This is a genomic window from Vibrio ostreicida (assembly GCF_013074385.2).
In the GTDB taxonomy this organism is placed as follows: domain Bacteria; phylum Pseudomonadota; class Gammaproteobacteria; order Enterobacterales; family Vibrionaceae; genus Vibrio; species Vibrio ostreicida.
In genome coordinates this window covers 57,672-108,431 of record NZ_JABEYA020000019.1, presented here as the reverse complement: position 1 = coordinate 108,431, position 50,760 = coordinate 57,672, and the positions used below count along the sequence as shown (strand labels likewise).

Genomic DNA, 50,760 nt, shown 5'->3' with positions numbered 1-50,760 from the left:
TGAGCTAACCTGTACTAATTGCCCGTGAGGCTTAACCATACAACACCCAAAGGGTTTTGATGGACTCAAAGCAAGAACAGATTGAATGTGTATGAGAACACAATAACCAGCTTTCCAGATTATTCTCTAGAAATAGAGAAAAAGAATTTGCTTGGCGACCATAGCGTTGCGGACCCACCTGATCCCATGCCGAACTCAGAAGTGAAACGCAGTAGCGCCGATGGTAGTGTGGGGTCTCCCCATGTGAGAGTAGGACATCGCCAGGCTTACATTTCGTTTTTAGGTATGACCTGAAAACAGATGGACGCTTGCTTAGCAAGTTGCCACTGCGGAGTGGTAGTTCAGTTGGTTAGAATACCGGCCTGTCACGCCGGGGGTCGCGGGTTCGAGTCCCGTCCACTCCGCCATGCATTCCAAACCCAACGCGGTCGCGTTGGGTTTTTTTGTTTTTGTCTCCCGCGTTTTGTTCCAGCTGTCGTAATGCGTCGCGCTTTTTACCATCTATTCTTTGCATTGATACGTCTCTTTTTGTCATGAAAGATGGGTGAGCGGGGAAACATCGCACGGTGCGCAACGGTTTACTTTCAACCAAATATTACTCATATTGTTTGTTATATTACTGACGATGTATAACAAGGAGCTCTTCGTTATGGCAATTTCCCGTCGTTGTTTTCTTCAATCTTCTCTTGCGATAACGGCGTTATCCGCACTGCCTGCGTGTACCCTGAGTCGTTCAAAGGACAACTCTGGCGATTATGTTTACGATATTACCGCTGAGCCTTCCCATGCAGAGTTGGTTCCAGGCCATCTGACCAATGTCTTAGGCTTTAATGGCCAGATCCCCGCACCAACTATTCGCTGTCGGCAGGGAACACCAGTAACGATTCGATTTACTAATAAGTTATCAGAGCCAACGACGATCCATTGGCATGGCCTTAGAATTCCGCTAAACATGGATGGTGTCCCTTTCCTTAGCCAGTTACCAATTATGCCCGGTGAGACGTTCGTCTATCAGTTTACTCCTCCAGATGCTGGTACTTTTTGGTACCACCCCCATATGAATAGTGTTACTCAACTTGGGATGGGGTTGGTGGGTATGATTATTGTGGAGGAGCGTTATCCGGTAGAGTTTGACCAAGAGCATGCGCTTATGCTGAAACATTGGCATATCGATAAAAAAGGGGAATGGAAAGAGTTAATGATCCCTCGCCTCAGCGCGAGAATGGGGACGCCGGGAGAGTGGAGTAGTGTCAATGGCGTGCATGAACCTGTTTATCCATTGAAGTCGCATGCCACGACCAGACTGCGTTTGGCGAATGTCGACAATACCATTACGTATCCTATCGCTGTAGAGGGTGCCGAAGCTTGGGTTATTGCTATCGATGGTAACCCTGTCAATACACCCTATAAACTTCGACAACATAAAATAGGTCCTGGTATGAGGGTCGATATTGGGCTAATTGCTCCGGAAGCTGGAAGACGTGTCTATATCCGTCAAATGAAAGGGCGATTTCCTTTCCCGTTGTGTGAGTTCGAAGTATTAGCCTCGTCTTTGCCTCGGGGGCAGTCCTTACCTCATTTACCACTTAATCCCGTTCCTAAACTTGATTTGGACAACGCACAAGAAATTGATTTTGTATTCGAATGGGCAGGCGCGATTACACCTTCTAATAAAGCGGGCAAAGCCATGCCAACATTCTGGTTGACGAACAAGCGCGCTTGGGAAGGGATGACTAAAGAGACTATTCCTGCCCCTTTGGCTACTCTTGAACTTGGTAAGACCTATATATTTGATTTAAAAAATGTCACCCAATATCATCATCCAATCCATCTTCATGGCCACACCTTCACAGTGTTAGAAATGGATGGTCACAAGCTAGATGAGCCCTTCCACACTGATACAGTGTTGCTGGGGAAAAATGGTCGCGCAAAAGCGGCATTTGTAGCAGACAATCCGGGTCGTTGGATGTATCACTGTCATGTTATTGAGCATATGAAAACAGGGTTAATGGGATATATTGAAGTTAAGTGACTCCTGTAACTTTTTAAATATCTGTTTTAACTCTACCTTAGTTGTTGTTATTTTGGCGATGGAATCATGATTTTTAGATTCAATACAACAAAATTCTAATCGGAGGCATCATGGGCCATTTGTCTATTCTTAGTTTTATTGCTTTAGGTGGGGCCTTTGGTGCCTGTTCGCGCTATTTAATCTCGGAACTGTGTGCTGCTTTATTGGGTCGAGGTTTTCCTTATGGCACCCTGACTGTCAATGTGATGGGCTCGTTTATCATGGGACTGTTGATTGCGGCTTTCGAGAATGAACTGATAGCAACAGAGCCATGGCGTCAAGTGCTTGGGCTTGGTTTCCTCGGTGCTTTGACCACATTCTCTACCTTTTCAATGGACAACGTTCTTCTCATGCAACAAGGGGCCTTTTTAAAAATGGGCCTTAATGTTCTACTCAATGTGGTGCTTAGTATTTCAGCGGCATGGCTAGGGTTTCAATTACTGATAAAGGGCTAATAAATTTGCTGAGCCGCATCAATTTTGGTCAATTCGGCTTGGTTTAACCAAGCTGTTTTTATATACTCGTAAAACTTGTCGGAGAGCCATAAGGCTGAGACCGTTAATTCGGGATCCGTTGAACCTGATCAGGCTAATACCTGCGAAGGGAACAAGAGAGATATCGACGCCATAAATCTATCTGGCGATCTATCAAATAGTCAAACACCATTGTATTTGCCCTCTGGAACGTATTCGTAGGGAATAATGGTCGCTTTGACTGCTCTTGTCACATCTATCCGCCAAGCATTTTTATCCAAATTCTGTTTATTTAAAATAACAAGCAAGGAAAAATGCTATGTCGAGTCGCAAGCAAGCGAGACTTGAAGCCAAACACTTTATTGAGTCTCTTTCAGTACAACCCTATCCAAATTCTACAAAGATCTACATTGAAGGATCTCGACCAGACCTTCTCGTCCCTGCTCGGGAAATTTCGTTGGCCGCGAGTTTAGTTGGTGGCACAAAAGATGACCCTGTGTTTGAACCCAATGAACCGGTTCTCGTTTATGACACGTCCGGTGTATATACCGACCCTGAGGCAGCAATAGACCTGCATATGGGCTTGCCAAAGCTTCGAGAGCTGTGGATTGAAGAACGCAATGATACCGATTTACTTGATGAGGTCAGCTCAGAGTTCACTAAAGAGCGTTTAGGAGATGAAACACTCGACGAGCTACGTTACGGAAACCTTCCACGTATTCGTCGCGCTAAAGCTGGGCAATGCGTGACTCAGTTGCATTATGCGCGAGCAGGGATCATCACACCCGAGATGGAATATATTGCGATTCGAGAAAACATGGGTAGACATACGTTTACAGATGAACAATTGAATCAACAGCATCCCGGAAACAACTTTGGCGCGAATTTACCTAGTGAAATCACTCCCGAATTTGTTCGTCAGGAAGTCGCGCAAGGTCGTGCGATTATCCCCTCAAATATTAATCACCCTGAATCAGAGCCTATGATCATTGGCCGAAACTTTTTGGTTAAAGTGAATGCCAATATAGGTAACTCATCGGTTACGTCATCGATAGAAGAAGAAGTGGAGAAGCTCGTTTGGGCAACCCGTTGGGGGGGCGATACGGTAATGGACCTTTCTACCGGGAGGAACATTCATGAGACTCGTGAATGGATTCTGCGCAATAGTCCTGTTCCGATAGGAACGGTGCCCATGTATCAAGCATTAGAAAAAGTGAATGGCGTTGCAGAAAATCTTAATTGGCAAGTGATGCGTGATACTTTGATTGAACAAGCTGAGCAAGGTGTTGATTACTTTACGATTCATGCGGGCGTACTGCTACGTTATGTTCCTATGACGGCAAAACGCGTAACAGGTATTGTTTCTCGGGGAGGCTCCATTATTGCCAAATGGTGTTTGGCTCATCACCAAGAAAGTTTTTTGTTTACACACTTCCGTGAAATCTGTGAAATTTGTGCCAAATACGATGTTGCGCTGTCTCTTGGTGATGGATTACGCCCTGGATCGATTGCGGACGCTAACGACGAAGCGCAATTTTCAGAGTTGAGGACACTGGGTGAACTGACTAAGATCGCTTGGGAATATGACGTGCAGGTGATTATTGAAGGGCCCGGTCACATTCCAATGCATATGATTAAGGAGAATATGGATGAGCAGCTTGAGCATTGTCATGAAGCTCCTTTTTATACATTGGGGCCTCTAACAACCGATATTGCTCCAGGTTATGATCATATTACCTCGGGCATCGGGGCTGCACTGATAGGGTGGTATGGGTGCGCAATGTTATGTTACGTAACGCCTAAAGAACACTTGGGGCTGCCTAACAAGGACGATGTTAAGACCGGCCTGATTACCTATAAGTTAGCCGCCCATGCTGCTGATTTAGCAAAAGGCCATCCTGGTGCACAGATCCGCGACAACGCTTTATCAAAAGCGCGTTTTGAATTCCGCTGGGAAGACCAATTCAACTTGGCGCTCGACCCCGATACTGCGCGTGCTTACCATGATGAGACGTTGCCACAGGAGTCGGGTAAAGTAGCGCATTTCTGTTCAATGTGCGGTCCCAAGTTCTGTTCAATGAAAATTTCTCAAGAGGTTCGAGAGTACGCGAAAGATTATCAGCAAGTGGCCGCCGATCAGGCGATCGAAATAAAGATGTTGGATAACCCTTTAGAAGGTATGCGTCAAAAATCTCGAGAGTTTAGAGAGAGTGGCTCAGAGCTCTATCATCCTGCAACCTCGTTGCAAGAGGCTCAATTGGAGGATTGATGGGTGAAGATTTTAATCCCAGCGCAGTCAATCGAGCTGACGGCTTTGGTACAGCGATGTTTATTAATTGCTGAACGACAGGGTTTTACGATTAATGATATCGAGTTGGGTGTAAGCCCAACACCTTGTTTTTGCTTGGTCAACAATCAAGACCGATTGACTATTTCAGAGCGGTCATTTTCGTCCGATGCCGATATTGTGATTGATTACCTACCTCGTCTCAATGTCCTTACCGCTACACGCTCGCTTCGCGTTGATGGTGGTTCCGTTTTTGTCGGACTGGACGACAGAGGTCACCACATTGATACTTGGTGCCAAGGTGAATCCGTCCGTGCAATTCGTGTCTGTGACAAGAAGGCAGAAAATTTTGATCCATCTTGTCATATGGCGTGGTTATTAACGACGCTCTCTCTGGATTTTTCAATAGATGACGGTTTAGTTTTGGCAAGAGCGGGGTGTAGTGTTCCACGTGAAACATGGCCCACTGATTTTTGTTCCTTTCCTACGCCAATCTTGGACAACTTCTTGTCCATAGATTCCGCTAGTCGTTGTGAAAAGAGCATAAATATTGTTTTTCCAAGATTGAGTTCAGACCATATTGGTCTCTACCCGATAGTCAACAATATTGATTTGATAGAGCGACTGTTGGAATTGGGTATTCGTACCATTCAACTAAGACTAAAGAGCTTGGAACAAACGACTCTGGAAACACAAATCTCTCAGGCTATTGAGCTTGGTCGGCAGTATGATGCCCAGATTTTCATCAATGACCACTGGCAGCTTGCCATTCAATATGGTGCAGATGGTGTCCATCTCGGTCAGGAAGACTTATGCAGTGCGAACCTCCAAGCGATAGAGCAGGCCGATATTAAACTGGGGTTGTCCACTCATGGTTATTATGAGCTTCTCAGGGCGTTGCAATATTTTCCTAGTTATATCGCTCTGGGACCGATTTTTTCAACGACGACCAAACACGTACCATGCAAGCCTCAGGGTTTGGTGAAACTCTCGCTATACCAACAGCTGATCAATACCGTTACAAAGCCTCAGAGGGACTTAGGCTGTCCCTCGGTGGCAATAGGTGGCATTGACGCTGGTAATGCACCTCAAGTTTGGCGTTGCGGTGTTTCAGGTCTCGCTGTCGTCGGTGCAATCAGTCACTCTGTGTGTCTGAATGATTCTGTGGAAAAACTAAAACAGACAGTCGTTGATAAACCACCCTCCTCACCGATCACCCATATGGGAGGTTGCAGTTTTCATGATTAGTGACGAATCATTTTTACGTTATCAGAGGCAAATCAGTGTTCCAGATATCGGTGAATCCGGCCAAATCGCACTGGGCTCGAGTCATGTTCTTATTATTGGCTGCGGAGGTCTTGGAAGTGCAGCGTCCTTATATTTGGCTGCTTCTGGCGTCGGGAAGTTGGTGATTGTCGATGACGATCAGGTCGAATTGAGCAACCTTCACCGACAAGTGATCTATCGAGAACGCGACGTTGGTAAAGGTAAGGTCGCGGCGATGAGTGAACAATTGGAGGACCTCAATCGTGATTGCTCTATCCGGAAGATCTCTTATCGACTGGGTGAATCCCAACTCAATTTGGAAGTAGCATTGGCGGATATTGTTTTAGATTGCAGTGACAATTTACCCACTCGGCAGTCCGTCAACTTGGCTTGCTATAAGCAGTCAACACCACTGGTCTCGGCTGCTGCTGCTGGATGGCGAGGGCAGCTGATGGTCTTCGACTTCCCTCATCAATCAGGTTGTTATCGATGTTTATATCCCTTCGATGAGGTCGAAGACACCATATCCTGTGCCTCAATAGGGGTTGTTGGCCCAGTGGTAGGAGCCATGGGCAACATGCAAGCCATTGCTGCTATTCAGAAACTGGCGATGGGGCGTTTCCCCTCTCCGAGTCATCAGCTGAAAATATTTGATGGATCGACCCTAGACTGGCAGAGCTTGATGATGGCAAGTGATCCTACGTGTACCGTATGCTCGGATAACCCACCTAATAACGCCAGTAAGTTAAGCGGAGGAAATAAATAGATGCGTAACATACAAGTAGAGATTAATGGCCAGAAAGCGTTCTTTGAACACGCCAGAACTCTGGCCGATATTATGGCGTCATTGGGTATGCCATTGTTGGGTTGTGCTATAGCGGTCAATGGTGTGGTCGTCCCTCGTGTCGTTTGGACAGAGACTAATGTGACAGATGGCGATTCGATTTCTATATTCAAAGCGATTGCAGGGGGCTAAACATGCTGAAAATAGCAGATAAAGTGTTTGATTCTCGTTTATTTACTGGGACGGGGAAGTTTTCGAACAATCAGCAAATGGCTCAAGCCATTGAGGTCTCGGGCTCTCAACTTGCGACTATGGCCTTAAAGCGAGTGGATCTAGGCGCCCAAGGCGATGATATGCTTCAACCCATCGTTGACCTAGGTGTGAATCTTTTACCTAATACCTCTGGGGCCAAGAATGCTCGTGATGCAATATATGCCGCCAACTTGGCTCGAGAAGCACTGGAAACCAATTGGGTAAAATTGGAAATACATCCCGATCCCAAATACCTGATGCCTGATCCGATCGAAACACTAAAGGCGGCCGAGCAATTGGTATATGAAGGCTTTGTGGTGCTGCCTTATTGCCATGCTGATCCTGTCTTGTGTAAGAGGCTTGAAGAAGTGGGGTGTGCAGCGGTGATGCCACTAGGCTCTCCCATTGGTTCAAATAAAGGGCTCGTTTCTATCGATTTTTTGAAAATTATTATTGCTCAGGCGAATATTCCTGTTGTTATCGATGCGGGTATCGGTGCACCATCACATGCGGCCTTGGCAATGGAAATTGGAGCGGATGCGGTGTTGGTGAACACTGCTATTGCTGCCTCGACTGACCCTATCTCGATGGCTCGCGCTTTTAAATTGGCGGTTGAGTCAGGTAGATTGGCCTATCAAGCTGGGCTGGCGGGCCAAGTGCCTCATGCGATATCAACCAGTCCGCTGACCTCATTTCTCGATGATAAGGGGAGTGTATGAGTTTCGTTGACACTTATCGTGAAATGAATTGGGATGATGTTGGTATGTCTATTTACAGCAAAAATACCGATGATGTTCAACGGGCCCTCTCCAAATCGGTGAGAGATCTCGATGATTTTAAAGCCCTTATCTCTCCGGCGGCGAAGCCATTTTTGGAGCAAATGGCTCAGATGTCGTATTCGTTAACTCGGCAACGGTTTGGCAGCACCGTCTCCCTCTACATTCCGCTGTACTTGTCGAATCTATGCGCTAACGTATGCTCCTATTGTGGTTTTTCCATGGAAAATAAGATAAAGCGCAAGACGTTAAACACGGTTGAACTTGAGGCCGAAGTCAATGCCATTAAACGGATGAAATTTGACAGCGTTTTGCTGGTGACAGGCGAGCATGAAACTAAAGTTGGAATGGCTTACTTCCGAGAAGTGTTACCCCTTATTAAGCGAAAATTTAGTTACGTTGCGATGGAAGTTCAGCCATTAGATCAGGAAAACTATGCGGAGTTAAAAAGGCTAGGTTTAGATGCTGTAATGGTTTATCAGGAAACTTACCACCCATCGACTTATGCAGAGCATCATTTGCGTGGCAAGAAAAAGGATTTCTTTTATCGTTTAGAAACTCCAGATCGATTAGCAAAGGCCGGTGTCGATAAAATAGGCTTGGGTGCTTTGATTGGTTTGGACGATTGGCGAACGGACTGTTTTTATGTGGCATCTCACCTTGCGTATCTGGAGCGAACATACTGGAAAACACGTTATTCGATTTCATTTCCCCGCTTGAGACCCTGCCAAGGCAAGCTGCAACCAAAGTCAGTGATGACTGATAGAGATTTAGTACAATTGATTTGTGCATATCGTCTAGTGAATTCAGAAGTTGATCTTTCGCTATCTACTCGTGAGTCTGCAAGTTTTAGAGACAATGTGCTACCTCTGGGAGTCACATCGATGTCCGCTGCCTCAAAAACGCAACCTGGTGGATACGCAAAGAACAGCAGGGAGCTAGAACAGTTTGAGATCAGTGATGATAGGAGTGCGGCTTCGGTAGAATCGATGATTCGAGCTCAAGGTCTTGACCCAATGTGGCGAGACTGGCACTCAGTCTATTCTGGTTGACTCAAGGTGTGAATGAAGTGTTTCACGTGAAACACGATTGACAGACTTAGGATTCATGAATAAAAGCCCTTATTTTTAGGGCTTTTTCATGAGCCTATTTATTCGTGGCATGAGTAAAGCGTTGATTAATCTATGATTGATGTCGATAGAGAGGGGCTGTGGCGTCTTCTAACCATTGTTTTACCTCACCTTCAACCAATGGGCTAATATCACTCCAAACTTTTTGGTGATAGTCATTCAGCCAAGTCAGCTCGGTCGCAGTGAGTCTTTCTACACTGATATTTCGTTTATCGATAGGACAACGTGTCAGTGATTCAAATGAAAGTACCGAGAAGTCACCGTTGGTTTCTTTCTCGACGACCAACTCTAAGTTTTCGATGCGAATACCGAATGCATCGGCTTGGTAGTAGCCAGGCTCATTGGACAACACCATACCCTTAACTAATGGTACGTCAATTTGTCGTTTGGATATGCTGGCAGGCCCCTCATGAACATTTAGGAAATGCCCAACACCATGGCCAGTACCGTGATCATAATCAAAGCCCTCTGCCCACAAATGCTGGCGCGCTAATGTATCAATTTGATAACCGCGTGTCCCTTTCGGGAAACGAGCACGAGCAACACCAATATGGCCTTTCAATACCAATGTAAACTGCTTAATCATTTCGTCACTTGGCTGACCAATCGCAATAGTTCGCGTAATGTCTGTTGTACCATCCAAGTACTGGCCACCTGAGTCAACCAAGTAAAGAGTATTGAGCTCAAGCTGACCTGGTGTAGGCTGGTTTTCGTGGTTGTAATGGCACATGGCAGCATTGCCGCCCGCAGCGGAAATTGTGTCAAAACTCAAATCCATTAGAGTCGGATCTTGCTTGCGGAAAGCTTCTAATTTATCTGAAAGCGTCGCCTCATCATGCAAATTGCCCGCGACAACCTCTGCGTCCAACCAGCATAAGAATTTGGTCATTGCTACACCATCTCGGATATGGCAGGCTTTCATGCCTGCAATCTCAGTGGTGTTCTTTGCCGCCTTCGGCATAAGACAAGGATCGGCAGCGTTAACAATATTGGCGCCGCTGTTTTGTAGAACTAATGTGAACCATGCGTTGCTTGTCGCTGGGTCCACTAAGACATTTTTGCCCGACAAAGCCTCGAGGCGCGCTTGCAGTGTTTCTGGGTGATGGACACTCACGCCTTCACCAACGTGTTGTTCAAAATCTTCGGGAAGGCGAGTAGAATCGAAAAAATACTCCAAAGTGGAATCGGAATGGAGAATGACATGAGACAGCAATACAGGAAGACGGGATACATCTAAACCGCGAATGTTGAGTAGCCAGCAGACTGAATCCAAAGCAGTGATCACTGCGCTATCAGCGCCTGATTGTGCGACTAACGGGCCAATCTCTTTACGTTTAGATTCACAAGATTGACCGACGGCTTCTGTCGTCATCAGACGTACGTCTGACATGACCGGAGTAGGCCGGTCATACCAAAGCTCGTCGATAGGGTGAGTCGCCAGTATTTTTAGTTCCAGTGAGCCCGCAAGCTTTGACTGTGCCATCGATAGCCAAGCGGAATTGTGCATTCTTGGATCTATTGCCATTGTCCCGCCTTGAGAAAGCTGACCTTTCAACCACTCCAAAGCGGGTTCTTCGATTAAGTGACGATACTCGAATAGCTCGGCTGGTACTTCTTTGGTCACCTGAACGGTGTAGCGACCATCGACAAACATCGCTGCCTTGTCTTGAGTGATCACAGCAGCACCGGCTGAGCCAGTAAAACCTGTCAGCCAATGCAGGCGCTCGTTATGTGCAGGTACATATTCCCCGAGGAACTCGTCTTCGTGCGGGATGAGTAAGCCATCAATGTCGTATTGAGCCATCCAATGTCGAATGGCTGCCAAGCGTTGTTCTGTAGTCTTGAGCATCGATTAGTCCTTTATAAGTTGTTAGCGCGTCCTTTCGAAAAGCGGACGATGTCGCAATACGCTACTCTTTTTGCCGACAAGCTGCAAATCATCTGAGGGCCGTTGTCTTGTCATTAATGATACGACGCAGCCAAGATAAGGCGGGGTCAGACTCACGTTCCTTATGCCAGAAAAGAGTGTAGGCCATTGGGGGGAATTCCATCGGAAGTGGCAGTACTGTTAATCCCAGTTGATTCGACGCGAGTTTGACAAAGTGGCTTGGTGCTGTGAAGATGAAATCAGTGTAGCTACATAAGCTGGCTGCACTATTAAAATCAGGAACTGTAATCGCGAGATCCCTCTCCTTGCCCAAATCCGCTAGGCGATAATCAAGAAGCCATCGATCGTTTCCATCACAACGCACTTGGACATGCCTTTGCTGTAAATAAGCTTCCAAATTCCAATGATTCGTTAATGCTGGGTGATCATGACGAAGTAAGCACATCTGACTGTCACGGTAAATTTCTTGTTCAAAAATATCCGCTGGTGGCAGCATAGTGAGCTTCGCATCGTTGATATCAATGTCTTTTCCCGTGATCCCGATGTCAATTTCACCACGTTGAATTTGGTGGAATGTTTGTTCAGTCCACGAATGAGTACTAATAGTGACTCTAGGGGCTTGTTTGAATATCTCCGGTAAAAAGTGTGGAAGAATCAATGGATAGACACTTTCGACAGCGGAGATTTGGAATCGGTAATCACTTGAAGTAGGAAAGAACTGCTCAGGCTGAGTGATTTTTTCAAGGTGGTGAAGCAAACTATCAAGTTCAGGTTTGATGAACAACGTTTTGGGAGTGGCTTTGAGGCCATAAGCGTGGCGAGTGAAAAGAGGATCATCAAATTGGGTGCGCAGCTTTGCGAGGTTTTTGCTCACAGCTGATTGGCTTAGGCAAAGGCGTCGAGCCGCTCGAGTGACGTTGAGCTCTTCTGCTAACACCTTTAAACAGACTAAGAGTTTTAAATCTAGTCTGGCAAGCTTTTCTATGTTCAAAAGAAATTCCCATGTAGAATATCAGTAATGATAGAACATCATTTTATGTCATATCTAGACTAGCTTAGACTGTGTCCAATTTCATTAATTCTTGGTCTAAAATTTCCCATGAACACCGCTACCCAGAACACGCATGGCAGAACTCAAATGGTCTTACTGACATTACTCGTTCTCTTTAGCCCCTTAGCCATCGATATTTATTTGCCAGCATTACCACAAATATCAAAGGCGTTTCACGTGGAACATGCTCTTGCTCAAGGCACGATCACTTGGTTCTTGTTTTCTATGGGGGTCGGTCAATTATTTGCGGGTCCATTAGCAGACAAAATTGGTCGCCGTAAGGTGGCTCTTGGAGGGATCGGTATTTATGCTCTGAGCGCGTTACTCGCCTGGACAGCCAAGAACATTGAATGGATGTTGGTTGCTCGATTGATACAAGGCTTGGGAGCGTGTGCAACATCCGTAGCTGCGTTTGCAACCGTTCGCGATATCTTCGGGCCGCATAAAAGTGGGAAAATGATCAGTTATTTAAATGGCGCAATCTGTTTCATTCCGGCACTCGCCCCTATTTTGGGAAACTGGTTAACACAAGAGTTTGGTTGGCGGTCTAACTTTTCATTCATGGCTGGCTTTGCCATTTTATCTCTATTTATTATGGCGTTATGGATGAAAGAAACCAATCCAGCTTACAGTAATGAACCGGTATTTCGTCCTAACCGTTATCTTTCTGTACTTAAAACGCCGTCATTCGTTTTCCATGCCTCTCTTTGTATGCTTGCAATGGCGGTCATACTGGCATACGTGACTTCTGCGCCTGTGGTATTGATGGAAAATTTGGGCTTAACCATGGATGAGTTTACGTTTTGGTTTGGTGTTAACGCGCTGTTTAACATTGCTGCGTGTATGAGTGCTCCAAAGTTTATGGATAAGTTCGGAACGCATACTACTTTGGTGGTCGGTATCGCTGCTATGGGGCTGGCGGGAATCGTGATGATGATTTTATCGGCTCATCAAACGGCATTGGCGTTTATGTTGCCAATTTTTATTTCTTCTCTAGGTTTTGCTTGGGTTTTAGGTGCGGCAGCCGGTAAGGCCCTTGCTCCGTTTGGCGACAAAGCGGGAACCGCTGCCGCGCTTCTTGGACTATTTCAGATGAGTGGTTCCGGTCTTGTTGTTGGCAGTGTGCAACGCATTGGGTTCGAACCTCAGGTGATGATCGCCGTTCAGATGTTTATTATTGTACCAGCGCTTTTGATATTACTAAGTCGTAAGGGCAAGAAGTGGCATGAGGTAATCGCCTAAGAACGTTTGAATTGCTTTGAACGATTGGCAAAACGTTGTATATTTAATGTCTAATCTTATTAATTAACTGGACGTTTAACCTCGATGTCAATGACAACCTATGAAATGGCTCGTGTGCTGGAGCAACTAGAAGAATCTCCGGAAAAAATAATGTTTGGCAAGCTGCTGAACGAGCTAGGGAATCAAAGTGGTGAGCGTATCCGCAGTGCCGCAAAGCAAGTCTCTTTACATATGTTGCGTGATATTATCTATCAGTTTCAGACAGTCGTCGATGATCGTAAAGACGAGGAAGTGATCTCTATTGCTAAATCGATTGCTGAGCTTGGTATCTCTGCAGACGAACTCAAGAAATACCTAGAATCACGTTGAACAAAAAGGCTCATTTAATATGAGCCTTTTTGTTATGGATTTACACTGCGATTGATAGGGTTTTGAAGAGAAATAAGTGTTTCGGTAGATTGGACCTCGTCAATCGCTTGCAATTTATCTATGAGTACGTATTGCAGCTCTTCTATTGAGCGGCACATGAGCTTTACAAAAATGTTATAAGCACCGGTGGTGTAGTAAGCTTCAACGACTTCTTCCAACGCATTGAGCTTCTCCAAAGCGGAATGATAGTCACGCGCTGCATTGAGATTAATACCAATAAAACAGCAGACGTCATAACCTAGCTTCTTGGTATCAACAATGACTTCGGTACCCTGAATAATCTCAGCGGATTTCATTTTCTCTATACGAACGTGAATGGTTGCTGGGCTAACCTTAAACTGCTTGGCCATTTCAGCGTATGGTCTGCGCGCATCTTCCATGAGAGTTTTAAGAATGGCACGGTCAAGATCATCAAGTTTAATATTTGGGACTTGCATGTTATTTCCAGCCTGGCTAACTGCCTCTAGTTCAAAATATCGACAGTAGTGATAGTATTAAACTAATCGATAATTTTATCTGAGACTTATTTTAGTGCGTTTCTATTTGCTTCTTCTAGCGTTTTTTTACCCTACATGGTCACATGCCTTGGATAAAGATGTGCTGATCTTACATTCCTATCATCAAGGTTTTGCATGGACCGACTCTTTTCAGCTCGGTTTGAATGACGTTCTGCGTGATCAGGGTATTTCAACCAGAGTGGTGTATTTAGATTCAAAACGTCTCCAAAATCCTGCTTATTTACAGCAATTGCACAAGCTCTATCAAACCAAGCTTTCTCATGAACATTTTTCTGCCATTGTCGTCAGTGACAATAACGCCCTTGATCTGGTCCAGAAATTGTCATCAGAAGTTGGCAACACACCAGTAATTTTTGGTGGGATCAATGATTATTCTCCTGAGATGCACTCAAAGTTGTACGCGACAGGCGTCACTGAAGATATTGATATAAAGAGAAGTTTAGCTCTTATACAACGGATACAACCACAAACAACAAAAATTCACATCATCACGGACTATTCGAGCACTGGGGCTGCGGTTAGGAAGCAAGTGAACCATTTCTTAGATGCCAATCCGTCCTATCGTAATTTGATCGAAATGCGGACGCCGGCAACGTATGAAAAACTGATAGAGTTTTCGAGATCCCTAGATATCACAAGCAGTGTTCTTTTTTGGCTTTACTTCAGAGATAAGGAAGGCGTGCTGTCAGATGAGTCTCAATGGAAGGCACTGAATCAGTGGTCTAAAGCGCCGATCTATATGGTTCACGACATGGGATTAGGCTTTGGTGCTGTGGGCGGTGTGATACAAAGTGGCCGCGCTCAAGGCCAACAGACGGGGCGTCAGCTGCTCAAGGTACTCAATGCCAAGGAGAAAGTACTGCCTGAGGTTGAAGTTGGTCAGTCTGAAATAAAACTGGACTATCAGGCGGTGATTCGCTGGGGGCTTGGCATAGAGAGGGAAAAGGCTACGTCATTATTGAACAAACCGCTGCCATTTACCGTTCGCTTTGCCAAAGAGCTCAGATTAATCGCGAGCCTTGTTGCGTTCTTGTCCTTAATTATTTTGGGTCTAGTCTACTATCTCAGGAGATTAAAGAAGAGCGAAATGCTTGCCAAAGAAAGTCAAATGCTAATAGAGATGGTATTCGACCAGAGTTACCAGTTTATAGGGCTTCTGGATAGTTATGCGCGAACTATCTCAAGCAATCGTAAACTGCAGGAACTGCTTTATCACAAAGACTTTAATCTTGAGAGGCCTCTCTGGCAGCATCAGCATTGGGAAGACTCTGCGGCCCAAAAACTTAAGCAATACTTTACGGGCGCCAATGATCCCACTATTACCCGATTTGAAGCCGAGATTTGGCATAGTGAACATGGATCAATGGTTTTGGAGATTTCATTAAAACCTATGCGAGAAACGAGGCTGGGCGCTGAGTATCTGTTTGAAGCTAAAGACATTACGTCGCGGAAAATCACAGAAAGTAAATTATATCAGCGTGAGGCCAATCTCAGTCATTACTATGATCAACAGCCCGTTATGATGGTCACGTTAGATGATCATAACTGTATTCAACAGGTCAACCAATTTGCTGAGCAACTACTCGGGTACACTTCTGATCAGTTGCTTGGTCATCGCTTGGAAGAGTTTTATCTAGCGACGGGCGCCATTATCACCTCTAGACAGGTGTTACTTCAGCCAAAGCAGGCAATGAAACGCGTATGGCGACGAGAAATACAATACCAACATGCAGACGGGCGTTGTTTATGGATAAGGGAGAATATTCGACCTTTGGTTGAATCTGGACACTTATTGATCGTTGGAGAAGATATCACTGAAATGAAGCTTCTTTCGAGTCAGCTTGAATATCAGGCTCGTTTTGACCTTTTGACCGGGACCTTTAATCGCAACCAGTTTGAGTTAGAGCTGGAAAAAGCCTTACTAGAAGTCGAAAGCAACATGCGTACTCACGCAATGTTGTATCTCGATCTAGACCAGTTAAAGGTGCTCAATGATACGGCAGGGCATGAGGCAGGCGATACCGCCATTCAATTTTGCTCCAGTATGCTGGAAGAGGTCTTGCCTTACAGTGCAATACTGGCTCGGATGGGAGGGGATGAATTTGCCGTCTTGTTAAAAGACTGTACCGAACGGGATGCAAAGAGTGTTGCCAATACCATTATTATGACATTAAGCGAGCAACCCTTTATTTGGGACGACATTCAACTTAATCTGACTTGTTCGATAGGAATTCGGTTGATAGATCACACCGCGGGATCACCACAAATGGTCCATGCTCAAGCAGACACCGCCTGTCATGCCGCAAAGGAAGAAGGCAGAAACCGTTTCAGCCTTTATTGTCAGGACGATCAAGATTTACGTCGTCGTGAGCAAGAAATGGAATGTGTGAGTTTAGTTCATCACGCTTTGGCTAACGATAGAATTGAATTGTTTGCACAACAGATTCTTAAAGTGGCTGATGAAGAGACATTAATGCATTTTGAAGTATTGGTCCGGATTAGAAATGCGGAAGGCCAATACATATCACCGGGTATCTTTATGCCAGCTTCTGAGCGATACAATATTGCTCAGTTCATCGACAAGCAGGTTGTGACCCAGACGCTAGCGTGGTTGGCTGAGAATCCGATTGCACTCGACAATTTGGGTATGTGTTCGATTAACTTGTCTGGGCATTCCATAGGCAACAAAGAGTTCATCGCCTTCCTACTGGATAAGCTTCAATACAGCCAAGTTCCATGTGAAAAAATCTGTCTCGAAATCACTGAAACGGCCGCGATGAGCAATATGAATCAGGCCATTGAGTTATTCACTCGATTTAAAAAGCTAGGTTGCAAAATCGCGCTTGATGATTTTGGGTCAGGCCTCTCTTCTTTTGGTTACCTGAAGAAACTTCCAGTAGATATTGTAAAAATTGATGGCTTGTTTGTACGGGAGATGGATGTCAACGATATGGACCATCTTATGGTTCGTTCAATCAATGACCTAGCTAAGCAGATGGGCAAGGAAACAGTGGCTGAGTTCGTTGAAAATGCGCGTATTATTGACTTACTTGTCGATCTAGGTGTGGATTACGCTCAGGGTTATGAGGTGGGTAAACCCAAACCATTGGCAAACTTAGTTAATGAGCTGCTTGCGAACAGGCATAGTGCCAATGAATAAAATCCATTACACTTGCCGGCCTCAATATTGATCATTCTACGGAGTCTGCTGTGCAGTTACAGCTAGTATGCGAAGACCCAAGTCGGGAGGCTCTATTACAAGAGTTAGCATTGCGGTGGCACCTTTCCCATGATGCTCAGAGCATTTTTGCTTTGGTGCTTACACCGACACGACTTGAACTGCGTAAAGTTGATGAGCCAAAACTTGGTGCCATCTTTGTGGATTTTGTTGCAGGTGCGGTCGCACACCGCCGCAAATTCGGCGGCGGTAAAGGACAGGCTATTGCTAAAGCCGCAGGGTTAAACAAGGGCGTGACGCCAACGGTGGTCGATGGCACTGCAGGGCTGGGCCGAGATGCTTTTGTGCTTGCCTCACTGGGTTGCTCTGTGAGGATGGTTGAACGCCATCCAGTTGTTGCCGCACTATTAGACGATGGATTGGAACGGGCGAAGCAGGATGCTGAAATTGGCGCTTGGGTGACAGAGAGATTATCCCTTGTCCATGCTTCTAGTCATGATGCATTGAATGTATTATCTCAAGATCCAGACTTTTCGCGGCCAGATGTGGTTTACCTTGATCCCATGTATCCCCATCCTGATGGAAAAAAGAAGCGCGCGTTAGTGAAAAAAGAGATGCGTGTCTTTCAGACCTTAGTCGGAGCAGATCTAGATGCCGATCACTTATTGTCGCCGGCCTTAGTCTTGGCCAGTAAAAGGGTCGTCGTTAAACGTCCAGATCATGCGGGTTGGCTCGACGAGCAAAAACCAAGTATGGAAATAGAAACCAAGAAAAACCGTTTTGATGTTTATATCAACGCTTCAATGGGTTAGCGATGTCCTCTAAAGGTTGTGTTATTTAGTCCTTGCCAATTCCTTGCCATACAGGTATATCATACTAAGAATTATTCGTATTCTTACTTGGGGTATCATGGTTAAACGTCTTTGCAAGTTGAACCGTCACCAGATCGCAGAAGATCTGAATGACATTCATCGATTGGTCGCAGCCCCCAGTTTTGTCTGTCGTTCATGCGCACGTTCCTCGGCGAAGAAAGCGTCTTTGTGTAAACCCACGACAATACCTCTCAAAGAAAGCCAATCTATTCCTGTTAGAGAGTTGCACGTGGCTGAAACACTGCCAACAACCGCATCAGGACGCGAGGCCGTCACTAAGGATCGATTGCAAGAGGTAGGACGTGTCGTGGAGCGGGTGAAAAGCAACGTTGGCGCCGAGATGTCAACTGAGGGGCTGCACTTGGATGTGTCTGACAAGAAAGCGTTCAGGAAAGCCCAAAAAGCCCTCAAGAAGCAGTATAAAGGCCAGTTAAAGCTGCTTAAACTAGCGAGAAAGCAGAAAAAATTGCAAAAAAAAGAGCAGAAAATCAAAGCGCGACTCAACAAAAGCTGTGTTCTTGAACGGTTACCAGCTCAAGAATCAACAGCAAGAGTGGCTAAAGTACACTGAGGCAATGTTTATCTACGATCGCGCCTAGTTGTGGTTAGTTGTCCATTGACTCTTGAGTAAAGGTAAGCTTAACGGCTGGAACTTGCTCCTGACGCTATTTTTTGCTTAACCCATGTCTCATTGACCCACAAAGACAACATAATGATGGCACCGCCAATACCAAGACGGACCAGATCCGTATCGCGGTTCCAGATTAAAATATTCACGATCAGGCCTGCGGGTACTAAAGCGTTATTCATTACAGCCAACGCACCAGAGTTCGCCAACGTTGCCCCTTTGTTCCAACCAAAATAGCCCAACCCCGACGCAAACAAACCAAGATAAATAAGTACGCCCCATTGGACAGATGTGGTGGGCATCTTATCGACACTGCCTAACAGAGTAAACGCGACGACAGCAACGCACAGAGCACCAAGGTAAAAATAGCCAAAAATTGAATGTTGAGGCAGATTAATGTCTTCATGCTCGATGAGGTACTTATACCCCACTTGGCCGAGGGCGAAACAGATATTTGCGCCTTGTACCACGAGAAAACCGAATAAAAAGTTTTGATTGATTCCAGCAAATTTGATGACGACTGCACCCACCACGGCAATGGCGGCGGTCACCAAATACCAGGGCGAAAAGCGACCATTGAGCAAGTCATAGATCAGCGTGACATAGATGGGAGTGAAGACAGTAAATAGAAGGACTTCGGGCACTGAAAGTAAAAGAAATGATTGGTAATAGAAACAATACATCAAGCCTAGCTGAATTCCACCGATGGCCATCAGCTTGGTGATCAGAGACTTACTCACGCCCTTGAATTTTAGAAATGGCACAAAAACTGCGCTAGCTAAAGCAACGCGCATGAGTACCGAGAACCAAGAGTCAACTTGTCCTGCGAGATACACGCCAATCAGGCTGAATGAGAACGACCACAACAAGGTCACTGCCGATAGATAACCCATAATTAATACTCATCATCGAAAATTGGCCGCAGTTTATACGAAAATGAATTGAGGGTCAGTCTTTAAGTGGCACGACCAACATGTCGACCGGAGAGCAATTAATCAATTGCCGAGTTGAAGACAAAAGCTTACTCCAAAAATCTTGATGATGCCCACAGACGACTAAATCCACATTAAATTCTTTGATCGTATCGCAGAGCTCGTTGCCAAGATCGCCGCTGCCCACCAACGTATGCTTGATAGGGTAATTGGCATGTTCAGCAAAACTCTGTAATTGTTTTTGAGATGTTTCAATTGCTTGATGTTGGGTTTCGGCCAAATTGATGTCAATAAGGCCTGTATAAAGCTCGGCGTAGTTGACATCGATGTGGATGAAAGACACCTCTGCCGCTAAAGGCTTGGCGAGCGCAGCCGCTTTGTCGACAAGGACTTTACTGTCTTCAGACAAATCGACGGCAACTAAAATATGCTGATAACTCATAATGATATCTCCATTCTGGTCACTGGTAACAGGTTAGCACTATGATCATAAAAATTTTGCCGCAGTGATCTCAGATCCACATTCACTCGCCAAAGTGTTATGGTGATAGCACAATAAAGTCGACTGAAGTTTATCGAGTTAGTTAGGAGTAAAATATGCTTTCACAGGCAATGGTTGATCAACTGAATGAGCAAATTAATCTAGAATTTTTTTCATCCAATCTATACTTACAGATGAGTGCTTGGTGTGAAGATAAAGGTTTTGAAGGTGCAGCTGAATTTTTACGCGTTCATGCCGTGGAAGAAATGGAGCATATGCAGCGTCTCTTTACCTATGTAAGTGAAACGGGAGCAATGCCTATTTTGGGGTCGATTGACGCACCGAAACACGAGTTTAACAGCCTTGGTGATGTATTTCGTGAAACCTACGAACATGAGCAAATGATTACACAAAAAATCAACACATTGGCTCACGTCGCATTTAGCTCTCAGGATTACTCAACATTTAACTTCTTACAGTGGTACGTTGCTGAACAGCACGAAGAGGAGAAGTTATTCAAAGGAATTCTAGACAAGCTGGAATTGGTGGGAGAAGACGGTAAAGCACTATTTTTTATCGATAAAGATCTCGCTGCTTTAGCGAAGGAAGATTCATCTTCTATTATGGCCGCCCCTGCTGAATAAACTTCAGTGTAAGACTGTCTGAAAGAGATCGTCTTTTTCTCCCGGCTTTCATAGAAGATGTAGGGAGGAAAAGATGATTAATGCCGATACGATTTTGTTTACCCTGATGCTAGTGACTATCGTCAATATGGCTAGGTACTTTACAACGTTACGTTCCCTCATCTACATTATGCGTGAAGCTCACCCTCTTCTTTATCAACAAGTAGATGGCAACGGTTTCTTTACCACTCACGGCAATGTTACTAAGCAGGTCAGGCTGTTTCATTACCTGAAAAGTAGAGAATATCATCACCATCACGATACAGTATTTACAGGAAAGTGCGAGCGGGTAAGGGAGCTGTTTATCCTGTCTTCCTCTTTACTCGCTGTGACCTTGTTAGCGGCGTTGATCTTATAGTGCCCAATTGGCAATGAATCAATTTAACGTTAGAATAGGGCCGGAAAGGCAAGGATGTGCATGTAGCACATCCTTTTTTTATTGGTTTTGAATTGAGAAAAGGTTATGGCGGAAAAGTATGATGTCGTCATCATAGGGGCAGGTGCCGCTGGGTTGATGTGCGCGTCTGAGGCGGGCAAACGTGGACGTAAAGTACTGGTCCTAGATCATGCTAAAAAACCAGGCAGGAAGATCCTTATTTCCGGTGGAGGCCGATGCAATTTTACCAATTATGATGTCACCGCTAAACATTACCTCTGTCGCAATCCACATTTTGTTAAATCGGCGCTGGCTCAATACACCAGTTGGGACTTTATCTCAATGATTTACAAACATGGGATCGCTTTTGAAGAGCGAGATCATGGTCAGTTGTTCTGCGTTGAAGAAAGTGACGCGAAAGACATCGTCAAAATGCTGCTTGCTGAATGTGATTTGCCAACCATTGAGCAACGCTATCGTCAGGACGTATCCCAAATAGAAAAAAATGATGAAGGGTTTACCGTTCATACACTGTCGGGAAGCATTGAATGCCAGTCTTTGGTGGTCGCGACGGGTGGATTGTCGATGCCTAAACTAGGGGCTACACCCTTTGGCTATAAGATCGCAGAACAGTTTGGGTTGTCGGTGTTACCAACAACAGCGGGCTTGGTGCCTTTTACCTTACATAAAGAGGACAAACAGGATTTTGCGGAGCTTTCTGGGGTTGCCATTCCGGTTGAGATTCAATCTCAGAGCGACCAATTATTTAAAGAAGCACTTTTATTTACCCATCGAGGTTTATCTGGGCCATCGGTTCTACAAATTTCCTCCTATTGGAACCCAGGTGAGCCTGTTAATGTTAATTTGGTCCCAGACGTCGACGTAGAGTCCCTACTGACGCAATCACTGGAAAAGCACCCCAATCAAAGTTTAAAGAATACTCTGGCTAAGGTTCTGCCCAAGCGTCTTGTCGAAGTGTTTATTGAGCGAAAAGTGCTAACGGACTTGCCCCTGAAACAGTTTAATGCAAAGGAGATGCAAGCCATCATCCACGATCTGGAACATTGGAGCATCGTTCCCAATGGGACTGAAGGTTACCGGACCGCTGAAGTGACACTGGGTGGTGTAGATACCAAACATTTGTCTTCAAAGACCATGGAGTGTCAGGACGTCAAAGGGCTGTATTTTATCGGTGAGGTTATGGACGTGACCGGTTGGTTAGGCGGCTACAATTTCCAATGGTGTTGGTCGAGTGGTTATGCTGCGGGACAGTGGGTTTAACGTGTGCTGCGTTATCAATGCAAGATAAAGCGGAACAGGTAAGGCTGTTCCGCTTGATTGTTTTTGCTTAGTCCGCGGTGGTGACCGTCAACTGGGCATTGCCGAATCCTAATGCCTGAAGCTCATCTGCATCAAAGTTAGTACTTACTTCAATGTTACCAACGGTTTTCGTCATTAGCGGCGCGCTGGATCGTTTCACGCGACGATTCTGCGAGGTACTGCCAATCGGGGTGGCTTGTCCTACCTCAATTGTGCCGGCAAACTGAGATTGCGCATAAAAATCACCAGAGACAGACGAAGAAAATGGTCTCATGCTTGAACCTGTGGCGTATTGCATGTTGGATAAACCATGTTCCTTGATCGCCCAGCTCCAATCCCACCATTTCACTTCACCGGGAATGTAGCGGTGGTTCCATTGAGAGCGAATGTTCGCCTCATTATTGCTGGCTCTACCTATGGTGAAAGTGTGAGCCCGGTAAGGTCGGTTATCAGGGTGGGTGTTCCATGCATTGCCACCCCAGCGAAGAAAGCCGTTAAATTCGACGTCATAGCTAATATCGGCTCCAAAACGGTAAGGATAAGAGATACTGGAGCGATACAACTCGACACGAATAGGAATTTCAGAATTGGCAGGCACCATAGGGCGCGCTTGCAGCGTAACTTGATCGTTTGATGAGCCGCCGTTGGTGTTGGAGAAACTCTGATTTGCTTCGAGAGAAAGGGTCAATTTGGTTTTACCAACCAGTGGCCACTCAAACGTATTTTCGGTTGAGACTCTCTGGGCGAATCCATAGCTATTCGTTTTAGACCAGCTGGTGGATTCATTCACTTTCAGGTCAACCACGACTTGTTGTGCGAAATTGTTTCGATTGCGTGCGGTTGCGGTTACTGTTTTGACCAATTCGCGATCGGATTCAGTGACCTCACCATGCCAGAAATCTTTGTTATTGAGCGTGTAAGCGAAGTTATCGACGGTGATCTTCGTTTTTTCGTCGCAGCGATAGCCATCACAAGAACCATGATTGTTGCCTTGAATGATCCAAGCACTGCCTTCGCGACGAATATCCATATCCTCACCGACATATTCACCGTGATTACCACCAATCCAAGCATAGCCTAAATAGTGTGCGAGATAGCTAAGTGGCCGAACAAAGTCTTGTTGGTCAGTGACCAACTCGTACTGAATACTGAGTTCATCGCCTTCTGAAATGGATTTAGGCGAATAATCAGGAATTTCAGAGGTGGAGTTGTTGGGGTAGCACCAAGTACTATGATTGGCGGTGTCCTGTTTGATTCGTCCGTCGTATCCTGGACCCATAATGACCCAGTTGTCTTTGAGTCCTGATATCTGCCATTGGCCCATTTGATTAATGAGATAGTTTCTTTGCTGCGACGCTTCAAAACGATCAATCGGGCGATAACCTGAACGACATATATCTTCCCCCAATTGCTCAAGAATCAGTTGGTCCGAATAGATTTTAGCTTGTGCACCTGTGGAAAGAGCCGAGAGCATAGCGGTGAAGAAAATCGTTTTTTTTACCTCAAACATATGACGTTTCCCTTGTTGTTTATTCTTTGTTTTTGAGTGCTGTGTTGTGTCTGTTTGTCGCTTTGGCTTACGAGTAAACTACTTTTTCACAGTGCAATCGGGAGCTGTACTGAAAAGAATTGAAATTTATTTCCTTTAAAAAACAATAGTTTATATAATTTGTTATGTTAATTGTGTGAAAAGTAATGGTCATGAAATCTGCGAGGTGTGATCTTGGTTCGGCGCGTTTTAGGTGTTTTAGATTAACGTTTGCGCCCAGAAAGGTAGCCTGAGTTATGCATGCTGAATAATGAGCGGTGTTCTCGGGTAAGCTTGGTCTAGCGTTTTAAACCGTTATTGGGGGATGGAGCGTTTGGCGATGAGTTGGGAGCGGCCGGATTGCTGGTCTCGGATAATGACAAAAGAATGAGAAGAGTAAAGGATATCTATGTCCAAGCTCACCGGGTCATCATTGAGCAGCAATAAGGGTGAAATATCTTTGTCATTCATTATGTGTTCTAGTCGCTGAACGGAAAGTAAGTTGACTCTTCCTGTAATCGAAAAGCGGTAGAGATTGTAAGACTGTGCCTGCCCTTGAAAACGAACCACTATTGGTTCCGCCATTTCTTCATCTTGAAGCGAGGCGAGAAGAACGATGTTGCCCTGACTGATACGGGTGAGTCCGTTTGTTCGCATAATATGATCGTCTGAGTGGATATGAACTTCACTGTGTTGGTATCGGCTGTTATCCAATTTATTTGACCATGGGAGACTTAACACCGTGAGGAAAATGAGCGCTGATGTAACGACGACGAGGTAAGGAATCATGGTTGTCCTTTTTCCATAAAACGCTCAATTTCTTGAGAGGCTTTGCTCAGTTGGCCTGATGTGTAAAAGACATTGATAGATTGCTGGCGCTTTTTGTCTAACCAAGCCAGTTCACCAAAGTTACTATTGTTCTCAATGTACACCACACAGTCACACTGATGTGTTGAAAGTAATTGCCTAAGCGGTAAGCTCAGTTGAGTGTTGGGAGAAGTAATAACCTGCAATTGTCCGATGGTCTGTTCAGACAGCAATTGATCGTGAGGAATGTCTTCCCATCGCCAGCCATGCATTTTACTTAACCCCAATATACTTGCGGCAAAAAGCAAGGTAATACTAAGGACGTAGCAAAGATGGTTTTTGTAATCTTTAGGTAAATGGGTGACTTGTTTGATTGGACCGCCGGATGTCGCCGTTTGAGGCGGATGGTCGGCGGAAACTTGATCAGGCCTAGAAAGGAGAATGCAGTTGGAGGCGAGCCGATAACCGATTTTAGGCACCGTAATAATCGGAGATTCTTTGCTTCCCAGTTTAGTGATGGCCTGACGTAATAAGCTGATGCTCTTCGCCAGAGACGTATCCCCTATATACTCATTACCCCAAGCGTATTGAATGATGTCGTGTTTCTTAACGACATCAGGTGAAGAGGTTATCAGTATTTCTAAAACACGCACTTCACGATAGCCAATTTTTAAGTCTCGTTTTTCGCCGGAGAGTCTATTCACAACAGGGTCAAAGGTAATCATAAAGCCCGCTTCTACTCATTCGTAGTGGTCCAAAAAATATTGATGGAATCAATATACTACTTAGATTGTGCAGTATCATGAATATTTTTTGTCCAATTAATAACAGATGGATCTTTTTTGATATCTTTCTCAGTAAATAGATTGAGCTATCAGGGAGTAAGGTTTTTTTGTCCTATAGTAAATAAAAACACAGCAAATTTTAGAGGTGAGCAATGAGCTATCAAGCACTGAGTTCAAGGATCAATGAATTGCCGCGCATCAAAAGCCTTCTTCAGGAATTGCTTGAGATGGTGAATAGAGATCAAATCGATTTTGGTGAATTAGCAAAGAAAATGGCAATGGATCAAGTGCTACTAGCTCGAGTGTTGAGAATGGCCAACTCCGCGCAATTTGGAGGGGTAAAAGGAGTGGCGACCATTAATGAAGCAATTGTCAGAGTCGGTATAGGGGCGATTCGAAATCTGATTTCGTCTTCTATTCTTGCTGCCACCTTTCCTAAATTAGACACCTTGGACGTCAATGATTATTGGGTCAGGACATTTGAAGTTGCCACTATTGCTAGTGTGGTGGCTAAGGATGTTAAGGTCGACCCTAATGAAGCTTTTATCGCTGGCGTTTTGCATAATATTGGTGAATTGATGATTCATTCACTTGAACCGGAAAAAGCGTTGGAAATCAGTCAACATGTCGCGTCGGGGCGCAATGCGGTTGAAGCGCAAAGGCAAGTGCTTGGGACGGATGCGCAGCAACTCGGGGCGGCATTGGCCGAAAGCTGGAAGTTTCCAGACCAGTTGGTGGATGCGATTGCCAATGTGAATCATCCTGCAAAAGCGTTGGAATCGAAAGCGCTCGCTTGTGTGCTGTTTCTCGCACGCGATCTCGACCAGAATTGGGATGACTTAAAAGGGGAGGCGGAACAGCAAGGCTATTTAAGTAGCAATAAAGCAGCAGGGGCGCTGTGCGTGTCCTCAGAACTTGCCTGCCAGGTCGCACAAGTTCGGGGTCAGGGGCGCGAGATGGCGCAGCAATTGTTCTAATGGTTCTTGCGTAGTGATTTATATCGGTCTTTTTTTCTGATAGTGACTTGTTGAAGTGCTAATCCCGTGATGATCAATATGAGACCAAATAATGTGGTCGGGTGTATTTGCTCATCTATGATGTTGGCTAACAAGAGTAAAGAAACAAAGGGGGAAACAAAAATTAGATTACTAATGCGAGCCGTATTTTTTGTTAGCTTTAGAGCACTCAGCCAGAGCACAAACGTGACACCCATCTCGAATAAACCCACGTAGGAAACGGCCAACCACCCTTGCAATGAAATTTGCCCCCAGTGTGCCCCTTCGTAAAGACTCAGGCCAACGGCAAAGGGTATCGAGACAAGAAAACCTAGTAACACAGCAACAATGGGGTCGGCTTTATTTTTGGCATTCAAGATCCAGTAGCTTGACCAAAGAAGTGTGGACAACAGCGCTAAACCTACGCCCAACGGGCTTTCAAAATTAAGCCCCAATACATCACCCTTTGTGGCTATTACTACAACGCCAGCATAGCTGAACGAACATGCTACCCAGTCCCGCTGACGGATTTTTTGTCCTAGGAAGACCGCCGCCATTAGAGTGAGTGTGATCGCCCAACTGTAATTAATGGACTGAGCCTGAGAGGCGGGCAACAGATCGTAAGCTTGGAACAACACGAGGTAGTAGGCTAAAGGGTTAATGAGCCCTAAGAGCAAGTAATACATTGGGTTTGCAAGGAAAGTACTAAGAACGGACGATAATTTCCCTTGCGCAGCGCAGATAGCGGTCAGTGCACAGGCTGACACTATACTGGTTGTGGTGAGCATTTGAATCGGTGTGAATTCGGCCAAAGTGAGCTTAAATGCGGTGGCTACAGTCGACCACAGTAAGACAGCACACAGACCAAACCCTAAGGCACGACGCTCGTTCATGATAATCCTTTAATGCTAGCCAACTCGTTCAATGAGTGGATGTTGAAGTGGGCCTAAAAAGGCGATGGCCTAGTCTAGCGGTAGCCTGATCAATCAGTAAACTGGACATTTATCCAGTGGTAAAATACCATTGTAAATAGCATCTGAAAAAGAGTTAAACCGTTATTATGCAATGGATTCTAGAGAATTTTGTTTCAATTATTACTCTCATTGTTGGTGCTGTAGCCAGTGGTTCTGGTGTGGGCTGGTGGGTTTCACAAAAAATGCGCTTTGAACATCGCTTGTTAAAACAGCAACTTGAATCAAGTCAACAGCTCTCGGCGAATCAGATTCATCAATTACAAGCTGAATTGATGCAAGCTCAAAACGAACTTGAGCAACTGGATACTGATCGGGACAAAGCGGCGCACGAGCTAAAGCAATCTCATGGCAAGCTGATGGCGGTATTGGAAAAGCTGCGATATTTTGAAGCCGTCAAGGAAGAGCGTCAGCATTATGCACGGGAACTCAATGACACTAAGGAACAAAGAGCACAGCTGGAAGCGCAGCTTCGAGAGCAGGAAGCACGACATGATCAGGAAAATAAATCCAATCACGAAAAACTTCAGTTGCTTGAACAAGCCGAAGAGCGGCTCAAACAACAGTTTGAGCATATGGCGAATCAACTGTTTGACGTAAAAACGGCCAAGGTGGATCAACAGAATCGCCAGAGCTTAGAGGGGTTACTTTCGCCGCTCAAAGAGCAACTCGAAGGATTTAAAAAGCATGTGAGTGATAGCTTTAACCAAGAAGCAAAAGAACGACATACACTTGCGCACGAATTGAAAAGCCTTCAGCAGCTAAATGAAAAAATGACCAGAGAAGCGGTCAATCTGACTCAAGCGTTGAAAGGAGACAATAAACAGCAAGGCAGTTGGGGAGAAGTCGTTTTAGCTCGCGTTCTGGCCGACTCAGGGTTGCGTGAAGGTCATGAATACCAGACGCAGGTGAGTTTACAAAATGAAGCGGGTAAGCGGTATCAACCTGATGTTATCGTCCATTTACCACAAGAGAGGCAGGTGGTGGTGGACTCAAAGATGGCCTTGGTGGCTTACGAGCGTTACTTCAACGCTGAAACGGACAACCAGCGAGATAAAGCATTAAATGATCACTTACTTTCGGTAAGGACACATATAAAGTCACTGTCTCAGAAGGACTATCATCAGCTCAATGGCATTTCAAGTCTGGACTATGTGTTGATGTTTATTCCTGTTGAACCTGCCTTTCAGGTCGCGATTCAAGCGGACCCATCGTTAGTCAAAGATGCTATGGAGCAAAATATTATTTTGGTCAGCCCAACGACGTTACTCGTGGCGCTGAGAACCATTGATAATTTATGGCGTAATGAGCGTCAAAGCCAGAACGCCACTCTTATTGCTGAGCGCGCAAGTAAGCTGTATGACAAGTTACGCCTGTTTGTCGATGATATGGCTGGCTTAGGTGGTGCCCTTGATAAAGCCAATCAGAGCTATCAGGGGGCGATGAATAAGTTGGCGACTGGGCGAGGTAATATGATTCGTCAGGCGGAGAGCTTTAAAGATCTTGGCGTTGAAGTGAAACGGCCAATCTCCACGAGTGTGACCGATTTGGCACACTATGACGGCCTCCCAGAAAATGATTCCTTAGCGCAAAGACATCCGGCTGAGGATAAAGTAAACTGACGTCCTTAACGCGCAGGTCGGCTTTAATATTCATCGTGTTACTTGAAGAGGAATCATCATGACGGAGACAAACGTGCAGTCGCAGACCAAGATCGAATCAAATCAAACCACGGATTTTGGTTTCACCCAAGTTGCCAAAGAAGAGAAAGTGGCCAAAGTAGCGGACGTCTTCCACTCAGTTGCGGCCAAGTACGATATCATGAACGATTTAATGTCGGGGGGGATTCATCGTCTTTGGAAGCGTTTTACTGTCGATTGCAGTGGCGTGCGCCCCGGTCAGCGTGTGTTGGATTTAGGTGGTGGTACGGGTGATTTAGCGGCTAAATTCTCTCGGATGGTTGGTGAGAAAGGGCGTGTTGTCTTAGCGGATATCAACAACTCTATGCTCAACGTTGGTCGGGATAAGCTCAGAGACAAAGGGATAGTGGGGAATGTCCATTATGTTCAAGCGAATGCTGAAGAGCTGCCGTTTCCTGATGATTATTTTGATGCAATCACGATCAGTTTTTGTTTGCGTAATGTAACAGACAAAGACAAAGCACTGCGATCCATGTTTAGAGTGTTGAAACCTGGTGGACGTTTGTTAGTACTCGAATTCTCTAAGCCAGTTTTTGAGCCATTATCCAAGATTTATGATGCGTATTCTCTGCACCTTCTCCCCCAAATGGGGAAACTGGTGGTCAACGATTCAGAAAGCTATCGCTATTTGGCTGAATCAATACGTATGCACCCTGATCAAGAAACGTTAAAGCAGATGATCGACAATGCTGGCTTCGAAAATAGCAGCTACTACAACCTGACGGGTGGAATTGTCGCTTTACACCGTGGCTATAAATTCTAAAGTGAGACATGAGCATGTCATTTGATCCCTTTGTTACCGCTGTTATTGAGTCGACGTTAAATCTTTTGCTTAACGATGATCCTCAGCTTGGCCATCGCCTTTCTCGTTTTAAGGGCAAGGTCATTCAAGTCCACCTGAGAGAAGTGAACAAAACCTTGACGTTCGTATTCAGCCAGCAGATCGATGTATTAGCCAATTTTGAAGGGCGTTCAGATTGTTATTTGTCGCTCAATGTCTCGGTCTTACCGCAACTTCGAGAACAATCCAATATTACTCAATTGATCAAGCAAGACAAAGTGGTATTGGAAGGCGATATTCAGCTGGCTCAGAGGTTTTCTCAATTGTTGATGGACTGTAAGCCTGATTTAGAAGAATGGCTGTCCCGTCTCACGGGGGATGTGTTTGCTCACAGTTTTGCTCAGGGTGTGATTGGACTTAAACAACGCGCTAAAGCTCAAATGGACAAAGGCCATCGCCGCTTTGGGCAAGTGCTGACTGAAGAATGGCAGTTGGCTCCTGCTCCATTAGAAGTGGCTTATTTTTGTGATCAAGTGGATGAGTTGAAAAGTCAGTCTGCTCGGATTGATGGAAGGCTGAATAAGCTGTTGGAGGTCATATGACTCCGGCTGAGCTAAAGCGCCTATACCGTATTATTAAAGTTCAGTTAGAGTTTGGCCTCGATGAGCTTTTGCCAAACCATCAGCTTACCAAAGGCCCTATCTTAGTGCGTAAGGCCTTGTTTTGGATAAAAAACAAACACCCAGAAAAAGCGGTGGGTGAGAGGCTTCGTCTTGCCTTGCAGGAATTGGGGCCGGTATGGATTAAGTTTGGCCAGATGATGTCGACCCGACGTGATCTCTTCCCTGCTCACATCGCCGATCCTCTTGCATTATTGCAGGATCAGGTTTCACCATTCGATGGTATCCAAGCAAAAAATCAGATTGAACAAGCCTTGGGTGGGGAACTTGAGCAATGGTTTGATGATTTTGATTTGTCCCCCCTCGCATCCGCTTCAATTGCTCAGGTTCATACGGCTCAACTGAAGGCGACAAGTCAGGAAATCGTGTTTAAGGTCATTCGACCAGATATTCGCCCTGTGATTGACGCCGATCTTAAGCTCATGTACCGCTTGGCGCGAATTGTGGCGAAAGCCCTCCCAGAAGCCCGTCGCTTAAAACCTGTTGAAGTGGTTAGGGAATATGAAAAGACCCTATTGGATGAACTTGACCTGAGACGTGAAGCGGCCAACGCGATTCAGCTGAGACGTAATTTTGCCGACAGTGAAGAGCTCTACATTCCTGAAGTGATGACGGATTTTAGTAATGAAAATGTCATGGTTTCTGAGCGAATATATGGTATCCAAGTCTCAGATATTGATCGTTTGAAGGCGAACGGAACTAACATGAAGTTGTTGGCTGAACGTGGCGTCAGTGTTTTCTTTACTCAAGTATTTCGTGACAGTTTTTTTCATGCTGACATGCACCCGGGAAACGTGTTTGTGAACCCGAGCCACTCGAACAATCCACAATGGATTGGGCTTGATTGTGGTATTGTCGGTACGCTGAATAGTGAGGATAAACGTTACCTCGCAGAGAATTTCTTGGCTTTCTTCAACCGTGACTATCGCCGAGTGGCAGAATTACACGTTGAATCAGGTTGGGTTCCACGTGAAACGAATGTCGGTGAGTTTGAGTTCGCGATTCGCATGGTGTGTGAGCCTATTTTTGCAAAACCTTTGTGCGAGATTTCGTTTGGTCATGTGTTGATGAATTTATTTAATACGGCTCGACGCTTTGAAATGGAAGTGCAGCCTCAACTCGTACTATTGCAGAAAACCTTACTGTATGTTGAAGGTTTAGGGCGTCAACTTTACCCGCAACTTGATTTATGGGAAACCGCCAAGCCGTTTTTGGAAGAGTGGATGATGAATCAGGTTGGGCCGAAGGCGGTCATTAACGCGGTCAAAGACCGGGCCCCTTTTTGGGCTGAAAAACTGCCGGAATTACCTGAGTTGTTGTATGACAGCTTGCGTCAGGGCAAGGTGATGAATCAGCGCATTGACCAATTGTACGATGGTTACCGTGAAACAAAACGTCGTCAAGCGACAGGTAAATTTTTGTTTGGTATTGGAGCGACATTAGTCGTATCCTCCGCCATCTTGCTCAATAGAGCTTTTGAGCCGCTGTCACTGGCTGCGGCAATCGGTGGTGTCACATTTTGGTTGCTCAGTTGGCGAGCTTATCGCCAATAGGCATTAAACTCTTAAATATATTTGTTCATTAAAATCCCGAGGTAGCACAATGGGTGGTATTGGTATTTGGCAACTTTTGATTGTTGCAGTCATCGTTATTCTTTTGTTTGGTACTAAGAAATTGCGAGGTATGGGTAGTGATTTGGGGAGCGCGGTAAAAGGCTTTAAAAAGGCAATGAACGACGATAACTCTAACAAAAAAGATGCTGATTTTGAGCCGAATAATATAGAGCAAAAGAAGGCAGAAGCCCCTTCTTCTTCGGAAACCAGTAAAGATAAAGAACAGGTCTAGCACGTGTTTGATATCGGTTTTTGGGAGCTGGTTTTGATCGCTGTCGTCGGATTGGTTGTGCTTGGCCCTGAACGGTTACCACATGCCATTCGTAGCGTGACACAATTTGTTGGTGCGGCGAGAAAGATGGCGAACAGTGTGAAAGATGAGCTATCCCACGAGCTTAAAGTTCAGGAATTACAGGATAACCTGCGTAAAGCAGAGCAAATGGGGATGGAAGACCTATCTCCAGATGTGCAATCCTCGGTCGATGAACTCAAGCGGGCTGCTCAGGATGTGCAACGCCCCTATGCCAATAAAAGTGATCTTGTTAACGACTCTTTGGAATCTTCTGACGTCACGTCAGGCGCTGGGGTGCGAGATAGTGCACCTTCTACGCCAACAAATGGGAAAGTCGAATAGACTCTCAACTCGAGGAATCAAATATCGTTCTTCTCCCACCGATTTTTAGTATGAGGTATGCATGTCTAGCGTTGAGCAGACCCAACCCCTGATCAGCCATTTGCTGGAGTTGCGTAATCGCCTACTTAGAGCGATTGTTGCTGTATTTGTGGTCTTTGTTGGTTTGATCTATTTTGCCAACGATATCTACGAATTTGTTTCTGCACCGCTTGTGAATCGTTTGCCTGAAGGTGCCACCATGATCGCGACGGATGTCGCGTCACCGTTCTTTACACCCTTGAAGCTGACCTTAATTGCGTCCATTTTTGTGGCCGTTCCTTTCATTCTTTATCAAGTATGGGCCTTCGTGGCGCCGGGGCTCTATAAACATGAACGTCGTTTAATCATGCCGTTGCTGTTTTCAAGTTCTTTGTTGTTTTATTGTGGTGTCGCATTTGCGTATTTTGTCGTTTTTCCATTGGTGTTCGGGTTTTTTACTGCGATTTCATTAGGTGGCGTGGAGTTTGCTACCGACATTTCCAGTTATCTTGATTTCGTATTGGCCTTGTTTTTGGCTTTTGGTATTGCATTTGAAATCCCTGTAGCGATTATCTTATTGTGCTGGACAGGAGCCACTGACCCTAAAAGTTTGAGTGAGAAACGCCCATATATTATCGTTGGTGCCTTTGTCGTCGGGATGATGCTGACACCGCCAGATATGATTTCACAAACATTACTAGCGATTCCCATGTGTTTGCTGTTTGAAGTGGGTTTATTCTTTGCCCGTTTTTATATCCGTGATGAAAAAGAGCCAAATGAGCACGATTAACAATTTGGTCGTGACTTTTGTGTTAAAGGCTAGCTTGATGGGCAAGCCTTTTTTATTGGCTTTGAACGATGAAAGCTTAACGTTTAAAGCTTAAAAAGAGACTTCGCATTTTGAGTGGTGATTTGATCAACGTGTTTAACATCGAGATCACGTAACTGAGCGACACGTTGTGCGACCAGAGCGGTATAGGCCGGCTCATTGCGTTTACCACGATGGGGAACGGGGGCAAGGTACGGACAGTCAGTCTCAAGAAGAATATAGTTCATATCAAGATGAGGAATCACCTTATCCATACCACCATTCTTAAACGTCGACACACCACCTAATCCAAGGTGGAACCCTAAACCATTGATGGCTTTGGCTTGTTCAATACTACCGCCAAAACAGTGAAAGACGCCTGACAATGACCCGTCTTGCTCCTGGTTAAGGATTGAGAGTGTTTCTTCGATAGAGTCGCGCGTATGGATTACAACGGGTAACTTGAGCTGTTTAGCCCAGTTTAATTGAGTGACAAATGCCATTTCCTGCTCAGCTTTGAATGTTTTGTCCCAATAGAGGTCGATTCCAATTTCTCCGACGGCAATGAAATCGTGTTTGTCGAACCAAGATTGAACCAGCGCAAGGTCTTGTTTTACGTTGTTGTTTACATAGCATGGATGAAGTCCCATCATCGATCGGCAAACCTCTGGATAGGCCGATTCCGTGGCGAGCATGGGCTCAATTGAGTCCAAATCAATATTCGGTAACAATATAGTCTCTATGCCCTGGGCTAGTGCGCGCTTAACAACCTCATCTCGGTCATTATCAAATTCGCTCGCATAGATATGTGCGTGAGTGTCGATCATGGAATTTCTCTACAAAGCTTGGATGGGGCAAAGTATACGGCAGTGTGAGTCTTGGGTCATTTCTTACATTTTTGCTCCCAGTTGCTAGCGTCAATAATTGAGAGTGATACTATGCAAAATAAGCACTTTCAGTACACAAGGAGAATCGAGTGTCAGTTTCCATTCAAGGTCAGTTCCCTGGCCGTCGTATGCGTCGAGTACGTAAACATGATTTTAGTCGCCGCCTCATGGCTGAAAGCCAAGTGTCCGTCAGTGACCTGATATATCCAATGTTTGTATTGATGGGGAAAGATCGACGTGAAACGGTGGAATCTATGCCAGGTGTTGAACGCTTATCAATCGACCTGATGCTAGAGGAAGCACAGTACCTAGCCCGATTAGGTGTGCCAGCGATAGCGCTTTTTCCTGTGGTGAATCAGGATGTAAAAAGTGTATGTGCAGCAGAAGCCTATAATTCGGAAGGCTTATTACAGCGAGCGGTTCGATCACTCAAAGAACACGTCCCTGAGATCGGGGTAATTACGGATGTGGCTTTAGACCCATTCACAACTCATGGTCAGGACGGTATCATCGATGAAGACGGTTACGTTCTCAATGAGGCGACGACCGAGGTTTTGATCAAGCAGGCGTTATCACACGCAGAGGCAGGGGCTGATGTGGTCGCTCCTTCGGATATGATGGACGGGCGAATCGGCGCTATTCGCAATGCTTTGGAAGAAGCGGGCCATATACACACGCAAATTATGGCTTACTCGGCAAAATACGCTTCTTGTTATTACGGCCCTTTTCGTGATGCTGTTGGCAGCGCCAATAATCTGAAAGGAGCTAACAAGCAAAACTACCAGATGGATCCGGCCAATAGTGATGAAGCCATTCATGAAGTGGCGATGGATGTTAATGAAGGCGCCGATATGGTGATGGTAAAACCAGGTATGCCCTATTTAGATGTGGTCAGGCGTGTCAAGTCTGAACTTCAAATACCGACCTTTGCCTATCAGGTCTCTGGAGAGTATTCGATGCATAAAGCGGCGTTTCAGAATGGCTGGCTAAAAGAGCGAGAAACTGTGATGGAATCGTTGCTGTGTTTTAAACGTGCAGGCGCGGATGGTATTCTGACTTATTTCGCAAAAGACGTTGCACAGTGGCTGGCTGAAGACAATGCCCAAGCGTCCAGACATCTAAAATAGCCGTAAGGTGTATTCTAATAAGCCAGCAACTTGCTGGCTTTTTTATCGGGGAAGGAAAACAGTGGGTATCATCTATCGCCAAGGAACCTTAAGTGAATGCATTCAGGTTGCTGATGGCATAACAGAGTTCATTCGCAAGGAAACCGTTGAAAGTCTCTCGGATCGCCTTATGAATAAAGACGGCTTGATTCAGATCGCGGAAGAAAGTGGGCACCTACTGGGGTTTAAGATTGGCTATCAGCTCGACACGCAGACTTTTTATAGCTGGTTTGGTGGCGTTTCCTCGACTGCGCGTAACAGAGGTATTGCCCAAAGTTTACTGGATAGGCAAGAACATTGGGTGTCACAGCAGGGCTACCAACACATTAGAGTCAAGTCGAGAAATCAATTCCCAGCAATGTTACGCATGCTAATTAGAAATGGTTATCTAATTGAAAAATTTGATAAAAAATGTCCAATTATAGAAAGTGAAGTACACTTTTTGAAGAAAATTTAAGCGGGTGTTAAAATTAAATGAGACTTTTTCTCATTTAATTCTTGACGGCAAAGATGAGAATGGTTATTATTCATATTGTCTTAGGGGATGAGAGAAGTTCACAAGGACGTTGAGTTACCAGATTGAAGTATTGGATTTGGTCATGACGCGAAGCTTAATCGAACTTGCACGAATTCTTTTTGACACGACATTGCTCACATTGCTTCCAGTGTAATTTATAGCTTTATTGCAAAGCATCGTATTCGTTTGAATAGGCTTTGACACTTTTTTGCTAGGCGACATCAATTAGATGTCGCTTTTTTTATGTCTATAATTTGGGGTTGGATAAAAGGACACCAATAGTCTTTTCCACAGTCTAGGATCGTTTTTGGATCGATCTTTCTGATGTGGATCTAAAATATTTTCCTTAATTAACAGTTATTTATTTTGTTTTATTGCGTTTTTATGACTGAGTGGGCTCGAGGTGAAAAAATAGTATAAACAGAGTTATCCACAGTTGAGAGGGTGAGGCGCTCTATTATTCGCTGAATGTGCGAGTGGCTTAAGAGAGTTAACATGGATTCACTACAGGAGTCATGGCATCCTAGTAAAATATTTTTCTTTGGGTGATTTAAATATTATGGCTCGTATTCCAGACAACCCGTTAATCTTAATTGACGGTTCTTCTTATCTTTATCGTGCATTTCACGCTTACCCTGAAACCATGAGTAATGGCGACATTCAGACCAATGCTGTTTATGGTGTGGTTAATATGTTGCGTAGCATGATGCGTCAGTTCTCTTCAGATCGTATCGCAGTTGTCTTTGATGCTAAGGGTAAAACGTTTCGAGATGATATGTTTCCGGAGTACAAAGCCAACCGTCCTTCAATGCCAGACGAGCTTCGTTGTCAGATTGAGCCTCTGCATAATGTTATTCGAGCGATGGGCTTACCACTTATCTGTATTTCCGGTGTCGAAGCGGATGACGTGATCGGTACGCTGGCTAATCAGGCCTCTCAAGCGGGTATGCCAGTGTTGATCAGCACTGGTGACAAAGATATGGCTCAGCTAGTCGATGACCATGTGACTCTCATTAATACAATGACCAATGTTGTTATGGACCGTGAAGGAGTGATTGATAAGTTCGGTGTTCCACCAGATTTGATTATTGATTACCTAGCCTTGATGGGGGATAAAGTCGATAATATCCCTGGTGTCCCGGGCGTGGGTGAAAAAACGGCGACCGCGTTGCTTCAGGGTATAGGAAGTCTTGAGACGATCTATAACAACCTTGATGATATTGCGCCGTTGGGATTCCGTGGCTCTAAAACCATGGCGAAAAAGCTGGCCGATAACAAAGATAATGCTCAGCTTTCTTATCAACTGGCGACAATTAAGCTAGATGTTGAGCTCGAACAGAGTCCCGATTCATTGCTGAAAGCTGAGCCAAATACCGATGAGCTTATTCAGTTATACGGACAGCTCGTGTTTAAATCATGGTTGAATGAACTGCTTGATGGAGGGTCTGGCGTCATAGAGGCGGATGGCAAAGTCGCTGAAAACCGTGGTGATTCATCGAAAGCTTCAGTAGGTGAAATCAATAGTTCACCTGTGGCTATTGACCGCAGCCACTACCAAACGGTCCTTGATGAAGCGTCATTTGATGCATGGCTTGAAAAGCTGAAAGCATCAGAAGTCTTTGCTTTTGACACCGAAACGGACAGTTTGGATTATATGGTGGCTAACCTAGTCGGGCTGTCATTTGCTGTGGAAGAAGGGAGTGCTGCTTATGTGCCGGTTGCCCATGATTATCTGGATGCGCCAGCGCAGTTGGATCGTGATTGGGTCTTGGAAAGACTGAAGCCTATTCTAGAAGACCAAAATCAAGCTAAAGTGGGCCAGAACCTAAAATACGATGCAAGTGTGTTGGCTCGCTATCATATTGATATGCAGGGCATCTCTCATGATACGATGTTGGCTTCTTATGTTTATAACAGTGTGGGTGGCAAGCATGATATGGGTAGCTTGGCCCTCCGGTTTCTCCAGCATAGCTGTATTTCGTTCGAACAAATCGCAGGAAAAGGCAAGAAACAACTGACGTTTAATCAAATTGATTTGGAAGAGGCGTCCCCTTACGCAGCGGAAGATGCGGATGTGACCTTGAGACTGCACAATCGTTTGATGGATAGCATCCGTGAAGATCAAAAACTCCTAGCGATCTATCAAGAGGTGGAAGTTCCGCTTGTGCCTGTTTTATCTCGAATTGAACGCACAGGCGTCTTGATTGATGACATGAAACTGTCTACTCAGTCTCAGGAGATCGCCTTACGCCTTGATGAGTTGGAACGAAAAGCTTATGAGGTTGCGGAGCAAGAATTCAATATGAACTCACCTAAGCAACTTCAAGCGATTCTCTTTGAGAAGATGGGACTTCCTGTCGTTAAAAAGACACCATCAGGGACGCCTTCGACGAATGAAGAAGTGCTTCAAGAGTTGGCGTTAGATTATCCGCTTCCTAAATTGATTCTCGAATACCGAGGCTTAGCTAAGCTGAAATCAACGTATACCGATAAGCTTCCGAAGATGATCAACCCCAATACAGGACGTGTACATACCTCTTATCACCAGGCCGTTACAGCAACAGGGCGACTTTCTTCGACCGATCCAAATTTACAGAATATTCCGATTCGTAACGAAGAAGGCCGTCGAATCCGTCAGGCGTTTATTGCCCCTCATGGCTACAAAATCATGGCTGTGGATTACTCTCAGATTGAACTGCGCATAATGGCGCATCTATCAGGTGATAAAGCTTTACTGGATGCTTTCCAACAAGGAAAAGACATTCATACGGCGACGGCTGCTGAGATCATCGGGGTGGATATAGCTGAGGTGTCAACCGAGCATCGACGCCGCGCCAAAGCGGTCAACTTCGGTCTTATTTATGGTATGAGCGCATTTGGTTTAGCAAAACAGCTCGGGATTCCTCGTGGAGAAGCTCAGCAGTATATGGATACCTATTTTGAGCGCTACCCCGGTGTCATGCAGTATATGGAGGATACCCGGAGTAAAGCGGCAGAACTGGGATACGTGGAAACCATTTTTGGTCGCCGCTTACATTTACCAGAAATCAAATCGCGTAACGGTATGCGGCGTAAGGCCGCTGAACGTGCTGCGATCAATGCGCCGATGCAAGGGACCGCCGCCGATATCATCAAGAAAGCAATGCTGTTGGTGGATGAATGGATCACAAACGAAGGGAACGGACGGGTTAAATTGCTGATGCAGGTGCACGATGAATTGGTTTTTGAGGTTCAGGAGTCAGCTTTAACCGAAATTGAAAGTAAAGTACAAGAGCTTATGGAGGCGGCCGCTGAGTTGACCGTCCCACTGATTGCGGAGTCTGGGCACGGTGATAACTGGGATCAGGCTCATTAGAGGGTATTTGGCTGCTAATTCTTGGGAAATAGCAGCCTCTAATGATATTTAAGCTTTTTCTATTTCTCAACAATGTGGCGTGTTTTTATTTTAAATGTAGTTTAATAAAATTTTAATGAAAAAAAATTACAAAAAATATTCCTATTTATGACTATTTGTTGTACATTTGTCCGCGTAGGGTACAGAGGTAAGATGTTCTATCTTTCAGACCTTTTGTTTCACGTTATTGGATTAAACTAATTCAGCCGCCCCAGTCAGTATTTGACTGGGGCGTTTTTTATTCCAGCGGCGCCTTGAAGGCCAATGCTTTTCCGCGTGTTGCCATGAGCGGCTTACTCTACGGTGATGACGAGCTTCTCTTTGAGATCAATGTATGATTGAGGAAGCCCTACCAGAAGAGATAGGGCGAGTCGGTTAAGTGAGGTCTATTGGGAGCGATCAGGGTTATTCATCAATATCATTGGCCAGATTCTCTGCAACCGAAGGCGCAAACCACTGATCAAGTTTGTTGCGTAACACATCCACTCCGATGCCTTTCAACGACGAAAATGCGGCAACATGAACATCACCACCAAAGCCTTTGGCGTCTTCTTTAATTTTAAGCACCTGTGCTTTTCGTGCACCGCTTTTGAATTTGTCTGCTTTCGTTAGCAGAACTTGAACGGGAATGCCGCTATCGACCGCCCAATAAATGAGTTGTTGGTCTAAATCTTTCATGGGGTGGCGGATGTCCATCAAAACGACCAGCCCTTTGAGGCATTGGCGTTTTTGTAAATATTCCCCAAGTGATTTCTGCCATTTCTTTTTCATTTCTAGCGGTACTTGGGCAAAACCATACCCGGGCAAATCCACGATATGGCAACCATCTGTGACTTTAAATAAATTGATCAGCTGGGTCCTACCAGGCGTTTTACTGGTTTTCGCCAAACTTTTCTGATTGGTCAGTCGGTTTAAGGCACTCGACTTGCCCGCGTTGGAACGTCCTGCGAACGCAACTTCTATACCTTCATCTTCCGGCATGTGCCTGATATCAGGCGCGCTAGTGATGAAATGGGTGTTTTGATAATGAATTTTTACGCTCACTGTTAACTCCATCTCGACTTTGTGTAGTCGATTGATTACTTTTATGTGAAATTGTGTAAAATAACCGTGCTCGGCATAAGGTCGCCTATTGTACCATGAGTGGCTAAAATGAGTGGTACTGGAAGCTTGATAATTATAATGGAATGTCATGAAGAATTTAGCGCTAATCTTGAGTCTTTTAGCCAGCTGCTCTGTGTGGGCTCAAGGCAATATTGAAGCTGGTAAAGCAAAAACCCAAACCTGTGTTGCCTGCCACGGTGCTGATGGCAACAGTCAACTAGCAATGTACCCTAAAATTGCTGGTCAGCATGCGAAGTATTTAGAAAAGCAGCTGAAGGACTTAAAACTCGGTATGACGAGTAGCGGCAAACAAGGTCGATACGATCCTGTGATGAGTGCGATGGCAATGCCATTGTCTGAGCAAGATATGAAAGATCTGGCTGCCTACTATGCGTCATTGCCAATCTCAAATAACACGACACCGGAAAATATCGTTGATGCGGGTAAAGTATTGTACACCGCAGGTGATGCTAAGCGAGGGCTCACGGCCTGTATAGCTTGTCATGGACCCAGAGGCAACGGTACAGAACTGTCGGGTTTCCCTAAAATCTCTGGCCAGCACGCTGATTATATCAAGTCTCAACTAATGAAGTTCCGTGATGGTAATCGTGCTAATGATATGAATGGCATGATGCGAGATATTGCGAGTAAACTCACAGACGAAGATATCGATACTTTATCTCAATACGTTGGTGGTCTGCACTAAGCGCTGTTGAGTCTCGTTCGAGCAATGTTGTTGGAAGCCCAGGCAATAGAGTCTGGGCTTTTTCATTTGATAGGTATCACATTACGCTGAGCCTGATTGATCACTTCTTTCTTATTAATTTGTAAGAGATCGGCTATTCATTTGTTGGCGTTTATCTACTAAAAACACACAACTCTATGAAAAATAAATAAAGTTTATTGAAGTTGAAAAATGGACGTGTTTTTTTACGTTCGTGGATTGCTCTATTTTGTTTACTCGGTAAAGTTTCCCTATCGGCGTAATGCTGGCAAAAAGATTCCGACAGACAGGTTTTGAAGAAAATCAGGAATTGAAAGTAAACAGGATGCTTGCTTGATAAGGATGGTCGATTCGTCTAACGGTATAGACACAGAAATGGATTCGGCTAAGGAATAGCCCAGTGACAGGATGTTCACGGAAAGTAATAATTCACTAGGATGGTGAACATAATACCCTTGCAAGGAAAGCACATAAAACAAATGGACACTTGATGCGCGACAATCCGTGCACACAGTTTGGCCGAAAGGCATTTTAGAAAGCGATAGATACGTCTATCGCTTTTTTTATGTCTGTAATGGTAATCTGAGGAAGATTTCTGGTTGAAATATTATCATTATAAGGAATATTTTATGGTGCTGGATGTTATTTGACCAATAGTGCTCCACTATCTTGCAACTTTCTGGTATGTTTCGCATCCCCGTTTTAGGATGTCATCATGCATATTTGTCCGCTTTGCCACAACACTCAGACAAACCATTACTTTGAAGATAAGCATCGCGAATATCTTCAATGCCAACGGTGTCTATTGGTGTTTGTTAATCCACCGCAGAGGTTGGATGCAAAAGCTGAAAAAGCGCACTACGATATGCATAATAACGATCCCAATGATATCGGCTATCGTACCTTTTTATCGAGGCTGTGTGATCCTCTATTACAATGTATCGAGCCGAATTCTTGCGGGTTAGACTTTGGGTGTGGTCCCGGACCGACATTGTCATTGATGTTAGAAGAACGGGGACACAATATGAGTCTTTACGATATCTACTATCATCCAAGTGAGAGGGTGTTAGAGAGTTCATATGACTTTGTCACGGCCACCGAGGTTATCGAGCATCTTTACCAGCCCGATAAGGTGTGGCAACAATGGTTAAATTTAGTGAAGCCCGGTGGCTGGGTTGGTCTTATGACCAAAATGGTCATTGATGTTGATGCGTTTGCCTCTTGGCATTACAAGAATGATCAGACTCATGTGATCTTCTTTAGCCGGGAAACGTTTCAGTTTTTGGCAGAGCGGGATCAGCTCGCACTTGAATTTATTGGAAATGATGTAATTTTACTGAGGAAACCCCAGTAATGAGCCGTAATAAAAAATCAAGATCAGGTGGCAGTAACGCAGATGTTGTTGTTGTCCGCAATCGTACTCAGTCCGATGTTGAAGGGCGTTTACGCAAAAAAGACAAAAAGCGTAAAGGTCTTAAAACCGGTAACCGTAACTCGGATTCTCAGGAGAGCAACGGCTATGTTTCAGGTCAAAAGCGTGATCCTAGGTTGGGCAGCAAAAAGAAGATTCCTTTGGTTGTTGAAGTGAATAAAAAACCCAATAAGGCCGCTCGCCGTGCGAGTGCTGAACAAGAGTTGGAAATGCTTGAAAATGATGCTCAGTTGGGTGTGCTACTTGATCGGTTGGAGCAGGGCGAGAATTTAGGGGCAGGGTTGCAAAAATACGTCGATGAGAAATTAGAACGCATTGAAATACTCATGAAGCAGTTGGGCATTTATGAGGAGGATTCCGAACAAATAGAGGAAGAAATCGATGTAGACGACGTTGTGCCAACAAAAGTTGCAGCTAAGAAACCAGCCACTGATGAAGAGCTTCTCTCTCAGTTTGCAGGTTTGGACTTGAACCAGCTTAAGGATTAGAGCGCTATGAATGTAACCTTACTAGCGACGTTGGGTGGAGTCATCATTCTCGCTTTAGCTTTTTATGCGGGTTACCTTCTTCTCCAGCTGAAGAAGCAAAATGAATTGCAACTTCAGCACCAAAAGATCGCCATTGAAAAACGCAATGCGAACATTTTCGAGAGTGTTAATATTCTGTGTTTGGCTGGTATCCAAGGACAATGTGATTTATCAGAGATCAGCATCCGAGTATACAATATTATGGACTACGTCCAAGGTTCAGATCGTGTTGAATTTGATAAAGAATTCCCAGCAACCTCAGAGCTTTTTCATATTGTAAAAGTGATGCCACGTGGTGAAGAGCGACAAAAACTGGCGAAGCGAGAACGTATGAAGCAGAATTTAGAGCGGCAGAAAGCCGAATCTAGATTAGAGCAGGCGATCATTTCTGAATTGAAGATACTCCAGAAGAAAGTACAGCCATTAAATAATCAAATCACTGTTCAGATGATTTAGTTTGATTGATGAAAGTTCGATTCCTGACTTTGAGAGGTCAGTGATCGAGCTATCAATTTTGAATATTAGTGACGAAAAAACACAAGAGATTCGGCGACGCTGCTTGGCGTATGGCAAAATAGCCGGATAATTATCGTGGTCATATTCATCAATCATTCGTAACGGAACACACCATGTCTCAGCCAGCCATCGCCAACCAGCAACTCGTCTGGGACCAAGCGATTTTGAATAAATACAATTATTCTGGACCAAGGTATACTTCATATCCTACCGCGTTAGAATTTCATGAAGCGTTCACGATCGCTGATTATGATCGGGCTTGCACAGAATACCCTCAGCGGCCCTTATCTTTATATATCCATATCCCTTTTTGCCATAAGCTTTGTTATTACTGTGGCTGTAACAAAACGATCACCCGCCAGACACATAAAGCAGACCAATATCTCGATGTCTTGGAATTGGAAATTCGAACTCGCGCGGCACTGCTGAAAGGACGTAAAATCACTCAGCTCCATTTTGGTGGTGGCACACCGACATTTCTAACGACACATCAAATTAGTCGTCTAATGACGATTTTACGCGGCGAATTTTTGTTTCAACCTGACGCCGAAATCAGTATTGAAGTGGACCCACGTGAAATTAAAATCGATATGCTTGACCATTTGCGTCAGGAAGGTTTCAACCGCCTAAGTATCGGTGTTCAGGACTTCAACAAAGAGGTTCAAAAGCGAGTTAACCGAGAGCAAGATGAAGCCTTTATCTTTGCTTTGGTTGAGCGGGCGAAGCAATTGGGGTTTCGGTCAACAAACCTAGATCTGATTTATGGCCTCCCCAAACAGACCAAGGCTTCTTTCGCTGAAACCGTTAGGCAAGTTTTAACCATGAAACCAGAGCGCCTGTCGGTGTTTAATTATGCTCATATGCCACAGCTGTTTGCGGCCCAACGCAGAATCAAGGAAGAAGATTTGCCACAACCTGAAGAAAAGATGGCCATTTTTCAGGATACGATTGCGACCCTGACTGAGGCAAAATATCAATTTATCGGTATGGATCATTTTGCTCAGTCGGATGATGAGCTTGCTGTCGCTCAGCGTGAGGGCAAATTACACCGTAATTTTCAGGGCTACACAACCCAAGGTGAAGCGGATTTGGTTGGCTTTGGTGTTTCGGCGATCTCCATGGTTGGTCATGCTTATGCGCAAAACCAAAAAGAGTTGAAAACGTATTATTCTCAAGTTAATGAAAAACACCATGCTTTATTTAAAGGTGTTTTATTAGATAGTGATGACTTACTTCGTAGAGAAGTGATTAAACAACTTATCTGTAATTTTAAACTGGATAAAGTGGGGTTCGAGGACGCGTTTTCGGTCAAGTTTGATCATTATTTTGCGCAAGATCTGTCTCTGCTGCAAAACTTTGTTGATGACCAGTTAGTGGAAATCAATGAGCAAGAGATTAGCGTCACGTTGAGGGGACGTTTGTTGATTCGCAACATCTGTATGTGTTTCGATAAATACCTCAGAGTGAAGACTCGCCAGCAGCAGTTTTCTCGGGTTATCTAATTCGGCGCCTCTTTACCGCTGACTCTTTGATTATGATGATAAACAAAGCCAACTTTTGACAAGGTGGCGGTGTCATCATGCAAAAGTTACGCCCATCACGATGCAATATACGTGTTGTGTGCCATTTCCCAGAGTGCTTTGACCAATGGATTATTTAATTGTGAACGTTTGCAGCAAACGCCCAATTTAAAGGGGGCAATCGAAGCGACTTTAAGACGTTGGATTTTCTCTTTTACGGGGCTGTTGTTGATCACCACATCAGGGGCGATACCTACGCCGCATCCCAAGGCAACCATGCTAACAATGGCTTCATGACCGGAGACTTGCGCGTAGATGGTCGGTTTGATTTTCATCGTCTTAAACCACGCATTGGCACGTTCACGCGCTGTACCAGACTCGGGAACAATAAAAGGAATCGAAGACCATTCAGGTTGGTCTCTGCGCAATTCTTCTGCGAAGTTACTCACACCAGCGGGTGCAATGACGGACAAAGGGATTTCGCTAATCGTTTCGAAGGCAATTCGGGCCGGAAGCTGTTCGGGCTTGGCCGAAATGGCAATATCTGTTTCATCGGCGAGTACTTTTTCAATCGCTTGCGCGGGATCGCCTGTCGAAATCTTAAATTCTATGAAGGGGTGTTGGAGGCGGAAATCAGACAGCAATTCTGGTAGGTGGCTATAGCTTGCCGTCACGGAACAAAAAAGGCGGATCTCGCCTTTCAGCTCTTCGTCCTGACCGATCAGTTGGGCATTGTAGTTCTGCCATTCGCCTAAAATCTTTAGTGCAACGGGCAACAGCTTTTTGGCGGCAGGAGTCAGTTCCACACTTCGGTTGTCACGGACAAACAACACCTGTCTGGTATCGTTTTCAAGTTTTTGAATCTGCCGGCTAAGGGCCGATGGGCTGATATGCATGGCTGTAGCCGTCTTGGCAAAGCTCTTACTATCACAAAGGTGAATGAATAACTGCAGATATTTAATGTTCATAATAGGTTCGCCTGTATGTTGCGATAATTGCAATTACTAATTGTGAATATATCACTTTGAGCAATTACTTGTCTGCCTTAGTATGACGTTATTCGGCCATCGAACGGCTGACCTCAACGGAAAAATTTATCTAAGGAGCGCCTTATGGCTAACTACTTCAACACGTTAAACTTACGTGAACAGCTTGACCAACTTGGTCGCTGTCGTTTCATGGACCGCAGTGAATTTGCAACCGAGGCAGAATACCTCAAAGGTAAAAAAGTTGTGATTGTTGGATGTGGTGCTCAGGGGCTTAACCAAGGTCTCAACATGCGTGACTCTGGTTTGAACGTCGCGTACGCATTGCGTCAGGCCGCGATTGATGAACAGCGCCAGTCATATAAAAACGCAAAAGAAAATGGCTTTGACGTTGCAAGTTACGAAACCCTTATTCCTGAGGCGGATCTGGTGATCAACCTAACGCCAGACAAACAACACACAAACGTGGTTGATACAGTGATGCCACTGATGAAACAAGGGGCGGCTCTGGGGTACTCGCACGGCTTTAATGTGGTTGAAGAGGGGATGCAGATCCGTAAAGATATCACGGTGGTAATGGTTGCTCCTAAATGCCCTGGCACTGAAGTTCGTGAAGAGTATAAGCGTGGTTTTGGCGTTCCGACACTGATTGCTGTTCATCCAGAGAACGATCCTCAAGGTGAAGGTTGGGATATCGCGAAAGCTTGGGCTGCGGGCACTGGTGGCCATCGCGCGGGATGTCTTGAGTCTTCATTCGTGGCGGAAGTAAAGTCTGATTTAATGGGTGAGCAAACAATCCTGTGCGGTATGCTTCAAGCGGGCTCGATTGTGTCTTATGAGAAGATGGTTGCCGAAGGTATTGACCCTGGCTATGCCGGTAAGCTTTTACAATACGGTTGGGAAACGATTACGGAAGCACTGAAGTTCGGTGGTATCACTCATATGATGGACCGCTTGTCTAACCCGGCCAAAGTCAAAGCCTTTGAATTGTCTGAAGAGCTTAAAGCGCTTATGCGTCCTCTATACAACAAACATATGGATGACATTATTACGGGCGTTTTCTCTAGCACGATGATGGCTGATTGGGCTAATGACGACGTCAACCTATTGGGATGGCGCGAAGAAACTGGCGAAACGGCATTTGAGAATTACCCATCTTCAGCGGTGGAAATTTCTGAGCAAGACTACTTTGATAATGGCATCTTATTGATCGCGATGGTTCGTGCGGGCGTTGAGCTGGCATTTGAAGCCATGACAGCATCAGGTATCATCGATGAGTCGGCATATTATGAATCACTGCATGAGCTTCCTCTCATTGCTAATACGGTGGCACGTAAACGCTTGTACGAAATGAATGTGGTTATTTCTGATACCGCAGAATACGGTAACTACTTGTTCGCTAATGTTGCCACACCGCTACTCCGTGAGAAATTTATGCCTTCTGTCTCTACCGATGTGATTGGTAAAGGTCTTGATGAAGGCTCAAATCAAGTCGATAACGCAACGTTAATTGCCGTCAATGAAGCGATTCGTAACCATCCTGTTGAGTATATTGGTGAAGAACTGCGTGCTTACATGAGTGATATGAAGAGAATTGCGGTAGGCGGCTAAGCATACGCCTTATGTTTTGGGCTGAGTGATGGACATGACTTAATCTCTAAACAAGATTGGGACATCCCCGCTAAAAAAACCTGGTCGCTGTCGACCAGGTTTTTTGTTATTTATTTTTTGTGTTGAGCTGAAATGCTGGTGGCGCTGACGGCGACAGGTTGACTGGGCTTTATTCTTTCTCTGCCAGCCGAGACTCTATCTCAGCAAGTTTTTGCTCCATTTCCGTTAACTTTTGACGGGTGCGCAGCAGGACCTGAGTCTGAACATCGAATTCTTCTCGACTGACGACATCCAGCTTGTTCAACTGGCCTTGGATCACTTGGCGAACTTTCTGATCAACATCTGCACCTAATTCTTTGACTGGCGCTGGCATAGAGTCGTGAATCTGTTTCGCTATTTGCTCTAGTTTTTTTGAATCAAACATGATGAATAAAACTCCTTTAAATTTGCTCACATTCTATGTAATTGATACGGGAAAGTCGCTACCTCGGTAGTAAAAATTCGAACCAGAAATATTCAAATTTTAGCCATCAAAAAAGGCCACCGAAGTGGCCTTGATGTATTGAACAAGATTATTTGTTATCGGCAAGTTCACGATGGGCTGCTTTAGCTTCATCGATACGTGCTAATTTCTCGAGATCCTTGTCTTCGACAAAGATAGGGAGAGGTTTATGTTTTTCTGCCAGATAACTGTAGATAACCGGAAGAACAAACAAAGTAAAGAGCGTACCAATGGTAAGGCCAGCAACAATGACAATGCCGATACTAAAGCGCTGGGCTGCACCCGCTCCGGTTGCATACATGAGTGGGACAAGGCCCGCAATCATTGCCGCCGTGGTCATAAGTATAGGACGAAGACGTACTTTCGCAGCCTCCATGACCGCTTCTTTTTTGCTCAGCTTATTGTGAAGTTGTTCTTCTTTTGCCACCTCACAGATCAAGATACCGTGCTTAGTAATCAGGCCAACCAAGGTGATTAATCCAACCTGCGAATAAATGTTCATGGAGGCTGCTCCCCATGCGAGTGCAATTAACGCCCCACAGATAGCAAGAGGAACAGACACCATGATGACAAGTGGGTCTTTCAATGACTCAAACTGAATCGCCAGCACCAAAAAGATGATCGCCAGAGCCAAACCAAAGGTTGCGTATAGAGCGCTCCCTTCTGTTACATACTGACGAGCTTCACCCATGTAGTCATGGTTGTAGCCACTAGGTAGTTTGGTCGTTGCAAGATCCTCAAGAAAGTTAATCGCATCACCCATTGCGGTGCCCGGAGCAGGAACCCCACCGATGGTCGCTGAATTCAGCTGGTTGAAGTGTGGCAGTGAACGAGGTTCTGCGACGACGTCAATGGTGATGAGGCTACCCAGCGGAACGGCTTTGCCATCCGCAGAACGAACATAGTAGTTGTTCATAGACTCAGGGTTGAGGCGCCATTTTCTTTCAACCTGAGGGATAACTTCATAAGAGCGCCCATTAAGGTCGATACGATTGACATAGCCATCAGACATCATTGTACTGAGGGTGGTGCCGATATCCTGCATCGTGACGCCATAAGCGCCCGCTTTGTCCTTATCAATGTTGATCTTCATCGTTGCTGAGTCGTAGTTTAGGTCGAGCTCAGAGTAAACAAAGAGTGGGCTAGATTTCACATCAGTCAAAATATCGGAAGCAATAGTAAAGAGGCTTTCAAATGCGTTCGGTGTTGTGATGACAAACTGGACAGGCAAACCAGACCCTGCTCCGGGGAGCTCAGGCATCTGAAATGCGGTGACTGCCATACCGGGAACACTGCTGACCAAACCGGTTACGCGCTCAGCCACGTTTGATTGACTGGCTTCGCGCTCACTCCATGGAACCATAGACGCAATACCAAAAGCCTGATTCGAATTGGGTACGCCAGTAAACACCTGAGCGTAGGCCACTTCCGGCTGTTCAGACAGCATGGCGTTGACATCATTCATGGTATTTTGCATGAAATCCAGATTCGCGTTTGATGGCGCCGTACCCATTAACATGACGACGCCTTTGTCTTCCGATGGTGCCAGTTCACTTGGTATGAACTTAAACAACATTGGTAGGCTAGCGAAAACGATCAACGCAAAACCTATGACGACAGGGCGATGTTTCATGACTTCGCCAAGCATTTTGGCGTAGCGTTGCGTCATACCATCGAGTGTCGAGTGGACCTTTTGTTCAAATTTGCTCGGCTTTTCATTGGCTTTGAGCATCTTCGAACACATCATGGGCGACAACGTCAGGGCGACAATTCCGGAGACAAATACCGCCCCAGCGAGTGTCAAAGCGAACTCTTTAAACAGAGAACCGGTGATCCCACCCATGAGTGCGATTGGGGCGTAAACGGCGCCAAGGGTTAGCGTCATTGCAATAACCGGAACCGCGATTTCTCTCGTCC

Annotated in this window: 48 protein-coding genes, 1 tRNA gene, 1 rRNA gene and 1 riboswitch (1 of these 51 cut by a window edge); of the genes, 36 read left to right on the top strand and 14 right to left on the bottom strand. The window is 45.2% G+C overall.

Going from position 1 to position 50,760, the window contains the following annotated elements:
• The first annotated feature begins 150 nt into the window (after positions 1-150).
• The 10 genes from rrf (at position 151) to thiH (ending at position 8,961) form a co-directional block, all read left to right on the top strand.
• Positions 151-266, top strand: a 5S ribosomal RNA gene (gene rrf / locus HLM86_RS18225).
• Between the two features lie 64 nt (positions 267-330).
• Positions 331-407 (top strand) — tRNA-Asp (locus HLM86_RS18220).
• A 242-nt stretch (positions 408-649) separates the two neighbouring features.
• On the top strand, positions 650-2,032 hold the full coding sequence (locus HLM86_RS18215; protein ID WP_170883460.1) for a multicopper oxidase family protein: 1,383 nt from the start codon (positions 650-652) through the stop codon (positions 2,030-2,032).
• A gap of 110 nt (positions 2,033-2,142) precedes the next feature.
• Positions 2,143-2,526, top strand: a complete 384-nt coding sequence (gene crcB / locus HLM86_RS18210; RefSeq protein WP_076590205.1) for a fluoride efflux transporter CrcB — start codon at positions 2,143-2,145, stop codon at positions 2,524-2,526.
• Between the two features lie 69 nt (positions 2,527-2,595).
• Positions 2,596-2,694, top strand: a riboswitch (TPP riboswitch).
• A gap of 169 nt (positions 2,695-2,863) precedes the next feature.
• Positions 2,864-4,813 carry a phosphomethylpyrimidine synthase ThiC gene (gene thiC / locus HLM86_RS18205; RefSeq protein ID WP_170883461.1) on the top strand — a complete coding sequence of 650 codons (1,950 nt, stop codon included), beginning with the start codon at positions 2,864-2,866 and terminating at the stop codon, positions 4,811-4,813.
• A 3-nt stretch (positions 4,814-4,816) separates the two neighbouring features.
• Entirely contained in the window at positions 4,817-6,079 is a 1,263-nt protein-coding gene (locus tag HLM86_RS18200; RefSeq protein WP_170883462.1) for a thiamine phosphate synthase, read from the top strand.
• Positions 6,072-6,863: a HesA/MoeB/ThiF family protein gene (locus tag HLM86_RS18195; RefSeq protein WP_170883463.1), complete on the top strand. Its 792-nt coding sequence runs from the start codon at positions 6,072-6,074 to the stop codon at positions 6,861-6,863. The genes HLM86_RS18200 and HLM86_RS18195 overlap by 8 nt, the downstream gene beginning before the upstream one ends.
• Positions 6,864-7,073, top strand: coding sequence for a sulfur carrier protein ThiS (gene thiS / locus HLM86_RS18190; protein WP_170883464.1), 210 nt, complete (start codon positions 6,864-6,866; stop codon positions 7,071-7,073).
• Positions 7,074-7,075: 2 nt separating this feature from the next.
• A complete protein-coding gene (locus HLM86_RS18185; protein WP_170883465.1) occupies positions 7,076-7,852 on the top strand; it encodes a thiazole synthase in 777 nt (258 codons plus the stop codon).
• Positions 7,849-8,961: a 2-iminoacetate synthase ThiH gene (gene thiH / locus HLM86_RS18180; RefSeq protein WP_076590211.1), complete on the top strand. Its 1,113-nt coding sequence runs from the start codon at positions 7,849-7,851 to the stop codon at positions 8,959-8,961. The genes HLM86_RS18185 and thiH overlap by 4 nt, the downstream gene beginning before the upstream one ends.
• A gap of 130 nt (positions 8,962-9,091) precedes the next feature.
• Here thiH and HLM86_RS18175 read toward each other — a convergent pair whose 3' ends face one another.
• Together HLM86_RS18175 and HLM86_RS18170 are read right to left on the bottom strand one after the other, a co-directional pair.
• Complete coding sequence (locus tag HLM86_RS18175) at positions 9,092-10,888, bottom strand: aminopeptidase P family protein (protein WP_170883466.1); 1,797 nt, start codon at positions 10,886-10,888, stop codon at positions 9,092-9,094.
• Positions 10,889-10,976: 88 nt separating this feature from the next.
• On the bottom strand, positions 10,977-11,918 hold the full coding sequence (locus tag HLM86_RS18170) for a LysR family transcriptional regulator (protein ID WP_076590213.1): 942 nt from the start codon (positions 11,916-11,918) through the stop codon (positions 10,977-10,979).
• Positions 11,919-12,026: 108 nt separating this feature from the next.
• On the opposite strand from HLM86_RS18170, the gene HLM86_RS18165 reads away from it, so the two are divergent.
• Both HLM86_RS18165 and tsrA read left to right on the top strand, forming a co-directional pair.
• The gene (locus HLM86_RS18165) at positions 12,027-13,220 is read left to right on the top strand and encodes a multidrug effflux MFS transporter (protein ID WP_076590214.1); all 1,194 of its coding nucleotides are present in this window, start codon (positions 12,027-12,029) and stop codon (positions 13,218-13,220) included.
• Positions 13,221-13,304: 84 nt separating this feature from the next.
• The gene (gene tsrA, locus HLM86_RS18160; protein ID WP_076590215.1) at positions 13,305-13,589 is read left to right on the top strand and encodes an H-NS-like global regulator TsrA; all 285 of its coding nucleotides are present in this window, start codon (positions 13,305-13,307) and stop codon (positions 13,587-13,589) included.
• 32 nt (positions 13,590-13,621) lie between these two features.
• Here tsrA and asnC read toward each other — a convergent pair whose 3' ends face one another.
• Positions 13,622-14,086 (bottom strand): transcriptional regulator AsnC, encoded by a 465-nt coding sequence (gene asnC, locus HLM86_RS18155; protein ID WP_076590216.1) that lies wholly within the window; start codon positions 14,084-14,086, stop codon positions 13,622-13,624.
• 94 nt (positions 14,087-14,180) lie between these two features.
• Between asnC and HLM86_RS18150 the strand changes: the two genes are divergently transcribed.
• The 3 genes from HLM86_RS18150 to HLM86_RS18140 all read left to right on the top strand — a co-directional run bounded on the left by HLM86_RS18150 (position 14,181) and on the right by HLM86_RS18140 (position 18,788).
• On the top strand, positions 14,181-17,327 hold the full coding sequence (locus HLM86_RS18150) for an EAL domain-containing protein (protein WP_076590217.1): 3,147 nt from the start codon (positions 14,181-14,183) through the stop codon (positions 17,325-17,327).
• Positions 17,328-17,377: 50 nt separating this feature from the next.
• A complete protein-coding gene (locus HLM86_RS18145) occupies positions 17,378-18,157 on the top strand; it encodes a class I SAM-dependent methyltransferase (RefSeq protein ID WP_076590218.1) in 780 nt (259 codons plus the stop codon).
• A gap of 97 nt (positions 18,158-18,254) precedes the next feature.
• Entirely contained in the window at positions 18,255-18,788 is a 534-nt protein-coding gene (locus HLM86_RS18140) for a hypothetical protein (protein ID WP_170883467.1), read from the top strand.
• A 68-nt stretch (positions 18,789-18,856) separates the two neighbouring features.
• Here the strand turns inward: HLM86_RS18140 and HLM86_RS18135 are convergent, their stop codons facing one another.
• A complete protein-coding gene (locus tag HLM86_RS18135) occupies positions 18,857-19,738 on the bottom strand; it encodes a carboxylate/amino acid/amine transporter (RefSeq protein WP_170883468.1) in 882 nt (293 codons plus the stop codon).
• A 55-nt stretch (positions 19,739-19,793) separates the two neighbouring features.
• Entirely contained in the window at positions 19,794-20,219 is a 426-nt protein-coding gene (uspA, locus tag HLM86_RS18130) for a universal stress protein UspA (protein WP_076590221.1), read from the bottom strand.
• A 155-nt stretch (positions 20,220-20,374) separates the two neighbouring features.
• Between uspA and ftnA the strand changes: the two genes are divergently transcribed.
• The 3 genes from ftnA to HLM86_RS18115 all read left to right on the top strand — a co-directional run bounded on the left by ftnA (position 20,375) and on the right by HLM86_RS18115 (position 22,598).
• Positions 20,375-20,902: a non-heme ferritin gene (gene ftnA, locus HLM86_RS18125; protein WP_076590222.1), complete on the top strand. Its 528-nt coding sequence runs from the start codon at positions 20,375-20,377 to the stop codon at positions 20,900-20,902.
• 73 nt (positions 20,903-20,975) lie between these two features.
• Positions 20,976-21,299 carry a universal stress protein UspB gene (gene uspB / locus HLM86_RS18120; RefSeq protein WP_076590223.1) on the top strand — a complete coding sequence of 108 codons (324 nt, stop codon included), beginning with the start codon at positions 20,976-20,978 and terminating at the stop codon, positions 21,297-21,299.
• Between the two features lie 105 nt (positions 21,300-21,404).
• On the top strand, positions 21,405-22,598 hold the full coding sequence (locus HLM86_RS18115) for a BaiN/RdsA family NAD(P)/FAD-dependent oxidoreductase (protein WP_170883469.1): 1,194 nt from the start codon (positions 21,405-21,407) through the stop codon (positions 22,596-22,598).
• 67 nt (positions 22,599-22,665) lie between these two features.
• Here HLM86_RS18115 and HLM86_RS18110 read toward each other — a convergent pair whose 3' ends face one another.
• From HLM86_RS18110 to HLM86_RS18100, 3 genes are all read right to left on the bottom strand, one after another.
• Positions 22,666-24,147, bottom strand: coding sequence for an aerolysin family beta-barrel pore-forming toxin (locus HLM86_RS18110; RefSeq protein WP_076590225.1), 1,482 nt, complete (start codon positions 24,145-24,147; stop codon positions 22,666-22,668).
• 333 nt (positions 24,148-24,480) lie between these two features.
• Positions 24,481-24,954: a hypothetical protein gene (locus tag HLM86_RS18105; protein ID WP_076590226.1), complete on the bottom strand. Its 474-nt coding sequence runs from the start codon at positions 24,952-24,954 to the stop codon at positions 24,481-24,483.
• Positions 24,951-25,697 (bottom strand): winged helix-turn-helix domain-containing protein, encoded by a 747-nt coding sequence (locus tag HLM86_RS18100; RefSeq protein ID WP_076590227.1) that lies wholly within the window; start codon positions 25,695-25,697, stop codon positions 24,951-24,953. The genes HLM86_RS18105 and HLM86_RS18100 overlap by 4 nt, the downstream gene beginning before the upstream one ends.
• Positions 25,698-25,909: 212 nt before the next feature.
• On the opposite strand from HLM86_RS18100, the gene HLM86_RS18095 reads away from it, so the two are divergent.
• Positions 25,910-26,734: an HDOD domain-containing protein gene (locus HLM86_RS18095; RefSeq protein ID WP_170883470.1), complete on the top strand. Its 825-nt coding sequence runs from the start codon at positions 25,910-25,912 to the stop codon at positions 26,732-26,734.
• Here the strand turns inward: HLM86_RS18095 and HLM86_RS18090 are convergent.
• Positions 26,731-27,645 (bottom strand): DMT family transporter, encoded by a 915-nt coding sequence (locus HLM86_RS18090; protein WP_170883471.1) that lies wholly within the window; start codon positions 27,643-27,645, stop codon positions 26,731-26,733. The two genes, HLM86_RS18095 and HLM86_RS18090, sit on opposite strands and share 4 nt — an antisense overlap.
• Before the next feature lie 167 nt (positions 27,646-27,812).
• On the opposite strand from HLM86_RS18090, the gene rmuC reads away from it, so the two are divergent.
• The 7 genes from rmuC (at position 27,813) to tatC (ending at position 33,939) form a co-directional block, all read left to right on the top strand.
• The gene (gene rmuC / locus HLM86_RS18085; protein ID WP_170883472.1) at positions 27,813-29,345 is read left to right on the top strand and encodes a DNA recombination protein RmuC; all 1,533 of its coding nucleotides are present in this window, start codon (positions 27,813-27,815) and stop codon (positions 29,343-29,345) included.
• Between the two features lie 58 nt (positions 29,346-29,403).
• Positions 29,404-30,186: a bifunctional demethylmenaquinone methyltransferase/2-methoxy-6-polyprenyl-1,4-benzoquinol methylase UbiE gene (gene ubiE, locus HLM86_RS18080; protein ID WP_076590231.1), complete on the top strand. Its 783-nt coding sequence runs from the start codon at positions 29,404-29,406 to the stop codon at positions 30,184-30,186.
• Positions 30,187-30,200: 14 nt separating this feature from the next.
• Positions 30,201-30,806: a ubiquinone biosynthesis accessory factor UbiJ gene (locus HLM86_RS18075; RefSeq protein WP_076590232.1), complete on the top strand. Its 606-nt coding sequence runs from the start codon at positions 30,201-30,203 to the stop codon at positions 30,804-30,806.
• Positions 30,803-32,437 (top strand): ubiquinone biosynthesis regulatory protein kinase UbiB, encoded by a 1,635-nt coding sequence (gene ubiB / locus HLM86_RS18070; protein ID WP_170883473.1) that lies wholly within the window; start codon positions 30,803-30,805, stop codon positions 32,435-32,437. Before HLM86_RS18075 ends, ubiB begins: the two co-directional genes overlap by 4 nt.
• A 49-nt stretch (positions 32,438-32,486) precedes the next feature.
• Positions 32,487-32,729: a Sec-independent protein translocase subunit TatA gene (gene tatA, locus HLM86_RS18065; protein ID WP_076590234.1), complete on the top strand. Its 243-nt coding sequence runs from the start codon at positions 32,487-32,489 to the stop codon at positions 32,727-32,729.
• Between the two features lie 3 nt (positions 32,730-32,732).
• Positions 32,733-33,131, top strand: a complete 399-nt coding sequence (tatB, locus tag HLM86_RS18060) for a Sec-independent protein translocase protein TatB (protein ID WP_076590235.1) — start codon at positions 32,733-32,735, stop codon at positions 33,129-33,131.
• Between the two features lie 61 nt (positions 33,132-33,192).
• Positions 33,193-33,939 (top strand): twin-arginine translocase subunit TatC, encoded by a 747-nt coding sequence (gene tatC, locus HLM86_RS18055; protein WP_170883474.1) that lies wholly within the window; start codon positions 33,193-33,195, stop codon positions 33,937-33,939.
• An 83-nt stretch (positions 33,940-34,022) separates the two neighbouring features.
• Here tatC and HLM86_RS18050 read toward each other — a convergent pair whose 3' ends face one another.
• Positions 34,023-34,784 carry a TatD family hydrolase gene (locus HLM86_RS18050; protein WP_076590237.1) on the bottom strand — a complete coding sequence of 254 codons (762 nt, stop codon included), beginning with the start codon at positions 34,782-34,784 and terminating at the stop codon, positions 34,023-34,025.
• 149 nt (positions 34,785-34,933) lie between these two features.
• Here HLM86_RS18050 and hemB point away from each other — a divergent pair, with 149 nt between their 5' ends.
• The 4 genes from hemB to spfP all read left to right on the top strand — a co-directional run bounded on the left by hemB (position 34,934) and on the right by spfP (position 40,122).
• Positions 34,934-35,971, top strand: a complete 1,038-nt coding sequence (gene hemB, locus HLM86_RS18045; protein WP_076590238.1) for a porphobilinogen synthase — start codon at positions 34,934-34,936, stop codon at positions 35,969-35,971.
• Positions 35,972-36,032: 61 nt separating this feature from the next.
• A complete protein-coding gene (locus tag HLM86_RS18040; protein ID WP_170883475.1) occupies positions 36,033-36,467 on the top strand; it encodes a GNAT family N-acetyltransferase in 435 nt (144 codons plus the stop codon).
• Between the two features lie 619 nt (positions 36,468-37,086).
• The gene (polA, locus tag HLM86_RS18035) at positions 37,087-39,882 is read left to right on the top strand and encodes a DNA polymerase I (RefSeq protein WP_170883476.1); all 2,796 of its coding nucleotides are present in this window, start codon (positions 37,087-37,089) and stop codon (positions 39,880-39,882) included.
• A gap of 192 nt (positions 39,883-40,074) precedes the next feature.
• Positions 40,075-40,122, top strand: coding sequence for a small protein SpfP (gene spfP / locus HLM86_RS20535; RefSeq protein WP_446697936.1), 48 nt, complete (start codon positions 40,075-40,077; stop codon positions 40,120-40,122).
• Between the two features lie 204 nt (positions 40,123-40,326).
• On the opposite strand, the gene yihA is transcribed toward spfP, so the two are convergent.
• The gene (gene yihA, locus HLM86_RS18030; RefSeq protein WP_076590239.1) at positions 40,327-40,965 is read right to left on the bottom strand and encodes a ribosome biogenesis GTP-binding protein YihA/YsxC; all 639 of its coding nucleotides are present in this window, start codon (positions 40,963-40,965) and stop codon (positions 40,327-40,329) included.
• 148 nt (positions 40,966-41,113) lie between these two features.
• Here yihA and HLM86_RS18025 point away from each other — a divergent pair, with 148 nt between their 5' ends.
• The 5 genes from HLM86_RS18025 (at position 41,114) to hemN (ending at position 45,726) form a co-directional block, all read left to right on the top strand.
• Positions 41,114-41,731, top strand: a complete 618-nt coding sequence (locus HLM86_RS18025; RefSeq protein WP_076590240.1) for a c-type cytochrome — start codon at positions 41,114-41,116, stop codon at positions 41,729-41,731.
• 733 nt (positions 41,732-42,464) lie between these two features.
• Positions 42,465-43,103, top strand: a complete 639-nt coding sequence (locus HLM86_RS18015; RefSeq protein WP_076590241.1) for a class I SAM-dependent methyltransferase — start codon at positions 42,465-42,467, stop codon at positions 43,101-43,103.
• On the top strand, positions 43,103-43,669 hold the full coding sequence (gene yihI / locus HLM86_RS18010) for a Der GTPase-activating protein YihI (RefSeq protein WP_076590242.1): 567 nt from the start codon (positions 43,103-43,105) through the stop codon (positions 43,667-43,669). The genes HLM86_RS18015 and yihI overlap by 1 nt, the downstream gene beginning before the upstream one ends.
• Before the next feature lie 6 nt (positions 43,670-43,675).
• Positions 43,676-44,164 carry a DUF2489 domain-containing protein gene (locus HLM86_RS18005; protein ID WP_076590243.1) on the top strand — a complete coding sequence of 163 codons (489 nt, stop codon included), beginning with the start codon at positions 43,676-43,678 and terminating at the stop codon, positions 44,162-44,164.
• A 173-nt stretch (positions 44,165-44,337) separates the two neighbouring features.
• Complete coding sequence (hemN, locus tag HLM86_RS18000) at positions 44,338-45,726, top strand: oxygen-independent coproporphyrinogen III oxidase (protein WP_170883477.1); 1,389 nt, start codon at positions 44,338-44,340, stop codon at positions 45,724-45,726.
• A gap of 95 nt (positions 45,727-45,821) precedes the next feature.
• Here the strand turns inward: hemN and ilvY are convergent, their stop codons facing one another.
• Positions 45,822-46,712, bottom strand: a complete 891-nt coding sequence (gene ilvY / locus HLM86_RS17995; RefSeq protein ID WP_076590245.1) for an HTH-type transcriptional activator IlvY — start codon at positions 46,710-46,712, stop codon at positions 45,822-45,824.
• Between the two features lie 144 nt (positions 46,713-46,856).
• Between ilvY and ilvC the strand changes: the two genes are divergently transcribed.
• On the top strand, positions 46,857-48,341 hold the full coding sequence (gene ilvC, locus HLM86_RS17990) for a ketol-acid reductoisomerase (protein WP_076590246.1): 1,485 nt from the start codon (positions 46,857-46,859) through the stop codon (positions 48,339-48,341).
• 169 nt (positions 48,342-48,510) lie between these two features.
• Here ilvC and ubiK read toward each other — a convergent pair whose 3' ends face one another.
• A complete protein-coding gene (gene ubiK, locus HLM86_RS17985) occupies positions 48,511-48,765 on the bottom strand; it encodes a ubiquinone biosynthesis accessory factor UbiK (RefSeq protein WP_076590247.1) in 255 nt (84 codons plus the stop codon).
• A gap of 148 nt (positions 48,766-48,913) precedes the next feature.
• Positions 48,914-50,760 carry the 3' portion of a multidrug efflux RND transporter permease subunit gene (locus HLM86_RS17980; protein ID WP_076590248.1) on the bottom strand. The gene runs 1,276 nt beyond the window's last position, so 1,847 of the gene's 3,123 nt are visible here — the last part of the coding sequence; its start codon lies off the right edge, out of view; the stop codon is at positions 48,914-48,916.

Bases quoted from the DNA above. Each gene is read 5' to 3' on its own strand.
- uspB (WP_076590223.1), top strand. From the start codon at position 20,976: ATGATTAATGCCGATACGATTTTGTTTACCCTGATGCTAGTGACTATC.
- yihI (WP_076590242.1), top strand. From the start codon at position 43,103: ATGAGCCGTAATAAAAAATCAAGATCAGGTGGCAGTAACGCAGATGTT.
- HLM86_RS18195 (WP_170883463.1), top strand. From the start codon at position 6,072: ATGATTAGTGACGAATCATTTTTACGTTATCAGAGGCAAATCAGTGTT.
- HLM86_RS18015 (WP_076590241.1), top strand. From the start codon at position 42,465: ATGCATATTTGTCCGCTTTGCCACAACACTCAGACAAACCATTACTTT.
- HLM86_RS18185 (WP_170883465.1), top strand. From the start codon at position 7,076: ATGCTGAAAATAGCAGATAAAGTGTTTGATTCTCGTTTATTTACTGGG.
- HLM86_RS18175 (WP_170883466.1), bottom strand. From the start codon at position 10,888: ATGCTCAAGACTACAGAACAACGCTTGGCAGCCATTCGACATTGGATG.
- HLM86_RS18115 (WP_170883469.1), top strand. From the start codon at position 21,405: ATGGCGGAAAAGTATGATGTCGTCATCATAGGGGCAGGTGCCGCTGGG.
- ilvC (WP_076590246.1), top strand. From the start codon at position 46,857: ATGGCTAACTACTTCAACACGTTAAACTTACGTGAACAGCTTGACCAA.
- ftnA (WP_076590222.1), top strand. From the start codon at position 20,375: ATGCTTTCACAGGCAATGGTTGATCAACTGAATGAGCAAATTAATCTA.
- HLM86_RS18105 (WP_076590226.1), bottom strand. From the start codon at position 24,954: ATGATTCCTTACCTCGTCGTCGTTACATCAGCGCTCATTTTCCTCACG.
- HLM86_RS18215 (WP_170883460.1), top strand. From the start codon at position 650: ATGGCAATTTCCCGTCGTTGTTTTCTTCAATCTTCTCTTGCGATAACG.
- rmuC (WP_170883472.1), top strand. From the start codon at position 27,813: ATGCAATGGATTCTAGAGAATTTTGTTTCAATTATTACTCTCATTGTT.
- tsrA (WP_076590215.1), top strand. From the start codon at position 13,305: ATGTCAATGACAACCTATGAAATGGCTCGTGTGCTGGAGCAACTAGAA.
- ubiB (WP_170883473.1), top strand. From the start codon at position 30,803: ATGACTCCGGCTGAGCTAAAGCGCCTATACCGTATTATTAAAGTTCAG.
- HLM86_RS18075 (WP_076590232.1), top strand. From the start codon at position 30,201: ATGTCATTTGATCCCTTTGTTACCGCTGTTATTGAGTCGACGTTAAAT.
- thiS (WP_170883464.1), top strand. From the start codon at position 6,864: ATGCGTAACATACAAGTAGAGATTAATGGCCAGAAAGCGTTCTTTGAA.
- HLM86_RS18100 (WP_076590227.1), bottom strand. From the start codon at position 25,697: ATGATTACCTTTGACCCTGTTGTGAATAGACTCTCCGGCGAAAAACGA.
- tatA (WP_076590234.1), top strand. From the start codon at position 32,487: ATGGGTGGTATTGGTATTTGGCAACTTTTGATTGTTGCAGTCATCGTT.
- ubiK (WP_076590247.1), bottom strand. From the start codon at position 48,765: ATGTTTGATTCAAAAAAACTAGAGCAAATAGCGAAACAGATTCACGAC.
- tatC (WP_170883474.1), top strand. From the start codon at position 33,193: ATGTCTAGCGTTGAGCAGACCCAACCCCTGATCAGCCATTTGCTGGAG.
- crcB (WP_076590205.1), top strand. From the start codon at position 2,143: ATGGGCCATTTGTCTATTCTTAGTTTTATTGCTTTAGGTGGGGCCTTT.
- asnC (WP_076590216.1), bottom strand. From the start codon at position 14,086: ATGCAAGTCCCAAATATTAAACTTGATGATCTTGACCGTGCCATTCTT.
- thiH (WP_076590211.1), top strand. From the start codon at position 7,849: ATGAGTTTCGTTGACACTTATCGTGAAATGAATTGGGATGATGTTGGT.
- polA (WP_170883476.1), top strand. From the start codon at position 37,087: ATGGCTCGTATTCCAGACAACCCGTTAATCTTAATTGACGGTTCTTCT.
- uspA (WP_076590221.1), bottom strand. From the start codon at position 20,219: ATGAGTTATCAGCATATTTTAGTTGCCGTCGATTTGTCTGAAGACAGT.
- HLM86_RS18090 (WP_170883471.1), bottom strand. From the start codon at position 27,645: ATGAACGAGCGTCGTGCCTTAGGGTTTGGTCTGTGTGCTGTCTTACTG.
- HLM86_RS18135 (WP_170883468.1), bottom strand. From the start codon at position 19,738: ATGGGTTATCTATCGGCAGTGACCTTGTTGTGGTCGTTCTCATTCAGC.
- HLM86_RS18025 (WP_076590240.1), top strand. From the start codon at position 41,114: ATGAAGAATTTAGCGCTAATCTTGAGTCTTTTAGCCAGCTGCTCTGTG.
- HLM86_RS18095 (WP_170883470.1), top strand. From the start codon at position 25,910: ATGAGCTATCAAGCACTGAGTTCAAGGATCAATGAATTGCCGCGCATC.
- thiC (WP_170883461.1), top strand. From the start codon at position 2,864: ATGTCGAGTCGCAAGCAAGCGAGACTTGAAGCCAAACACTTTATTGAG.
- ilvY (WP_076590245.1), bottom strand. From the start codon at position 46,712: ATGAACATTAAATATCTGCAGTTATTCATTCACCTTTGTGATAGTAAG.
- HLM86_RS18005 (WP_076590243.1), top strand. From the start codon at position 43,676: ATGAATGTAACCTTACTAGCGACGTTGGGTGGAGTCATCATTCTCGCT.
- ubiE (WP_076590231.1), top strand. From the start codon at position 29,404: ATGACGGAGACAAACGTGCAGTCGCAGACCAAGATCGAATCAAATCAA.
- HLM86_RS18050 (WP_076590237.1), bottom strand. From the start codon at position 34,784: ATGATCGACACTCACGCACATATCTATGCGAGCGAATTTGATAATGAC.
- HLM86_RS18110 (WP_076590225.1), bottom strand. From the start codon at position 24,147: ATGTTTGAGGTAAAAAAAACGATTTTCTTCACCGCTATGCTCTCGGCT.
- HLM86_RS18140 (WP_170883467.1), top strand. From the start codon at position 18,255: ATGGTTAAACGTCTTTGCAAGTTGAACCGTCACCAGATCGCAGAAGAT.
- HLM86_RS18165 (WP_076590214.1), top strand. From the start codon at position 12,027: ATGAACACCGCTACCCAGAACACGCATGGCAGAACTCAAATGGTCTTA.
- hemN (WP_170883477.1), top strand. From the start codon at position 44,338: ATGTCTCAGCCAGCCATCGCCAACCAGCAACTCGTCTGGGACCAAGCG.